The following is a 57,122-nucleotide window of genomic DNA, read 5'->3' on the forward strand; positions in this document are numbered from 1 at the left end:
CCGCCGCCGCCCGTCCCGCCCGGCTTTCACCGGTTCTCGCTGGTGCACGAGGATTTCACGGACGGCGGGTTCGCGGACGAGCGGTACGCCGCGCTGCGGGCGCGTCCGCCCGCCGGCTGCCGGCCGGTCGACTGGGGCTGCTTCGCCCTGGAGTGCGAACGCCCGGGAAGAACGCTGCTGGACGCGGTCACGGGGACGGTCGCGGAGATCCGCCGCGAGCACGGCCTGGTGATGAACGGCATGGGCATCGAGAAACCCGACGAGTGGCTCGGCGACGACAAGAACGGGCACGGAGCCGAGATCGTCGGACACCTGCTGCTGGCCGCCGTGCATCGCGCCACCGTGCTCGGTTACGGGCGCAGGGACCTCGTCCGCCTTCTCGACGCCACGGGCATGCAGTAGGCGAGGCATGGCGGAGTCCTGGCGAGGCGGACGCGGCGCCGCGCGTACCTGGCCCCCAGCCGACCTGCTCCCGCATCGGCACCAGGTTCCGCGACTCGCGCTCCACCTCCGCTTCACCGCTTCACCGGCGGCCGCTTCGATCGGGGTGACGCGGTTGGCGGGGCCGAAGGTGCGCAGCCGGGATCGGTACAGGGTCCGGGAGAGCACCGCCCACAAGGCGGGGCCGCAGGCGGCTGACGTCGGCCGAAGGGGGGAGAGAGGATGGGGGCGTTTCCAGCGGCGTGGTCGCGCAGCTCCGAGCTGTCGCCGTGTCGGCCACGGTCGCCTTTGCCGTTGTACGCACGTGCTCCCCGTGAGCGCAGCGTGTGGTGCGCCCGCGTACGCGCGTACGGCAAGAGGTCCGGGCCGCGCACGGCCCGGACCCCGCCGCCCGTCGTTCGGACCGTCAGCCCACCGGCTGCCGCTCCGAGACCGAAACCGGCACCGGCACCAGGTCCTGCAACTCCCGCTCCAGCGACGCCTCGTCGGTGGCCGCTCCGGTCGCCGTCCCGGCCGCCCGAGCCGTCCGCCACAGCCACAGTACGTCCCGTCCGAAGGACCACACCAGCAGGCCCAGGGCCAGCAGTACCACGCCCAGGTTCCCCACTCGCGGCAGCAGGTCCGCGCCTGCCAGCAGCAGGCAGACGCCCTGCAGCGCGGCGACCGTCTTGCGGGCGGTGCTCGGCGGCAGCGGGGCGTTCAGCCAGGGCCACACGCGGGCGGCGGCGACGAAGGCGTAGCGCATGGCGCCGATCAGCAGCACCCACGGGCCCAGGTCCATGGCGACGTACACGCTGAGCACCAGGATCAGGAACGCGTCGACCTCCATGTCGAAGCGGGCGCCGAGCGCGGTGGAGGTGCCGGTGCGGCGGGCGACCTTGCCGTCCACACCGTCCAGCAGCAGCGCCACGGCCGTCAGGCCGACGAGCAGCGTCACCGGCGGGGCGCTCTCGAAGGAGTCGGCGACCAGCGCGGTCACCCCGCCGACGAGGATGGCGCGACCGAGGGTGACGCGGTTGGCGGGGCCAAAGGTGCGCAGCCGGGATCGGTGCAGGGCCCGGGAGAGCACCGCCCACAGGGCGAACGCGAAGACCAGCCCCGTGAGCCAGCCCGCCGGCCCCATGCCGATCGCCGTGCCGAGCAAGGCCAGCAGCAGGAGCTGTATGCCCGCGCCCACCGCGGTCTCCTGCTGGACGGGCCTCGCACCGTACGTGTTGTTCAGGGCCACCGCACCCTCCGGCCATGTGACAAGTCGATCAACGCCGCGTACTGTGCGCGGCCTGTGCACACCTCGGTACGCACGCGAGTTGCCGATCGTTCAGGAGGGCGCCGATGAAGCACACCGCACGTGCGTTCTGGCTCAGTGAGCCCGGTCGCGGGGAGATCAGGAAGACGGAGGTGCCGGACCCCGGCGAGGACGAGGTGCTGGTGCGCACGCTGTACTCCGGTGTCAGCCGCGGCACCGAGACCCTCGTCTTCCGCGGCGGGGTGCCCGAGAGCCAGCACGCGGCGATGCGGGCGCCGTTCCAGGAGGGCGACTTCCCGGGGCCGGTGAAGTACGGCTACCTCAACGTGGGCGTGGTGGAGCGGGGACCGGACCGGCTCGTGGGCCGCACCGTCTTCTGCCTCTACCCGCACCAGACCCGCTACGTCGTTCCCGCGGACGCCGTGACCTTGGTGCCGGACGCCGTGCCGGCCGGGCGGGCGGTGCTCGCCGGGACCGTGGAGACCGCCGTCAACGCCCTGTGGGACGCGCGGCCCCTGATCGGCGACCGGATCGCGGTGGTCGGCGGCGGCATGGTGGGCTGCTCGGTGGCCGCGCTGCTGGCCCGCTTCCCCGGCGTCCGCGTCCAGCTCGTCGACGCCGACCCGGCGCGGGCGCACATCGCCGAGGCGCTCGGGGTCGGCTTCGCGCTGCCCGAGGAGGCGCGCGGCGACTGCGACCTGGTCGTGCACGCCAGCGCCACCGAGCGGGGACTGGCCCGCTGCCTGGAACTGCTCACCGCCGAGGGCACGGTGCTGGAGCTGAGCTGGTACGGCGACCGGCGTGTCGCGCTCCCGCTCGGCGAGGCCTTCCACTCGCGGCGGCTGGTCATCCGCTCCAGCCAGGTCGGCACCGTCTCCCCGGCCCGCGCCGCCACCCGCGGCTACGCCGACCGCATGGCCCTCGCCCTGGAGCTGCTCGCCGACCCGGCGCTGGACGCCCTGATCACCGGCGAGTCGGCCTTCGAGGAGCTGCCGGAGCTGCTGCCGCGGCTCGCCTCCGGGCAGCTCCCGGCGCTGTGCCACCGCGTGCGGTACGGCGACGGGGCCTGAGCGGCGGAGCCTGAGCGGTGGTGTCCGGGTGGCGATGTCCGGGGGTGGCGCCCAGCGGCTGTACCCGGGTGGCGGTGTCCGGGCGGCAGCAGCCGAGCAGGCAGTGGCCGAAAGGCGACGCCCGGACGGCGCCCGAGCGCCCGTACCCGAACGCGCCCGAGCACACGCGCCCGAACGCGCCCGAGCGAACGCACCCGGGCACCGGCACCGGGACGGCGTCCGGGCACGGCACCCGGCAAGAGCGCCTGACCTGAGAAAAGAGTGAGAGACGGCTGAACGCGGGGAAGCGGTCAGCCGTACTACACGGCATCCCCCGGCAGGGAATCGCGGGGGGCCAGACGCGCCGCACCTGGAGGGTCGTCCGTTGTTCAGTGTCACCGTCCGCGATCACATCATGATCGCCCACAGCTTCCGCGGCGAGGTCTTCGGACCCGCGCAGCGGCTGCACGGAGCCACGTTCCTCGTGGACGCCACGTTCCGGCGCGAGCAGCTGGACGAGGACAACATCGTCGTCGACATCGGCCTGGCCACCCGGGAGCTCGGTGCCGTCGTCGGAGAGCTGAACTACCGCAACCTCGACAACGAACCCGAGTTCGCCGGAGTCAACACCTCCACCGAGTTCCTGGCCAAGTGGATCGCCGACCGGCTCGCCGAGCGCGTCCACAAGGGCGCCCTCGGCGAGGGCGCCAAGGGCCTGGCGGGCATCACCGTCACCCTGCACGAGTCCCATGTCGCCTGGGCCAGCTACGAGCGTGGCCTGTGACCGACATGGCCCTCGACCACACCCCGCTGCGGTACGTGCCCGCCCAGGCCGCCGCCCCGCACCACCCCGAGATCATCCCCATGTCCCTGCGCACGCTGCACTTCGTCATGCCGGGCGGCGTCGACGACCCGTCCGCGCCCAGCGGCGGCAACGCCTACGACCGGCGTGTCAGCCTCGACCTGCCCGGCTTCGGCTGGCAGGTCGCCCAGCACGCCGTGCCGGGGAGCTGGCCCCGGCCGCGGGACGCCGACCGCGCCGAACTCGCCCGGGTGCTGCGGGACCTGCCCGACGGCACGCCCGTCCTGCTCGACGGGCTCGTCGCCTGCGGCGTCCCCGAGGTCGTCGTCCCGGAGGCCGGCCGGCTCGGCCTGGCCGTCCTCGTCCACCTCCCGCTCGGCGACGAGACCGGCCTCGACCCCGCCGTCGCCGCCGACCTCGACGCCCGCGAGCGGGCCGTGCTGCGGGCGGTGCCGGCGGTGATCGCCACCAGCGACTGGGCCGTACGGCGCCTCGTCGCCCACCACGGCCTGGCCCCCGGCAAGGTGCACGTCGCCGCCCCCGGCGCCGACATCGCCCCGCTCGCGCCCGGCACCGACGGCGTCTCCCGGCTGCTGTGCGTCGCCGCCGTCACCCCCCGCAAGGGCCAGCACCGGCTGGTGGAGGCCCTCGCCCAGGTCACCGAACTGCCCTGGAGCTGCTCGCTCGTCGGCAGCCTCACCCAGGACCCCGGGTACGTGGCCGACCTGCGGGCCCTGATCCGCCGGCACGGGCTCGAGGACCGCGTGGAGCTGACCGGCCCGCGCAGCGGCGCCGACCTCGACGCCAGCTACGCCGCCGCCGACCTGATGGTGCTCGCCTCGTACGCGGAGACGTACGGCATGGCGGTGACGGAGGCGCTCGCCCGCGGCATCCCGGTGCTCGCCACCGACGTCGGCGGCCTGCCGGAGGCGGTCGGCCGCGCCCCCGACGGCGGCGTGCCCGGCATCCTCGTCCCGCCGGAGGACCCGGCCGCCCTCGCCGCGGAACTGCGCGGCTGGTTCGGCGAACCCGACGTACGGCGCCGCCTGAAGGCCGCCGCGCGGGCCCGGCGCGCCGCACTCGGCGGGTGGGCGGCCACGGCCCGCAGCCTCGCCGGCGTCCTCGACCGGCTCCCGACCGACCCCCGGAGGGTGGCATGAACGAGACGACCACACCGGCGCAGACCGCGCTGATCCCGGCCCCGGACGGGACGCAGGACACGGCGCCCGTCGCCGGCGCGGGTCCCGCGCCCCGCCCCGGTGAGCGGCCCACCCTCCGGCTGCGCGAGGGCGCACCCGAGGAACCGCCCCGGTACGCGCCGGAGTGGCTGCGGCTGCGGGAGCCCGCGGACGCCGCGGCACGGGCGGTGGAACTGCTGGACCCGCTGCGCGTCCGGCTGGCCAACCTGCCCGGGCGGAGCGGCGGCCACGTCGTCCACGACATCGGCTGCGGCACCGGCTCCATGGGCCGCTGGCTCGCGCCCCTGCTGGACGGCGCCCAGCACTGGGTGCTGCACGACCGCGACCCCTACCTGCTGCACTTCGCCGCCGTGGGCGCCCCGCGCGCCGCCGCCGACGGCAGCCGCGTCACGGTGGAGACCCGGCGCGGCGACGTGGCCCGGCTCACCCCGGACGCCTTCGCGGGCGCCTCCCTGGTGACGGCCTCCGCGCTGCTGGACGTCCTCACCCGCGAGGAGGTCGCCACCCTCGCCGCCGCCTGCACCGGCGCCGGCTGCCCGGCGCTGCTCACCCTGTCGGTGGCCGGCCGGGTCGACCTCACCCCCGCCGACCCGCTGGACGCCGAGCTCACCGACGCGTTCAACGCCCACCAGCGCCGCGCCGACCTGCTCGGACCGGACGCGGTGACCGTCGCCGCCGAGGCCTTCGCCGACGGGGGCGCCACGGTCAAGGTCCATCCCAGCCCCTGGCGGCTCGGACCCGACGAGGCCGCCCTCACCGCCGAGTGGCTGCGCGGCTGGGTCGCCGCCGCCGTCGAACAGCGCCCCGAGCTGAAACCGCGCGCCGACCGCTATCTGACGGAACGTCTGGAAGCGTGCCGAGCGGGGGAGTTGCGGGTGACCGTGCACCACAGCGACCTGCTGGCGCTGACCCGGCCGACGGGGGGCGGTGCGGCATGAGCGTGGAGACGGTGCAGCCGGCGGAGACGGCGGGGACGGCAGGGACGGCGGAGGCCGACGCGGGGCGGGAGACGCACCCGGACGCGCACCCGGACGCGCACCCGGACGCCACGGGGCCCGAGACGGACGCGGAAGCCGCACGACCCGGGGCGGACGCGGCGGCCGTACGGCCCGTGGAGCAGGAACAGGAAGCCGTACGGTCCGACGTGCCCCCGGCGGTCGTACGGTCCGGCGCGGACCCGGTGGCCGTACGGTCCGGCGCGCGCCCGCGTCCGGGAGCGGCCGGGCGTCTCGCCGCCGTCCTGGCCGCCGTGCGCCCGCACCTCGGCAGCCTCGCCGGTGCCGCCATCCTGGGCGTGCTGCTGTGGCGGCTGGGCACCGGCGTGTTCCTGGACGGGCTGCGGCGCATCGACGCGCCGGGCGTGGCGGCGGCACTCGGCGTCGGCGCGGTCACCACCGTCTGCAGCGCGTGGCGGTGGCAGCTGGTGGCCCGGGGACTCGGCATCCGGCTGCCGCTCGGCCCGGCCGTCGCCGACTACTACCGGGCCCTGTTCCTCAACGCGGCCCTGCCCGGCGGGGTCCTCGGCGACGTGCACCGGGCCGTGCGGCACGGGCGCAGCGCCGGCGACCTGCGGCGCGGGGTCAAGGCGGTGGTCTTGGAGCGGGTCGCGGGCCAACTGGCCCTCGCCGCGGTCGGCGTGACGATTCTGCTGACGCTGCCCTCCCCGGTGCGCACGCAGGTGCGGCACCTGGCCCCGCTCGTCGGCCTCGCCGCGGTGGGCGCCCTCGCCGTCCTGCTCGCGCTGCGCATGAACCGGGCGCCCGCGCGCCGCGGCCGGGCGGTGCACCGCTTCCTCGGCGAGGCCCGGGAGGGCCTGTTCTCCCGCCGCAACGGTCCGGGCGTCGCCCTGTCGTCCGCCGTCGTCCTCGCCGGCCACCTGGCGGTGTTCGTCCTCGCCGCCCGGATCGCCGGCTGCGCCGCCCCCGTCACCGTCCTGCTGCCGCTCGCGGTGCTGGCCCTGGCCGCCATGGGGCTGCCGCTCAACATCGGCGGCTTCGGCCCCCGCGAGGGCGTCACCGCCTGGGCGTTCGCCGCGTCGGGCCTGGGCGCCGGCACGGGGCTGTCGACGGCCGTGGTCTACGGCGTGCTGAGCTTCGTGGCCAGTGTGCCGGGGGCGGTGGTGCTGGTGGCGCGGTGGTACGCGGGGCTGCGCGGCGGCGCGGCGGACGCGGAGCCGGAACCGGCCATGGATTCCGAACCGGCCACGGAATCCGAACCGGCCCTGCAGCCCGAGCCGGCCACGGAGTCCGAACCGGCCGTGGAGTCCGAACCGGTCATGGCGTCCGAGTCTGCCCCGGAGTCCGAACCGGCCGCGGCGGCCAGGGTGGTTGAGGCGGCCAGGGCGGCCGGGGCGGAACGCCGCACCCGGCGGCGCGGGGGAGACCACCCCGCCCGGCGGCGCGGAGAGGACCGCCCGGTCCGCCGGCGCGGGGGAGACCGGCCCGCCTACCGCTCCTCGTCCGACGTCAGCAGCGACCAGCACGCCCCGAAGGAGTCCGCGAGGCTCGCCAGCAGTTTCCTGCCCTTCTCCGGAGTGCCGAGGGAAGGGCGGCCGATGACTCCGGAGTCGGTGTAGGCGGACATCCCCAGGGAGAGCAGATGGCGCCGGTCGTCCGCGGTGAAGTCGGCGGACTCGTAACCAGGCCGCACCACTTCGGGATGGGCGTGCAGAAGAATGGAGGTCTCGATTTCCCCCGCGTGCATGTCGGTGAGCAGCGAGGATTCCACCCCCGCCCGCTCCAGGGCGGTCTCCCAGTCCTCCACGGCCGGGAACAGCGCCATGCGCTCGCCCCGCGCGGAGGCCTCCTGCACGACGTTGCCCAGCACGTAGTTGCCGCCGTGGCCGTTGACCACCACCAGGGCGTCGACGCCGGAGCGGCGCAGCGAGTCCGCGATGTCCCGTACCACCGCGTGAAGGGTCACGGAGGAGATGCTGACGGTTCCCGGCCAGGCCGCGTGCTCGTGCGAGCAGGAGATCGTCACCGGCGGCAGCAGGTGCACCGGGTACGCCGCGGCGATCTCCCGGGCGACGGCGCACGCCACGAGGGTGTCGGTGGCCAGCGGCAGGTACGGGCCGTGCTGCTCGAAACTGCCCACCGGCAGGACGGCGACCTGCCGTGACACGCCTGCTCCCCGCTCCCGTACCTCCTGCGTGGTGTCCGCGGGCACCAGCACCGGGGCCGCGTCCGCCGCCGGCCGCGCCTTCGCACCACTCATCGTCTTCCGGCCTTTCGTCACTGCTTAGGAATGTTCAGGAATCAGATCATGACAGAGAACATCGGCGTCCTCGGCAAGAAGTCCCCGCAGCGCACCGGCGTGGAGCGGGTCGTGAACGCGCCCCTGCCCACCGTGTACGGGAAGTTCCAGGCGGTCGGCTACCTCGACCACGACCGCGGCGACGAGCAGGTGGCGCTGGTCCACGGCGACCTCGACGCGAACGGCGGCGAGAACGTCCTGGTGCGACTGCACTCGGAGTGCCTGACCGGCGACGCCTTCGGCTCCCAGCACTGCGAGTGCGGCGACCAGTTGGACGCGGCGCTGCGCGCGGTCGTCGCCGAGGGCAGCGGCGTCGTCGTCTACCTCAGAGGGCACGAGGGCCGCGGCATCGGCCTGCTCGCCAAGCTGCGGGCGATGGCCCTGCAGGCGGAGGGCCTGGACACCGTCGAGGCCAACCTCGCCCTCGGCCTGCCCGTCGACGCCCGCGACTACGGTGCCGCCGCCGGCATCCTGCGCGACCTCGGGGTGCGCTCGGTGCGCCTGATGTCCAACAACCCGCGCAAGCGGGAGGCGCTCGTCCAGCACGGCATCGAGGTCAACGAGCAGGTGCCGCTGCTGATCCCGCCGTGCGAGAGCAACATCACCTACCTGCGCACCAAGCGGGAGCGGCTCGACCACCACCTGCCCCACCTGGACGCGGTCGCGCACCTGTCCTGAGCCTCGGCGGGCATCGGACGGGAGGCGGGGCAGGGAGCGTGTCCGGCGCCGCCCCCTTCCCGCGTCTCCCGTCCGCCGCTGAAGCCCGTCGGCCGCTGAAGCCCGTCGGGTCGCTGTTCCGTCCGCCGTTGTTCCGTCCGTCCCTGCGCCCCGTCCGCCCCTGAGCCCCGCCGGCCCGGGGCCCCATCGGCCCTGAGCCCCATCGGCCCCGAGTCCCGCCGCCCCCTCCGGGCGCGCCGCCGCCCCCGGGTTAGGCTGCGGCGTATGAGCTCCAACCTGCACCTGTGGCTGCGCCACGAGGCCCGCCCCACCGAGCGGCGGACGCCGATCGTGCCCGCGGACGCCCGCCGGCTCGTCGAACACGGCGTGACCCTGACCGTCGAGGAGTCCCCGCAGCGGATCTTCCCGATCGAGGAGTACGAGGCCGCCGGGTGCCGCACCGCGCCCGCGGGCTCCTGGACCTCCGCGCCGCGGGACGCCGTCGTCGTGGGCCTGAAGGAGCTGCCCGACGAGCCCGCCGCGCTGGAGCACCGGCACGTCTTCTTCGGCCACGCCTACAAGGGCCAGCCCGGCGCCGGGGCGCTGCTGCGCCGGTTCGCCGCCGGGGGCGGGACGCTGCTGGACCTGGAGTACCTGACCGACGAGCAGGGGCGGCGGCTGGCCGCGTTCGGCTTCTGGGCCGGCTACCTGGGCGCCGCCCTGGCCGTCCTGCAGCACCGCGGCCGGCTCACCGCGCCCCTGACGCCCACCACCCGCGAGGAGCTGGACGCGCGGCTGCGCCCGGCGGACGGGGAGGAGGAGGTCACCGCGCTGGTGATCGGCGCCCTGGGCCGCAGCGGCCGGGGCGCCCGCGCCGCGTTCGCCGCCGCCGGGATCGAGCCGACCTGCTGGGACCTGGCCGAGACCCGCGACCTGGACCGCCCGGCACTGCTCGCGCACCAGGTGATGGTCAACGCGGTCCTGGCCACCACCCCCGTCCCGCCGTTCCTGCGCGAGGAGGATCTCGACGACCCGGCGCGCCGGCTGCGCACCCTGTGCGACGTCACCTGCGACGTCGGCTCCCCGCTCAACGTGCTGCCGGTGTACGACCGTACGACCGACTGGGACGAGCCGGTGCGGCCGCTGCGCAAGGAACCGCCGCTGGACCTCATCGCCATCGACAACCTGCCCTCGCTGCTGCCCCGCGAGTCCAGCACCGACTTCTCCGCGGCGCTGCTGCCGCACCTGCTCACCCTCGACGCGGGCGACGGCGGCCCGTGGGACCGCTGCCTGGACCGGTTCCGCCGGGCCTGCCGCGAACTGGGCGTCGGGCGGGGCGCGCCGGGCGCCGCGGAAGCCGAAGAAGAAGGGACGTCGGTCGAGGAAGGAACGTCGCATGGCTGACCGGATTCCCGCGAGCGGCACCGTGCACTGGGTCGGTGCCGGCCTGTCCACCGGCAGCGGCTTGGCCGCCGTGTGCGATGCGGCCGAGCGGGTACGGCTGTGGCACCGCACCGAGCAGCGCGCAGCCGAGGCCCTGGACCGCCTGGGGCTGACCGGGCGGGCCGAGCCGCGCGCCCTCGCCCCGGACGCGCTCGCCGCCGACCTGGCGCCGGGGGACGTGGTGGTGTCGATGCTGCCCGCCGCCGAGCACGCCGGGCTGCTCGCCGCCTGCGTGCGCGCCCACGCCCACTTCGCCTGCTCCAGCTACGTGTCGGACGCGGTGCGCGACCAGGTGCCCGCGGCGCGCGCGGCCGGCCTGGTCGTGCTGACGGAGGCCGGTCTCGACCCGGGCGTCGACCACCTCTTCGCGCACGACCTCATCGCCCGCGCCGCGCGGGCGATCGGGGAGCGGGAACCGGCGACGTACCGCCTCACCTCGTACTGCGGCGGCATCCCCGCCGAGCCCACCCCGTTCCGCTACCGCTTCAGCTGGGCACCGTTCGGCGTCCTCAACGCCCTGCGCTCGCCCGCCCGTTACCTTCAGGACGGCCGGGAGACAGTGGCCGAGCGGCCGTGGGAGGCGACCCGGCCGCACGTCGTCGGCGGCGAGACCTTCGAGGTGTACCCCAACCGCGACAGCGTGCCCTTCGTCGAGCAGTACGCCCTGCCCGCCGCCTGGAGCCCGGACACCTTCGTGCGCGGCACCCTCCGCCCGGACGGCTGGCTGCGGGCCTGGCAGCCGGTCTTCGAGGAGCTGCGGCGCGGCGACGACGAGCGGATCGCCGCGCTCGCCCGGGAGCTGGCCGCCGCCCACCCGACCACGCCGGACGACCGGGACCGCGTGGTCCTCGTCGTCACCCTGGAGGTGCGGGCCGCCTCGGGCCGCACCTGGTCCGGCCGCTACTGCCTGGACCTGGTCGGCGACGCCGGCGAGAGCGCCATGGCCCGCTGCGTCTCCCGCCCGCTCGCCCTCGGCGTCCGCCACGTCCTCGACGGCTCCCTGCCGGCGGGGCTGAACCGGGCGGCCGAGACGGCTCAGCGGTCCGCGCAGTGGCTGGCCGAACTGGCCGACGAAGGGCTGCCGTTCACGCTGCGGGAGGAGAACTGACCCGGCGGCGGTGACGGCCTCAGTCCGTCACCGCCGCGTACACCAGCCGCTTGAGGTCCTGGAAGACCGTGTGCCGGCTCCTCGGGCGCACCTGGGTCATGAACTGCACCGTCATGTCCCGCACCGGGTCCACCCAGAACGTCGTGGTCGCCGCCCCGCTCCAGCCGTACGTGCCCGGGCCCGACGGGAACCGGGTGCGGGCGGGGTCGATCACGACGGAGACGTTGAAGCCGAAGCCGACGCCGTCGTTGTCGGGGGTGTCGTGGACCGGGCGGCTGCCGAAGGACCGCAGGTCGGCATCGCCCGGCAGGTGGTTGCGGGTCATCAGGGCGACCGACTCGGGGGCCAGCAGACGCACGCCGTCGAGTTCGCCGCGGCGGCGCAGCAGCTCCATGAAGCGGTGCCAGTCGTGGGCGCTCGCCACCATGCCGCCGCTGCCCGACAGGAAACGGGGCCGGCCGTGCAGCGGCAGCCCGGGGACCGGCTCGATGCCGCCGTCCTCGCGCTCGCCGTACAGCTCCGCCAGCCGCCCGGCCTGCTCCCCGGTGACGTGGAACCCGGCGTCGGCCATGCCCAGCGGGCGGAAGATCCGCTCGGCGAGGAACACGTCGAGCGGCTGCCCGGACACCACCTCGATCACCCGGCCCAGGACGTTGCTGGCGACCGAGTAGTTCCACTGCGTGCCCGGGTCGAACTGCAGCGGCAGGCTCGCGTACACCTCGACGGTCTCGGCCAGGTCGGAGCCCGGCACCACCGAGGACTCCAGGCCGGCGGCCCGGTAGAGGGCGTCGACCGGGTGGGTGTGGTAGAAGCCGAACGTCAGCCCCGCGGTGTGGGTCAGCAGGTGCCGGATCAGTATGGGGCCGGCGGCCGGGCGGGTGCGTACGTCGTCGCCGGTGCCGTCCACGTACACCCGCGGGTCGGCGAAGGCGGGCAGGTGCCGCTCCAGCGGGTCGTCCGGCGACAGCCGGCCCTCCTCCACCAGCAGCAGCGCCGCCACCGCGGTGACCGGCTTGGTCATGGAGTAGATCCGCCACAGCGTGCCGGGCTCGACGGGCAGGCCGGCCGCGACGTCGCGCCGGCCGTGGGTGGTGAGGTGGGCGACCCGGCCGCCGCGGGCGACGGCCACGAGGAAACCCGGCAGCCGCCCCTCGTCGACGTGGCGGGCGAGGTGCTGATCGAGGCGGTCCAGCGCCTTCCCGTCCAGCCCGGCCTCTCCCGGGTCCACCTCTTGCCGCAGCTCCTGTCGCACCTGTGCCATCGCTGTCCTCCCGTTGCGTACCGCGCGCGGCCCACTCCCGGCCTACCCCGTCCGGATGGTCTCAGTCGTCGCCCCCACCCGTGGCCGCGGCGGGCGCGGGCCCGGCCCGCCCGGCGTGCGCGCGGGAATGCGCCCCGCCCGGGACCGGTTGAGTCCCGTATGACCCAGGACACACTCCGACCCGGCGACGACGCCCTGCTCCGGCTGCTCTCCGAGGAGAACGGCGGCGTCCTCGTCACGCTCCGGCGGGACGGCCGCCCGCAGCTGTCGAACGTGGCCCACGCCTACCACCCCGACGAGCGGATCATCCGGATCTCGGTCACCGACGACCGCGCCAAGACCCGCAACCTGCGCCGCGATCCGCGCGCCTCCTACCACGTCACCACCGCCGACCGCTGGGCCTACACGGTCGCCGAGGGCACCGCCGAACTCACGCCGGTCGCGCGGGACCCGCACGACGAGACCGTCGAGGAACTGGTCCGGCTCTACCGCGAAGTCCAGGGGGAGCACCCCGACTGGGACGACTACCGCGCCGCCATGGTCCGCGACCGGCGCCTGGTGCTGCGGCTGAAGGTGGAACGGGTCTACGGCATCCCGCGCCGGCGGTGAGGCACCGGACCGGTGGTGAGGGACCGGACCGGTGGTGAGGGACCGGACCGGTGGTGAGAGAGCGGACCGGCGGCGAGAACGGCGGCCGCCGGTCCTAGGACCCGGGGCCGGGAGACCGGGGTCCCGGGGCGCAGGACCCGCGGCCGATGTGCCGGCACCCGGCCGCCGCCTAGGCTGCCGGACGGCCGCCGGACGCCCCGGCGGCCACCCCTCGGGGGTCCACAGCTACGAGGAGAGTCCCGCATGCCCGTCGACGGCCGCAGCCACATCCGTATCGCCCGCCCCTCCCGCGACCTGTCCGCGGCCGAGCGCTTCTGGGTCGGCGGCCTGGGGCTGGACGTGGTGTGGCGCACGGAGGGCGGGACCGGGCCCGGGGAGCACCACCTCCTCATGGTCGGCTGGCCGGACGCCGACTGGCACCTGGAGCTCGTCCACGAGCCCGGCCGGCCGGTCCGGCCCCGGCCCACCGAGGAGGACCTGCTGGTGATCTACGCCGACGGGCCGGTGCCGGAGGGCCTGGTGGCCCGGCTGGAGGAGCACGGCGGCAGGCGGGTGCCGTCGCCCAACCCGTACTGGAACGAGTGGGGCGTGACGATCGAGGACCCGGACGGCTACCGGCTGGTGCTGTGCCGGCGGGCCTGGTCGAACTCCTGAGGAACGGGCGGGAGGCGAGGACGGGGACGGGGACGGCGGCTCCCCGGGGACGGGACAGGGCGGCCCGAACGAGCCGGTGCACCCACCGGAAGGTCCGTGGGGGAGGGGCGGGACGGCGCGCCGTCGCCCCGGTGGGGTCAGGAGGGCGCGCGGTCCGCCGTGAGGTAGGCGATCACCATGTCGCCGAGCATTCTGCGGTAGTGCTCCCGCCGGTCCGCCGCCAGCAGGTCGCGGCCTGACAGGGCGCCGAAGGTGTGCCGGTTGGCGACCCGGAAGAAGCAGAAGGCGCTGATCATCGCGTGCAGGTCGACGGCGTCGGCGTCCGCCCTGAACCGGCCCGACTCCTTGCCGGCGGCCAGGATGCGGCGGAGCGCGTCCAGGGCCGGGGAGCCGATCGAGGCGAGCCTGGCGGAGGCCGCGACGTGCTGGGCGCCGTGGATGTTCTCGATGGCGACCAGGCGGACGAAGTCCGGGTGCCGCTCGTGGTGGTCGAAGACCAGCTCCGCCAGCCGCCGCATGGCCGCGACCGGGTCCGGGTGCTCGGCGTCGAGCTGCCGCTCGGCGTCCCGGAGCGTCTCGTACGCCTGCTCCAGGACGGCCGTGAACAACTGCTCCTTGCTGCCGAAGTAGTAGTAGATCATCCGCTTGGTGGTGCGGGTGCGGGCGGCGATCTCGTCGACGCGGGCCCCGTCGTAGCCGGCCCGCGCGAACTCCTGGGTGGCCACGTCGAGGATCTCGGCCTTGGTGCGGGCCGCGTCACGGATGCGTCCGCCCTGCCGGGCCGGTTCGTCGACGCTGGTCATCGGGTTCCTTCGGGCTCGATGGGCCGGTGGCGCCGATTGTAGGAGCAGGGCCGGTGCGGTCCGGGCCGCCGGCCCGTCGGCCCGCGTCGCCCCGGTGCGGCCGGCGGCGCAGCGCGCGGCGGCCGGTCGGCCGAAGGGTGCCGGGCCGGCCGACTGGCCGAGGGGCGCCGGACCGGTCGGCCGCCGCGCGGACGGGCCCGGCGGGCGTCAGGCCGGCTGCGGGCGGAGGTTCCACTCGGCGATCACGTGGTTGCCGTGCTCCGTGGACAGGCGGCCGAGCGTGCCCGTGGCCAGCTGGAACAGGCGCCCGTCCTGCGGCGGCAGCCCGAGGCGGCGGGCCGTCAGGACGCGCAGGAAGTGGCCGTGGGCGATCAGCAGCGCGTCGCCGCCGCCCTGGGTGAGGGCGGAGTCCACCCGGGACAGCACCCGGTCGGCGCGCTCGCCGACCTCCTCCGGGGACTCGCCGGGCTGCCCGTCCGGCCCGGGCGGCGTCCCGTCCCGCCACAGCTGCCAGTCGGGCCGCGCGCGGCGGATCTGCCGGGTCGTGATCCCCTCGTAGGCGCCGTAGTTCCACTCGTGCAGGTCGGGCTCAATCTCCGCCTCCTCCAGGCCCGCTAGCCGCGCGGTGTGCGCCGCGCGGCGCAGCGGGCTGGTCAGCACCAGGCAGAACCGCCGGCCCGACAGGAGCGGGGCGAGCGCCTTGGCCTGCTGCTCGCCCAGCGGGGTGAGCGGCAGGTCGGTGAAGCTGGTGTGCCGCCCCGACCGGCTCCACTCCGTCTCACCGTGCCGGACCAGCAGCAGGTCACCCACCGCGGGTCACTTCTCCTTCGCCGACTCGACGGTGTGGCCGCCGAACTGCTTGCGCAGCGCCGCGACCATCTTCATCTGAGGGGAGTCCTCCTGGCGGGAGGAGAAACGCGCGAAGAGGGAGGCGGTGATCGCCGGCAGCGGCACCGCGTGGTCGAGGGCCGCCTCCACCGTCCAGCGGCCCTCGCCGGAGTCCTCCGCGTAGCCGCGCAGCCGCTCCAGGTGCTCGTCCTCGTCGAGGGCGTCGACGGCCAGGTCCAGCAGCCAGGAGCGGATGACGGTGCCCTGCTGCCAGGAGCGGAACACCTCGCGGACGTTGTCCACCGACTCCACGTTCTCCAGCAGCTCCCAGCCCTCGGCGTAGGCCTGCATCATCGCGTACTCGATGCCGTTGTGGACCATCTTCGCGAAGTGGCCCGCGCCGACCCGGCCGGCGTGCACGAAGCCGTACGGGCCCTCCGGCTTGAGCGCCTCGAAGATCGGCCTGAGCCGGTCGACGTGCTCCGGGTCGCCGCCGACCATGAGGGCGTAGCCGTTCTGCAGGCCCCACACGCCGCCGGAGACGCCGGCGTCGACGAAACCGATGCCGCGCGCGGCCAGCTCCCTGGCGTGCCGTTCGTCGTCCGTCCAGCGGGAGTTGCCGCCGTCGACGACGATGTCGTCGTGCCGGAGCAGGCTGGCGAGCTGGTCGATGACGGTGTGGGTGGCGGGGCCGGCCGGGACCATCACCCACACGTGCCGCGGAGCCTCGAGCTTGTCGACCAGGTCGACCAGGCTGCCCACGTCGGAGAGTTCGGGGTTGCGGTCGTAACCGACGACGGTGTGGCCGGCGCGGCGGAGCCGTTCGCGCATGTTGCCACCCATCTTGCCCAGGCCAACGATTCCGATCTGCATGTCAGTTCACTTCCTGAGATCGCGGTAGGCGGCCACCAGCGCGGCCGTGGACGGGTCGAGACCGGGCACCTCGGCGCCCTCGGTCAGCGCGGGTTCCACACGCTGGGCGAGCACCTTCCCCAGCTCCACGCCCCACTGGTCGAAGGAGTCGATGTTCCAGATCGCGCCCTGCACGAACACCTTGTGCTCGTACAGCGCGACGAGCTGGCCCAGCACCGACGGGGTCAGCTCGGTCGCCAGGATCGTCGTGGTGGGGTGGTTGCCGCGGAAGGTGCGGTGCGGCACCTGCTCTTCCGGGACGCCCTCGGCGCGTACCTCCTCGGCGGTCTTGCCGAAGGCGAGCGCCTGGCCCTGGGCGAACAGGTTCGCCATCAGCAGGTCGTGCTGCGCCTTGAGCTCGTCGTCCAGTTCGCCGACCGGGTTGACGAACCCGATCAGATCGGCCGGGATCAGCTTGGTGCCCTGGTGGATCAACTGGTAGTACGCGTGCTGCCCGTTGGTGCCCGGCGTGCCCCACACCACCGGCCCGGTCTGCCACTGCACCGGCTCCCCGTCGCGCTGCACCGACTTGCCGTTGGACTCCATGTCCAACTGCTGCAGGTACGCGGTGAACTTCGACAGGTAGTGCGAGTACGGCAGCACCGCGTGCGTCTGGGCCCCGAGGAAGTTGCCGTACCAGATCCCCAACAGGCCGAGGATCAGCGGGGCGTTGGCCTCCGACGCCGCATTGCGGAAGTGCTCGTCGACGATGCGGAAGCCGTCCAGCATCTCCCGGAACCGGTCCGGGCCGATGGCGATCATCAGCGACAGGCCGATCGCGGAGTCGTAGGAGTAGCGGCCGCCGACCCAGTCCCAGAACTCGAACATGTGGGCCGGGTCGATGCCGAACCCGGCGACCTTCTCGGCGTTGGTCGACAGGGCGACGAAGTGCCGCGCCACCGCCTCCTGCCCGGCCCCCAGCCCGGACAGCAGCCAGTTCCTGGCCGACGTGGCGTTGGTGACCGTCTCGATGGTGGTGAACGTCTTGGAGGCGACGATGAACAGCGTCTCCGCCGGGTCCAGGTCGCGCACCGCCTCGTGCAGGTCGGAGCCGTCCACGTTGGAGACGAACCGCACCGTCAGCGACCGGTCGGTGAACGGCCGCAGCGCCTCGTAGGCCATCGCCGGGCCGAGATCGGAGCCGCCGATGCCGATGTTGACGACGTTGCGGATGCGGCGGCCGGTGTGGCCGGTCCACGCACCGGAGCGGACCCGTTCGGCGAAGTCGCTCATCCGGTCCAGCACGGCGTGCACCTTGGGCACCACGTTCTCGCCGTCGACCTCGATCACCGCGTCCCGCGCGGCGCGCAGCGCCACGTGCAGCACCGCCCGGTTCTCGGTGACGTTGATCTTCTCGCCGCGGAACATGGCGTCCCGCAGGCCGAACACGTCGGTGGCGGCGGCCAGGTCGCGCAGCAGCCGCAGCGTCTCGTCGGTGACGAGGTGCTTGGAGTAGTCGACGTACAGGTCGCCGACCTGGAGCGTGTACCCGGTGCCGCGTCCGGGGTCGGCGGCGAACAGCTCGCGCAGCCGCACCTCGCCGAGCTCCTCGCGGTGCTTGGCCAGGGCGGTCCACTCGGGCATCTGGTTGAGCCTGGCACGGCCCTCAGCGTTCATCTCGGACTCCAGCCTTCTTCCTTGCCTCAGTACACCGGATTCTGCGTTGCCTGTGTGCGCCGGTCCCAACCTAATTGATCAGTCGGCGGCGGGAGCCGCCACCGTGGCGGCGTCCGGTCCGACCACAGGTACGTCCAGGCGGCGCCCGGGTATCAGCGCGGCGACGGACAGCACGAAGAACGCGGCGGTGAGCAGGGCGGGACCGCCCGGCCCCCAGGCGGTGGCGGCGGCCCCGCCGAGCAGCGCGCCGAGGGGAGCCCCGGCGACGGCGAGGGTGCGGTAGGCCGAACTGACACGGCCGAGCAGGCCGGCGGGGCTGCGCTGCTGGATCAGCGTGGTGGTGCTGACGTTCCACACCATGCCCATCAGGCCGAACACGGCCAGTGCCGCCGTCAGCGCGGTCAGGCTGCGCACGGTGCCCATGACGACGAGCGCGGCGATCTGCACCGTCCCGGCGAGCAGCACCGCCCGCATCCGGCCCAGGCGGCCGGCGATCCACCCGGCCGACGGGCCGCCGGCCAGGCTGCCCAGCGTGTAGGCGACGGTGGCGGCCGCGTACCCGGTGCTGCCCGCGTGCAGCCCGTCGGTGACGAGGACGACGAGGGTGGCGACGAGGGCACCCATGCCGACGTTGCACAGCGCGGTGGCGGTGCACAGGGCGCGCAGGAGGCGGTCACGGCCGAGGGTGCGCAGCCCGTCGGCGATCTCCCGGCGCAGGGTGCTGCCCGCGGGCCTGGGCGCGCGCTCGGGCTGCCGGAGCCGCAGGGAGGCCACCAGCGCGGCGGCACCGAGGAAGGTGGCCGCGTCGGCGGCGAAGGGCGCGGCGGCGCCCGCGGTGAGCAGCAGCGGCAGGACCGGGCCGCCGAGCAGCCCGGAGGCGAGACGCTGACCGGTCAGGAGACGGGCGTTGGCGGCGCCGAGGGCCCCGGGGCCGACGAGCGCGGGCAGCAGGGCCGTCGCGGCGTTGTCGAAGAGGGTCTGCAGCATGGTGAGCGTGAAGGCCAGCGCCAGCAGCAGGCCGATCGAGGCGTGCCCGAAGGCGACCGCCACGGCGAAGCAGGCGAGCAGGGCCCCGCGCACCGCGTCCACGGCCCACAGGGCACGCCGCTGGTCCACGCGGTCGGCCAGCGCCCCGCCGAGCAGCCCGAACAGGATCCAGGGCAGGTAGCCGCAGGCGGTGACGGAGGCGATGAGGAAGGGCCGGTCGGTGAGCGAGGCGGCCAGCAGGGGCAGCGCGGAGGTGCGCAGGCCGTCCCCGAAGGCGGAGAGCACGGCGGCGCTCCACAGCCGCCCGAAACCTCCGCACCACCCGGGCCCACGCCCGTCCCCCGTCTCCCCCGTCACCACGACTCCCCCTCACGGTCGGCTCATGCACACAACCGTAGAGGGCACCACTGACAATCGGTCCGCACACGGGACCGCGGGGGTGGGAGGCGCCGCGCGGGCGGAGGGGGTGCCGCCGTGCACGGCGGCGGGGACGCGGCCCTGTACAGGCGGGGACGCGGCCCTGTACAGCAGAAGGTCCGGCGGGACACGATGCCCGCCGGACCTCGACTCCTAGATCTCGCCCCGGAGTTTGGCCAGCGCCTCGGCGAGGATCGCCTCGCCGTCCGCGTCGCTGCGCCGCTCCCGCACGTACGCCAGGTGCGTCTTGTAGGGCTCGGTGCGCGGCGGGGCCGGCGGGTTGTCACGGTCCCGTCCGGCCGGGAAGCCGCAGCGCGGGCAGTCCCAGGTGTCGGGCACCTGCGCGTCGCTGGCGAAGCTCGGCTGCGTCTCATGCCCGTTGGCGCACCAGAAGGAGACGCGCAGCCGCGGCGCGGACTCGCCGCGCTCGGCCTCGCCCATCGGCCCCGCCCCGACCCGGCTGCCCCGGATCGCGTTGCCACTTGCCACGGTCGTAACTCCCTGCGTGATGGTGCCGCGAAGCGAGTCGGCGTTCCGCTTCGCCGCGAGCGCCTCAGTCTACGTAAGGCCCAACGCGCGTCCAGTGGTGGGAGTTACAAGCCCCCGCACCCAGACGCAAGCCCCATGATAGGCCGCGCACAGGGGCGCGTACCGGCACATGGGGCCTTGGGTGCGGAATGCGCGGTACCCGTACCGCGTCAGCTGTTCACCTTCGTCAGGATGCCGAGCACCACAATGCAGGCGAACCACAGCAGACCGACCACCACGGTGATCCGGTCGAGGTTGCGCTCGGCGACCGAGGAGCCGCCGACGGACGACTGCACACCGCCACCGAACATGTCGGAGAGGCCGCCGCCCTTTCCCTTGTGCATCAGCACCAGCAGCATCAGCAGCAGGCTGAAGACGATCAGGGCGATGGAGAACCCCAGAACCACGGCTGGACCAACTTCCTCGGATGCGGACGGACGACGGGGGCACGGTGGAATGCCACCATGCCCCCGCAAGCGTACGACGGATCGCCGCTACGGCCTACTCGGCTCCCGTCGATTCGCCTTCGGCGCGCCCACCGCTCACTGCTCGCGGTAGCGCACGATCCTGACGAACTCGTCGGCGTCCAGGGAGGCGCCGCCGACCAGGGCGCCGTCGATGTCGGCCTGCGCCATGATCTCGGCGACGTTGCCGGACTTGACGGAGCCGCCGTACTGGACGCGGACCTTGTCGGCCACCTCCTGGGAGTACAGCTCGGCGACCTTGCCGCGGATGGCGGCGCAGACCTCCTGGGCGTCCCCGGCGCCGCAGACCTTGCCGGTGCCGATGGCCCACACGGGCTCGTAGGCGATCACGATCGTCGCGGCCTGCTCGGCCGGCACGTCCTTCAGAGCGCCCTCGACCTGGGCGAGGGTGTGCGGGACGGCGTTGCCCGCCTCGCGGACCTCCAGTTCCTCGCCGACGCACAGGATCGGGGTCAGGCCGTGCTTGAAGGCGGCCTTGACCTTGGCGTTGACCAGTTCGTCGGTCTCGCCGTGGTACTGGCGCCGCTCGGAGTGGCCGACGACCACGTAGGTGCACTTGAGCTTGGCCAGCATCGAACCGGAGACCTCGCCGGTGTAGGCGCCGGAGTCGTGCGCCGAGATGTCCTGGGCGCCGTACACGATCCTGAGCTTGTCGCCCTCGACCAGGTTCTGCACCGAGCGCAGGTCGGTGAAGGGCGGCAGGACGGCGACCTCGACGGCCTCGTAGTCCTTGTCGGCGAGGGCGAAGGCGAGCTTCTGGACGTGGGCGATGGCCTCGAGGTGGTTGAGGTTCATCTTCCAGTTACCCGCCATCAGCGGCTTGCGCGTGCTCATGCTGGGTCAGTCCTCCAGTGCGGCGAGGCCGGGGAGCGTCTTGCCCTCGAGGTATTCGAGGGAGGCGCCGCCGCCGGTCGAGATGTGGCCGAATGCGTTCTCGTCGAAGCCGAGCGTGCGCACGGCTGCCGCCGAGTCACCGCCGCCGACGACGGTGAAGGCGTTGCTGTCGATGAGCGCCTGGGCGACGGCCCGGGTGCCCTCGGCGTAGTCGGGGTGCTCGAAGACGCCCATGGGGCCGTTCCAGAACACCGTCTCGGCGTCGGCGATCTTCGACGCGTACAGCTCGCGCGTCTTCGGACCGATGTCGAGGCCCTCCTGGTCGGCGGGGATGGCGTCGGCGTCGACGACCGTCGGGTGGGTCGGCGCCTTCGCCTTCAGGTCCGGGAACTTTGGCGAGACCACCGCGTCGACGGGCAGGACCAGCTCGACGCCCTGCTTCTCGGCGCGCTCCAGGTACTCGGTGACGGCCGGGATCTGGTCCTCCTGCAGCAGGGACCTGCCGACCTCGTAGCCCTTGGCCTTGAGGAAGGTGTACGCCATGCCGCCGCCGATGAGGAGCCGGTCGGCCTTGCCGAGCAACTGGTCGATGACGGCGAGCTTGTCGGAGACCTTGGCGCCGCCGAGAACGACCACGTACGGCCGCTTGACGTCCTCGGTGAGCTTCTTCAGGACGCCGACCTCGGTGGCGATGAGGTATCCGGCGTAGTGCGGCAGGCGGGCCGGGAGGTCGTGGACGGAGGCGTGCTTGCGGTGCACGGCGCCGAAGCCGTCCGAGACGTAGACGTCGGCGAGGGCGGCGAGCCGGTCGGCGAAGGCGCCGCGCTCGGCGTCGTCCTTGGCGGTCTCGCCGGCGTTGAAGCGCAGGTTCTCGATGACGGCGACCTGTCCGTCGGCCAGCCCGTCCACCGTGGACCTGGCGGAATCGCCGACGGTGTCGGTGGCGAAGGCGACCTCGGTGCCCAGGAGCTCGCCGAGGCGCACGGCGGCGGGCTTCAGGGAGAACGCCGGGTCCGGGGCGCCCTTGGGGCGGCCCAGGTGGGAGGCGACGACGACCCTGGCGCCGGCGTCGGCGAGGGCCTTGACGGTGGGCAGGACGGCGCGGATGCGGCCGTCGTCGGTGATGGTGGTGCCGTCCAGCGGCACGTTGAGGTCGGCGCGTACAAAGACGCGCTTGCCGGTCACGCCGGCGGAGAGGAGTTCGTCGATCGTCTTCATGAGGGGACTCCTGAGAGGGCTCGTGATCGCTTCAGGGGCGGCCCCCGGGGGCCGGTCGATCTGTACGTGAGTCAGGGCTCGGGCAGTGCGCGTCCGCGCGCCGCCCGAGCCCTGCTGTTCACCTCTGGGTTCCTGATCCGCCGATCAGAGCTGGTTGCCGACGAAGACCGTCAGGTCGACGAGGCGGTTGGAGTAGCCCCACTCGTTGTCGTACCAGCCGATGACCTTCACGTTCTTGCCCTCCTGGACCATGGTCAGGGAGGAGTCGAAGGTGCAGGAGGCCGGGGCGTTGACGATGTCGGAGGAGACGATCGGGTCCTCGGTGTACTCGAGGATGCCCTTCAGCTCGCCCTCGGCGGCCTTCTGGAAGGCCGCGTTGACCTCTTCCTTGGTGACCTCGCGGGAGAGCTCGACGACGAGGTCGGTGACCGAGCCGGTCGGGACCGGAACACGCATCGCCATGCCGTCCAGCTTGCCCTTGAGGTGCGGCAGGACCAGCGCGGTGGCCTTGGCGGCACCCGTGGTGGTCGGGATGATGTTCTCGGCGGCGGCACGGGCGCGGCGCAGGTCCTTGTGCGGGAAGTCCAGGATGCGCTGGTCGTTGGTGTACGCGTGCACCGTCGTCATCAGGCCCTTGACGATGCCGAAGTTCTCGTCGAGGACCTTCGCCATCGGCGCCACGCAGTTGGTGGTGCAGGAGGCGTTGGAGATGACGTGGTGGTTCGCCGGGTCGTACTTGTCCTGGTTGACGCCCATGACGATGGTGACGTCCTCGTTCTTCGCCGGCGCGGAGATGATCACCTTCTTGGCGCCGCCGGCGATGTGCTTCTCGGCGTCTTCCTTCTTGGTGAAGATGCCGGTCGACTCGATGACGATGTCGACACCCAGCTCGCCCCAGGGGATGTCGGCGGGGTTGCGCTCGGAGAGGACCTTGATCGTCTTGCCGCCGACGGTGATGGTGTCCTCGGTGTGCGAGACCTCCTGGCGGAGCCGGCCGAGGATGGTGTCGTACTTCAGCAGGTGGGCGGTGGTCGCGGTGTCACCCAGGTCGTTGACAGCCACGATCTCGATGTCTGCACCCTGCTCCAGCAGCGCGCGGAAGTAGTTACGACCGATGCGGCCAAAGCCGTTGATGCCTACGCGGATCGTCACGAACCGATCTCCTCGTTGGTACGCCGGCTCTCGTCGCCGGCGAGCTGTATGGGATGTCCCCGACCGCCTACGACCCTACCTCTCCGAGGCTGCCGGAGTGACATCGAGTCGCCCCATACACGGCAGGCCGGTCCGTACCCGCCAGTAGAGGTACGGACCGCCCTGGCCGTGGCCTTTCGATCACTCGATCCCGCTACGGCACGTCAACGCTCCGTAATTGTTTTCACCCCCGGCGTTTCTCCCCTTTCCCCCTGCCGCGGGCTTGCCGAGGGCGGTGGGCCTCATCCGCCGAGGGCGGTGGGCCTCATCCGTCGAGGACGATGGGTCTCATCCGTCGAGGACGATGGGTCTCATCCGCCGAGGGCGGTGAGCGCCTTGCGCACCAGCGCCGTGCGGTCGGCCGCCGCCGGCACCTGTTCCAGGCCGAAACCGAGCAGCACGGTGCGGTCGGTGGTGACGGCTCCGTAGGTCTGGAAGAGCGCCCCGGTGCGCGTCCAGTCCTTGCGCACGGCCGGACTTCCCGCGGGCGGTCCGGGCACCGTCCAGGGGCCGAGGGACGTCTCGAAGCCCTCGGTCTCCCGCGCGGTGCCGCCCACCACGAGCGAGGCGTCGTCGGCCAGGACCCCGTGCCCGCCGGTGCCGGGATCGGTGACGTAGCTCAGGGACACCTCGACCCGCTGGCCGGCGTACGCGCTCAGGTCGAAGGAGACCTGCCGCCAGCCGCCGGAGGACCCGGTGAGGCTGTTCCAGGTGCCGCTGCTGCCCCGGGCGGCGCAGCCGTCGGATCCCGGGGTGAGGTAGTGCCTGAGCCACGGGTGCTCGTTGACGAGGAACCCGGCGCCGCACTCCGCCGGCACGGCCGTACCGGTGGCGCCGGCCGCCTCGGGCAGCGTCGTCCAGTCGTCGGCGCCGACGGTGTGCGCCTCGACGATCGCGTGGTCGTAGCCGGGCTCGGTGTCCCACAGCAGCCGGGTGCGCAGCGCGGGCCGCTCGGCGGCGCTCACACCGGTGAGGTCGACGGTGCGGGTGAGGCGCTTGTAGGCGTCGTCGGTGTGCACCGCGGCGGCCATGTACGACCCCGAGTACGGCCCGTACGGGCTCGCGGCCCCGGCGTAGCGGCCCGCGCCGGCACTGGCGAACCAGGGGTGGGTGGCGGCCGGCAGCTCGTCCGACGTCACGCCGTACGCCCCGGCCCCGTCCAGCGGGTTGCCGGGGGCGTCGCCCAGCGCGCCGGAGAACCCGGCGAGGGCGCCGGTGCCGGTGAGGCCGGTGGGTTCGGCGACGGACGCCCGGGAGTAGGCGCCCAGGTAGTACTGGCTGAAGTCGTCGGAGAGGTTGCCGCCGCCGAGGTCGACGCTGCCGCCGGCCAGTTCCCCGGCCTCGATCAGCCTGCCGCCCTCGTTGAGGTAGGCGCGCAGCTGCAGTTGGGTGGCGTTGCCCGGGCCGGACGCGCCGGAGTAGTGCACGACGGTCCGGAAGTGCTTCAGCACGCCCAGCGCGTCCGGAACCCCCTGCGTGGCGACGTCCCACACGACCGCCGCGCGCCCGCTCGCCCGGAGCGCGTCGAGGTACGTCCGCGCCTGCGTGGCCTTGGCGCCCTCCTCGGCGACGACGAGGGTGTCGGCCCCGGGCCGCTCGGCCACGGCGTAGGTGAAGTGCGCGCTGGAGACGCGCCCGCCGCCGCGTGCCCGGCCGGTGAACCACACCTCGACCCGGTCCCCCGGCTTACCGCCCCTCACCTCGGCCCGGTACTCGTCGAAGTAGAGGTTGTCGTCGCCGCCGTAGGTGTCGCCGCCCTTCCAGGGCCGGAGCGCGGCGGAGTGCGTCCGCCCGCCGTTGAGGCGGTACCTGAGCTCCTTGTCCCGCACGGACCTGCGTACGACGACGGAGACCTCCTGGCCGGCGCCGCGCGCGTAGGAGGTGGTGAACGGCGCCGGAGTGAAGTCGGCGGCGGTCAGGCCCACCGACGACGAGGGCCGGTCGGGGTGGGCGGCGGTCTCGGCGACGGAGAGCGCGAACGGGACGTTCTTGGCGAACTCCCGCTGGATCAGCTTCTCGTCGTCGGGGAAGTTGAACACCGACTGGCAGTCGGACGCGTTCCAGGCGTCGTCGGGGTCGAGGTTCGAGGCGGTCTGGCAGGTCGACATCTCCGGGGTGAACATCGCCATGCCGTTGACGTTGGCGGCGTGGCCGTCCGCCTCGCCGTTGGTGGTGTACAGCTCGGAGGAGACCTGCGGGCGATAACCGGGGATCGCGGAGCGGTCCGGGGTGCCGGCCAGCGCCCGGTAGAGCACGTCGTCCGGGGTGGGGGTGGCGACCTGCCAGCCCACGCCGTAGAGGAGGAGTTCGGCGGCGGAGTGGTAGTTGATGCCGTACGTGAAGCCGATGCGCTTCTCGAAGGCGTCCAGCGCCTTCGTCTCGGGCTCGGAGCCGGGGGCGGGGCCGCGGTAGGTCTGGGCGGCCGGGTCGGGGGACGAACCCTCGTCGTCGTAGCCCCACTTGTAGGGGAAGTTGCGGTTGAGGTCGACGCCGTCGCCGGTGGTGATGGTGCCGTCCCCGTTGACGTCCCGCAGGTTCTTGCGCCACAGGCGGGTGCCGGGGCCCTGGAACGTGTAGTCGTAGCCGTCGGGGTTGGCCGACAGCACGAACCACAGCTCGGTGGAGTCGACGATCCTCCTGATCCGCTTGTTCCCGGCGTAGTGGTCCAGGTAGTAGTGCATCAGCCGGCGGGTCGTCTCCGGCGTGATCCACTCGCGGGCGTGCTGGTTGGACAGGTACAACACGGACGGTCTGGAGCCGTCCCGGGTCTTCCGCGCGTTCCTGGTGAGTTTCAGGGCGAGGATGTCCTGGCCCCTGACGGTCCTTCCGATGGAAACGACCTTGGTGAGGCCGGGGTGGGCCCGCGCGGTGGCGAGGATCTCCTCCTTGAGTCCGCCTTTTCCGCTGTAGGGCCGGAACACGCCCTGCGCGGCCCGCGCCACGCGCGCCTCGGCGTTCGCCGACAGGGTGTGCTCGGTGAGGTGCACGCCCCGTCGGCGCAGGCTCTCGGCCTGCCGACCGGTGAGGTAGACCTCGACGGCGGTCCTGCCGCTTCGAGGGACCTGCTCGCCGAGTTCGTGCCCGTCCTGACCGGCCTTCAGCAGGAGGGGCACCTGCTTCCGCGTCACCTCGGCGCGGTAGACCCCGACTTCCTCCGCTGTGTCCTGCGTGTCCCGCGTGTTCTGCGTGTTCTGCGTGTCGGATCCGGCCGGGGTGGCGGACGGGGACGGGCGGGTGGTCTGCGCGGCCTGGGCCTGGGCGATGGGTGTCATGCCCGCCCCGCCGAGCAGGAGTGCGCCGGCAGCGAGGATCGATCTCGCTCTGTGTCTCATGAGAACCCCCTAGCGGTGGTTCGCCACGGCGACGAACTTCGCCAGGCTCATGTCACTTCAGGATCGAGTCAAGGGCGCCTCGAAGACACATCAACACGTCAACACGCCTGGCTTGTCACCCGTTCGGGGAGGGACGAAGGAGTGAGCGCGGAAACGGAGGAGCGGGTGCGGAGGGGCCGGAGCACGGGCGGGGCGGAGGGCAGCGCGAGGGAGCGGGCGCGACGAGGGTGGAGGGGGCGGATGTGGAGGGGATGGTGGGGAGGGGCACGGAGGGAGTGGCGGTGAGGGCGCGGAGGGGAGGGCGGGACGAGCGCGGAGGGGGCGAGGGCATGGTGCGTCGCCGTCGTGCGCCGTTCCCCCTCCTCGGGCCGGCCGGCCCCGCGTGCCGGGCCGGCTCAGCCCGCCACGTTCTCCACCATCTCCTCCGTGAGGCCCGCCTCCGTGCCGGGGATGCCGAGGTCGGCGGCGCGCTTGTCGGCCATGGCGAGCAGACGGCGGATACGGCCGGCGACGGCGTCCTTGGTCAGCGGCGGGTCGGCGAGCGCGCCCAGTTCCTCCAGCGAGGCCTGCTTGTGCTCCATGCGCAGGCGCCCGGCGGCGGCGAGGTGCTCGGGGACGTCGTCGCCGAGGATCTCCAGGGCGCGCGCCACACGGGCACCGGCGGCGACGGCGGCGCGCGCGGAGCGGCGCAGGTTGGCGTCGTCGAAGTTGGCCAGGCGGTTGGCGGTGGCGCGCACCTCGCGCCGCATCCGCCGCTCCTCCCAGGCCAGCACGGACTCGTGCGCGCCGAGGCGGGTCAGCAGCGCCCCGATGGCGTCACCGTCCCGGACGACGACGCGGTCGACACCCCGCACCTCGCGGGCCTTCGCGGCGATCTGCAGCCGGCGCGCCGCGCCGACCAGGGCGAGGGCGGCTTCGGGGCCGGGGCAGGTCACCTCCAGGGAGGAGGACCGGCCGGGCTCGGTGAGGGAGCCGTGGGCGAGGAAGGCACCGCGCCAGGCGGCCTCGGCGTCGCAGGTGGCCCCCGAGACCACCTGCGGGGGCAGGCCGCGGATCGGGCGGCCCCGGCCGTCGACGAGGCCGGTCTGGCGGGCCAGCTGGTCACCGCCGGCGACGACGCGCACGACGTAGCGCGAGCCGCGGCGCAGCCCGCCCGGCGCCATCACGATCAGCTCGGAGGTGTGGCCGAAGATCTCCAGGATGTCCCGCTTGAGGCGGCGCGCCGCCATCGCGGTGTCCAGTTCGGCCTCGATCACGATGCGTCCGCTGACCAGGTGCAGGCCGCCGGCGAACCGCAGGACGGCCGAGACCTCCGCCTTCCTGCAGCAGGTCCGGGTGACGGGAAGCCGGGAGATCTCGTCCTTCACCGCTGCCGTCATCGCCATGGGCCGATCCTTCCATGCATCCGAAAAATACGGTCGTACGCGGCGGCCAACAGCTCGGGGTCGTGCCGCGGAGTTCCGTCCCTCCGGGCCACCGGCGCCAGCTCGACCGCGGCACCGAACCGCTTGGCGGCCTCGGTGAGCACCTCGCGGTCGGGCACGGCGGCCTCGTCGGCCAGCACCACGTCCAGGGCGAGTTTAGGGGCGTGTCGTGCCAAAACCTCCAAATGACGCTGCGGGGAGAAGCCCTCGGTTTCTCCGGGCTGCGGGGCGAGGTTCAGCGACAGCACCCGGCGCGCCTTGGTCTTCACCAGGGCGTCCAGCAGCTCGGGCACGAGCAGGTGCGGGATGACGGACGAGAACCAGGAGCCGGGCCCGAGCACCACCCAGTCCGCGTCCAGGACCGCCGCCAGCGCCTCCGGCACGGCGGGCGGGTCGGGCGGTACCAGGTGCACCGACTGCACCTCGCCGGGGGTGAGGGCGACGGTCGCCTGGCCGCGCACCACGTCCACGTCCTCGGGCCGGTCCGGATCGTGCCCCTTGACCAGGGCCTGCAGCTCCAGCGGCACGGCGGACATGGGCAGCACCCGGCCGTGGGCGCCCAGCAGCTTGCCCACCAGGTCCAGGGCCTGCACATGGTCGCCGAGCTGCTCCCACAGGGCGACGATGAGCAGGTTGCCGACCGCGTGGTCGTGCAGCTGCCCCTTGGACTGGAAGCGGTGCTGGATGACCCGGGCCCAGGTCTGGCCCCACTCGTCGTCGCCGCACAGCGCGGCCAGCGCCTTGCGCAGGTCGCCGGGCGGCAGCACGCCCAGCTCGTCGCGCAGGCGCCCGCTGGAGCCGCCGTCGTCGGCGACGGTGACGACGGCGGTGAGGTCGCCGGTGATCCGGCGCAGTGCGGCGAGCGAGGCGGACAGGCCCATGCCGCCGCCGAGGGCGACCACCTTGGGCTGGGCGCCCCGGCGGCGCGGGCGGGCCCCGCGGACCTCCACGGACCGTCCCACCCGCCCCTCGGGGACCCTCCGGCCCAGCCTGCCCAACCTGCTCAGCCGCGGAGTACGTCCTGTCATTCGCGTCCCATGTCCCGGTGGACGACCACCGTCTCCACGCCCTCGGCGGCCAGCCGCGCGGCGAGTTTCTCCGACATCGCGACCGAGCGGTGCTTGCCGCCGGTGCAGCCGATCGCGATGGTCACGTAGCGCTTGCCCTCCCGGCGGTACCCGGCCGCGACCAGCCGCAGCAGCTCCGCGTACCGGTCGAGGAACTCCTTGGCGCCGGGCTGGTTGAAGACGTACGCGGCGACCTCCTCGTTGAGGCCCGTGTACGGGCGCAGCTCCGGCACCCAGTGCGGGTTGGGCAGGAAGCGCATGTCCGCGACCAGGTCGGCGTCGACCGGGAGGCCGTACTTGAAGCCGAAGGACATCACCGTGGCACGCAGCTCGGGCTCCTCCTCCCCGGCGAACTGCGCGTCCATCTTGGCGCGCAGCTCGTGCACGTTGAGGCTGGAGGTGTCGATCACCAGGTCGGCGTCGCCGCGCAGCTCGCGCAGCAGCTCCCGCTCGGCGACGATGCCGTCGACGATGCGCCCGTCGCCCTGCAGGGGGTGGGGGCGGCGCACGGACTCGAAGCGGCGCACCAGGGCCTCGTCGGAGGACTCCAGGAAGACGATCCGCCGGGTGACGCCGCGCGTGTCGAGGTCGGCGAGGGACTCGCGCAGGTTGTCGAAGAAGCGCCGGCCGCGCACGTCGACGACGACCGCGATCCGGGCCACGTTGCCCTGCGAGCGGGCGCCGAGCTCGACCATGGTGGGGATGAGGGCCGGCGGGAGGTTGTCGACGACGAACCAGCCGAGGTCCTCCAGGCACTTCGCGGCCGTGGACCGGCCGGCCCCGGACATCCCGGAGATGATCACCAGCTCGGGGATGGCCGCGTCGGCCGGCCCCGCTGCCGTGGCGTCCGTGCTCACCTGTGCTCCGTTTTTCTGGGCCGCTCGTTCCTGGGCCGCCGGCTCGTGAGCGGCTCGCTCGTGGGCCGCCGGCTCGCGGGGCACCCGCTCAGGGTCCTGCGGGCCCTGTGCCGGATTCTCCCGGCCCGTCGGCCGCAGCGCCCCGTCCTCGCCCGCGGTGCTGTGCGCCGCCTGGCTGTGCGCTGAGCGTTCTTCGTCGCGTTGCTCGTGCTCGGTCATCTCTCCTGCCCCCGTCTCTCGTCCGGGGCGCCCGCGGACACGGGCTCCCCCGCGGAACCCGCCGTCGTACCGGGTTCCTCATCTTCCATGATCTCTCCCGTCGCCGTGTTGACGGCGGGTGCGGCCGGGGCCGCCTGGGCGAGGGCCGCCGCGACGGCCTCGGCCGTCTTGCGGCCTATGCCGGGAACCTCGCAGATCTGGTCGACTGTCGCGGACCGCAGCTTCTTCACCGAACCGAAATGCTTGATCAGCGCCTGTTTGCGGGTCTCGCCCAGGCCCGGCACCGCGTCCAGGGGGCTGGAGCGCACGCGCTTGGACCGCTTGCTGCGCTGGTAAGTGATCGCGAAGCGGTGCGCCTCGTCGCGGACACGCTGCAGCAGGTACAGGCCCTCGCTGGTGCGCGGCAGGACGACCGGGTCGTCCTCCCCGGGCAGCCAGACCTCCTCCAGGCGCTTGGCGAGACCGCACACGGCGACGTCGTCGATGCCCAGCTCGTCCAGGGCCCTCTTGGCGGAGGCGACCTGGGGCGCGCCGCCGTCGACGACGACGAGCTGCGGCGGGTAGGCGAACCTGCGGGGGCGCCCCTCGTCGTCCTTCAGGCCGTCCCCGGGCCGATCGGCCCCGCCGATCCCGCCGATCCCGTCGGTTCCGTCAGGCCGGTCTTCCTCCCACTCCCCCGTCCGCTCCTTCTCGGCGAGGTAGCGCCTGAAGCGGCGGGTGAGCACCTCGTGCAGGGAGCGGACGTCGTCCTGGCCCTCGAAGCCCTTGATCTGGAAGCGGCGGTACTCGCTCTTGCGCGCGAGGCCGTCCTCGAAGACGACCATGGAGGCCACCACGTCGTCGCCCTGGAAGTGCGAGACGTCGTAGCACTCGATCCTGAGCGGTGCGCTGTCCAGGCCGAGAGCCTCGGCGATCTCCTCCAGGGCGCGCGAGCGGGTGGTGAGGTCGGAGGCGCGCTTGGTCTTGTGCAGGGCGAGCGCCTGCTGCGCGTTGCGCTGCACGGTCCCCATGAGGGCCTTCTTGTCGCCGCGCTGCGGCACCCTGAGGGACACCTGGGAGCCGCGCCGCCCGGTCAGCCACTCCTGGACCGGCTCGACGGGCTCCGGCAGCGCGGGGACGAGGACCTCCCTGGGGACGGCGTCGCCGGTCTCCTCGCCGTACAGCTGCTGCAGGGCGTGCTCGACGAGGGCGCCGGTGGTGACCTCCTCGACCTTGTCGGTGACCCAGCCGCGCTGGCCGCGCACGCGTCCGCCGCGCACGTGGAAGATCTGCACGGCCGCCTCCAACTCGTCCTCGGCGACGGCGACGAGGTCGGCGTCGGTGGCGTCGGCGAGCACCACCGCGTTCTTCTCCATGGCCTTCTTCAGGGCCTCGATGTCGTCGCGCAGGCGGGCGGCCCGTTCGTACTCCAGCTCCTCCGCCGCCTGCATCATCTGCTTCTCCAGGCGCCGGATGTGGGTGCCTGTGCGGCCGGCCATGAAGTCGCAGAACTCCTCGGCCAGCTCCCGGTGCTCCTCGGCGGAGACGCGGCCGACGCAGGGCGCGGAGCACTTGCCGATGTAGCCGAGCAGGCAGGGGCGGCCGGTGCGGCCGGCGTTCTTGAAGACCCCGGCCGAGCAGGTGCGCACCGGGAAGACGCGCAGCAGCAGGTCGACGGTGTCGCGGATCGCCCACGCGTGCGCGTACGGCCCGAAGTAGCGCACGCCCTTCTTCTTGTGGCCGCGCATCACCTGCACGCGCGGGAACTCCTCGTTCATCGTCACCGCGAGGTAGGGGTAGCTCTTGTCGTCGCGGTACTTGACGTTGAACCGGGGCTCGTACTCCTTGATCCAGGAGTACTCCAGCTGGAGCGCCTCGACCTCCGTGGACACCACCGTCCACTCCACGGACGCGGCCGTGGTGACCATGGTGCGGGTGCGCGGGTGGAGGTTCGCCAGGTCCTGGAAGTAGTTCGCCAGGCGCTGGCGCAGGCTCTTGGCCTTTCCGACGTAGATCACCCGGCGGTGCTCGTCACGGAACCGGTAGACCCCGGGGGAGTCCGGGATCTGTCCCGGCTTGGGGCGGTAGCTGGAGGGGTCGGCCATGTGTCACACCCTACTGGCGGGGAGTGACAGCGCGGCGGGCCTGTGGACAGCCGTGTCCCGTTGTCCACAGGCGGCCCCGGCGCGCCGGGAAGGCGGTGCGGGGACGGTGCGGAGTCGGCCGGGTAGGAGCGCGGAGTCGGCCGGAAAAGACGGTGCGGTGGGGCTCCGGGTGTTGTCGGGGCTTGGTCAACACGCTTCAATGCGGGGGAACTCGGGGCCTGAACGGCGGCGTACGGATGTGAAGACACCGCCGGCGTCACACGGGGGTGGCCCCGGCGAGCCGCGCGCGGCCCGACCAGCCGACGCGCCACCTCACAGAAAGGCCCCTGCATGCCGCATGCCCCTGAGCGGGTCGAGACCGCCGCCGATCTGGACACGGTGCTGCGGGGCGGCCCCTTCCACGTCGCGCTGCGGGCCGCCATCGCCGCCCGCGGACTGCCGCTGCAGCGGGTGCAGCACCACCTGTCGCGCCACGGAGTCCGGGTCGGCGTCACGAGCCTGAGCTACTGGCAGCAAGGCGCCCGGCGCCCGCAGCGCCCGGAGTCGCTGCGGGCCGTCCGGGCGCTGGAGGAGATCCTGCAGTTGCCGGACGAGTCGCTGATCCGGCTGCTCGCCGAGAACGACGGGCACGCGACGGCGCACCGGGCGGCCACCCGTTCCTACCGCTCCCTCGCCGAGGCCTCGGACGTCCTGGACGGCCTGCTCGCCGAGCTGGAGACGGCGCCCGACTGCGGGCTGGACGTCCTGTGCCATCACGAGCGAGTGCGCATCGGGGACCGGCGTGAACTGGCCGAGCAGGAGTCGCACCTGATCGTGCGCGCGCACCGGGACGGCGTCGACCGGCACGTCGCCGTCCATCAGGGCGACCCGGGGTGCGCACCGGAGCACATGCGCGTCCACGCCCTGGAGAACTGCCGCACCGGACGCGTCCGGCGGCACGAGGACACCGGGCTGCTCGTGGCCGAGCTCCTCTTCGACACCCGGCTGCGGGCCGGGGACACCTTCCTCTTCCGCTACGGCGTCACGGACGGCACGGCCGGAACGTCCCGCGAGTACGCGCGCCGCTTCGGCACCGCGGGCGGCCAGTACGCCCTCCAGGTGCGCTTCGACACGGACGTCCTGCCGGTGCACTGCCACCGGTTCACCCAGCACTCCCCCGCCGCCCCGCGCAGCGCCCGCCGTGTGCTGCCGCTGAGCGCCCGGCACCGCTCGGTGCACCTGGTGGAGCCGCGGGTGCGGTCGGGGGTGGTGGGCATCGGCTGGGACTGGGAGTGAGCCGGCACACGCAGACATCCCGCTTTGTCGACATCACCCTCTCAGCCCGCCGGCCTGTCTGCCTGTCTGTCTGTCTGTCTACCTGTCGGCTTGCCCGCCCGTCGCCTCGTTGACGGAGCCCGCGTAAACGCTTGCGCAAGCGTTTACGCGGCCCGGGTCCATGGGTTACCGTCCCGCCCTGAGCCCACCCAGGCCCCGCAGGAGGTGACACCGTGCCGACCATGGCCGACGTGGCGCGGCACGCCGGCGTGTCCGTGGCGACCGTCTCGCACGTGCTCAACGGCACCCGCCCGGTGCTGCCGCACACCCGCCAGGCGGTGCTGGACGCCGTCGACGCCCTCGGCTACACGCCGAACACCCTGGCCCGCTCCCTGGTGACGTCCCGCACCCGGTCCATCGGGCTGGCGGTGTCGGCCGTCCGCAACCCGTACTTCACGGAGATCCTCCAGGGCGTCGAGGCGAGCGCGCTGGAACACGGTTACGGCCTGCTCATCGCCGATCCGCGCGACGACCCCGCGCACGAGCGGACCGTCGTGCAGCTCCTGCACGAGCGGCGGGTGGACGGCGTGATCGTCGCCCCGTCCGCCGACCCCCGGGAGCTGGTCGCCTACCTGACCCGGCACTCCGTACCGGCCGTGTTCCTCGACCGGCTGGTGGACGCGGACCCGGACGGCGCCGCCCGCTTCGACCAGGTGGGCGCGGAGAACGCCGAGCCGACGGCCCGGCTCGTCACGCACCTCGCCGAGCTCGGACACCGCCGGATCGGGCTGGTCGCGGGCCTGCCGGGGTGGAGCACCACCGCCGAGCGGATCGCCGGCTACCGGCACGGGCTGGCGGCCGCGGGCCTGCCCCACGACGAGCGGCTGGTCGTGCACGGCGACTCCGACGCGGCCGGCGCCGAGCGCGCGACCGCGGCCCTGCTGTCCCTCGCCGCGCCGCCCACGGCCCTGGTCACCGCCAACAACGCCATGACCATCGGTGCCCTGCGGGCTCTGCGCGACCGCGGCCTGTCCGTGCCCGGCGACATCGCGCTGTGCTGCTTCGACGACTTTCCCTGGGCGGACCTGTTCGCGCCCCGGCTCACCGCCGTCGCCCAGCCCAGCAGGGACATCGGCGCCCGGGCGGTACGGCTGCTGCTGGACCGGCTCGACGCGCCGCAGCACCCCGCCCGGACCGTGCGCCTGCCCTGCGCCTTCGTCCACCGCACCTCGTGCGGCTGCCCGGAGCCGTCCCGCCCGCACCCGCGGGCCGAGCGGCCCGGGCAGCCGGACCAGCCCACGAAAGGACCCGACTCGTGATCGTCGTCGCCGGCGAGGCCCTCATCGACCTGGTACCGCAGGGCCCGGGTGCCCTCGCGAGCCTCACCCCGGCACGCGGGGGCGGCCCGTACAACACCGCGATCGCCCTCGGCCGCCTCGGCTCGCCCACCGCGTTCTGCTCCCGCGTCTCCCTGGACGCCTTCGGCGAGGCCCTGCTCGACGGGCTGCGGCAGGCGGGCGTGGACGTCTCCGGGGTCCAGCGCGGACCGGAGCCGACCACTCTCGCGGTCGCCACGATCGGCGGCGACGGCTCCGCGGCGTACACCTTCCACGTCGAGGGCACCGCCGACCGGCTGTTCACCGCCCCCGAGGCGCTGCCTCCCGGCACGCGCGCGCTCTCCTTCGGCACCTGCTCGCTGGTGCTCGAACCGGGCGCGAGCGCCTACGAGAAGCTGATGCACACCGCGGCCGCGCAGGGCGTGTTCACCGCCCTCGACCCCAACATCCGCACGGGGCTGATCCCCGACGCGGACGCCTACCGGGCGCGGTTCAAGAGCTGGCTGCCGTCGGTGGACCTGCTGAAGCTCTCCGAAGAGGACGCGCGCTGGCTGGGCGGCAGCCCCCGCGAGTGGCTGGCCGCCGGCCCCTCGGCCGTCGTGATCACCCGGGGCGGCGACGGGCTCACCGTCCACACCCGGAACGGCGCGGAGCACTCCGTGCCCGCCGAGCGGGTCGACGTGGTCGACACGATCGGCGCGGGCGACACCGTCAACGCCGCCCTGTTGCACGGCCTGTCCGTGCACGGCGCCCTGTCCGGGCGGGCGCTGGCGGAACTGGACGGCTCCGCCTGGACGCGGCTGCTGCGTTTCGCAGCCCGCGCCGCGGCGGTCACCTGCTCCCGCGCCGACGCCGAACCGCCGTACGCCTCCGAGGTGGGCGAGCCGTAGACCGCCCATGAGCCGCCTGCGGCACGGGGAGGGGCGCGCCGTCGGCCGCCGCACCGACGAACGGTGCCCCGCGGGGAGTCCACGCGGGGCACCGTGACCTCTGGGCGGACGGAGTCGTTGACCGAAAGCGGGTGGGCCGGTGCTTCCCCGCCACCGCGGGGGTGGTCCGTTCCTTCGCGACATCTTCCGGGCCGACAGCATGCGGTCCCCGCCCACGCGGGGGTGTCCACCCGGCCGCCTGCTCTACTCCCTCCCCTTGGCCGACGCGTTCCTGCGCGTCCTGCTCTTCGGGGTACGAGCAGCATCGCTGATCTTTTCCGCGGAGAGGATCTCCCGCAGGAACTTGCCCGTGTGGCTGGCCGGTACGCCCGCGACCTGCTCGGGCGTGCCCTCGGCCACGACGAGACCGCCGCCGGCGCCGCCCTCGGGACCCATGTCGATGATCCAGTCGGCGGTCTTGATGACATCGAGGTTGTGCTCGATGACGATGACCGTGTTGCCCTTGTCGACCAGGCCGTTGAGCACCTTCAGCAGCTTGCTGATGTCCTCGAAGTGCAGACCGGTGGTCGGCTCGTCCAGGACGTAGACCGTGCGCCCGGTGGAGCGCTTCTGCAGCTCGCTGGCGAGCTTGACGCGCTGCGCCTCACCGCCGGACAGGGTGGTCGCGGACTGGCCGAGCCGGACGTAGCCGAGGCCGACGTCGTTGAGCGTCTTCAGGTGGCGGGAGATCGCCGGTACGGCCTCGAAGAAGTGCATCGCCTCCTCGATCGGCATGTTCAGCACGTCGGCGATGGACTTCCCCTTATAGTGGACCTCCAGGGTCTCCCGGTTGTAGCGGGCGCCGTGGCAGACCTCGCACGGGACGTACACGTCCGGGAGGAAGTTCATCTCGATCTTGATGGTGCCGTCGCCGGCGCAGTTCTCGCAGCGGCCGCCCTTGACGTTGAAGGAGAAGCGGCCCGGCTGGTAGCCGCGCACCTTCGCCTCGGTGGTCTCCGCGAACAGCTTGCGGATGTGGTCGAAGACGCCGGTGTACGTCGCCGGGTTGGACCGGGGAGTACGGCCGATGGGCGACTGGTCGACGTGCACCACCTTGTCGACGAGGTCGTCGCCCTCCACGCGCGTGTGCCGCCCCGGCACGGTGCGGGCGCCGTTCAGCTCGCGCGCCAGGTGGGTGTAGAGGATGTCGTTGACCAGGGTCGACTTGCCGGAGCCGGAGACGCCCGTGACGGCGGTGAACAGGCCGAGCGGGAAGGAGACGTCGATGTCCCTGAGGTTGTTCTCGCGGGCGCCGTGCACCGTGAGCTGCCGGGCGGGGTCGCGGGGGCGGCGCATCTCGGGCACCGGGATGGACTTCCGGCCGGAGAGGTACTGGCCGGTCTGGGACTCCTCGTTGGCGAGCAGTTCCTCCAGGGAGCCGCTGTGCACGACCCTGCCGCCGTGCTCACCGGCGCCGGGGCCGATGTCGACGATCCAGTCGGCGGTCTTGATGGTGTCCTCGTCGTGCTCGACGACGATGAGCGTGTTGCCCATGTCGCGCAGCCGGACCAGGGTCTCGATCAACCGGTGGTTGTCGCGCTGGTGCAGGCCGATGGACGGCTCGTCCAGGACGTACAGGACGCCGACGAGGCCGGAGCCGATCTGGGTGGCCAGACGGATGCGCTGGGCCTCGCCGCCGGAGAGCGTGCCGGCCGCGCGGTTGAGCGACAGGTAGTCGAGGCCCACGTCGACCAGGAACCTGAGCCGCTCGTTGACCTCCTTCAGCACCCGCTCGGCGATCTTCTTGTCGCGGGCGGTGAGCTTGAGCCGGCCCAGGAAGTCCGCGCAGTCGCTGATCGACATGGCGGAGACCTCGGCGATCGACTTGCCCATGATCGTCACCGCGAGGACGACGGGCTTCAGGCGCGTGCCCTCGCAGGCGGGGCAGGGCACTTCGCGCATGTAGCCCTCGAAGCGCTCGCGGCTGGCGTCGCTCTCGGCCTCGCTGTGCCGGCGCTTGACGAACGGCACGGCGCCCTCGAAGGGCGTCGTGTACACGCGCTCGCGGCCGTACCGGTTGCGGTAGCGCACCTCGATCTGCGTCTTGTGCCCGTACAGCAGGGCCTTCTTGGCGCGCTGCGGCAGTCCGCCGAAGGGGATGTCGGTGCGGAAGCCGAGGGCGTCGGCGAGGGCGCCGATCAGGCGGCCGAAGTAGTCCTTGGTGTGCCCGTGCGACCAGGGGTGGATGGCGCCCTCGTCGAGGGTCTTGTCCGGGTCCGGGACGATCAGTTCGGGGTCGACCTCCATGCGCGTGCCGATACCGGTGCACTCGGGGCAGGCGCCGAAGGGCGAGTTGAAGGAGAAGGAGCGCGGCTCCAGCTCCTCGAAGGAGAGGTCGTCGTACGGGCAGTACAGGTGCTCGGAGTACATGCGCTCGCGCTCGGGGTCGTCCTCGGGGAGATCGACGAAGTCGAGCACGACCATGCCGCCGGACAGGCCGAGCGCGGTCTCCACGGAGTCGGTCAGGCGCCGCTTGGCGGACTCCTTCACCGTGAGGCGGTCGACGACCACCTCGATGGTGTGCTTCTCCTGCTTCTTCAGCGTCGGCGGATGGGAGAGCTGGATCGTCTGTCCGTCCACCCGCGCGCGGGAGTAGCCCTTGGCCTGGAGGTCGGCGAAGAGGTCGACGAACTCGCCCTTGCGCTCGCGCACCAGCGGCGACAGCACCTGGAAGCGGCTCCCCTCCGGCAGCTCCAGGACCTTGTCGACGATCGCCTGCGGCGACTGGCGCGAGATGGGCCGGCCGCACTCGGGGCAGTGCGGCTTGCCGATGCGGGCGAAGAGCAGGCGCAGGTAGTCGTAGACCTCGGTGATGGTGCCGACCGTCGAGCGCGGGTTGCGCGAGGTCGACTTCTGGTCGATGGAGACCGCCGGGGACAGACCCTCGATGAAGTCGACGTCCGGCTTGTCCATCTGGCCCAGGAACTGCCGGGCGTACGAGGAGAGCGACTCCACGTAGCGTCGCTGGCCCTCGGCGAAGATCGTGTCGAAGGCCAGGGAGGACTTGCCCGATCCGGACAGGCCCGTGAAGACGATGAGGGCGTCTCTGGGCAGGTCGAGCGAGACGTTCTTCAGGTTGTGTTCGCGCGCGCCACGGACGATGAGACGGTCGGCCACGCCGGTCCGCACCTTTCTTGAGAGAAGTGACAGGGGCGGGGCCCCCGTGTTTTCTCAGACTAGGGGGAGCCACTGACAACGCCGGTCGGATTCCCGGTTCCGCACACAGTCCCGGACCATCCAGCATGCCCGACGCCGCACACGACCCTATAGCACGTACATTCGATTAACGGGGCTGGTCCGCCTTCTTCACCCGAAGGTGTGGCGCGGCTAGGGTCGGCCCCATGATGGATCACGCGCGCGACCTGGCGTCTGTACGCGACGCGACGGAACGGCTGCTCACCGCAGCGGCCAAGCTGGACAACGCGGCTGTGACACAACCGTCACGGCTGCCCGGCTGGACCCGCGGCCATGTGCTCGCCCACCTCGCCCGCAACGCGGACGCCCTCGTGAACGTCCTCCAGGGGCGCCCCATGTACGCCTCCGCGCAGGCCCGGGACGCCGACATCGAGCGGGACGCCCCGCGCCCCCTGGACGCCCAGCTCGCCGATGTGCGCGACAGCGCAGCCCGCTTCCAGGAGGCGGCGGCCGCGCCCGCGGACTGGTCACGCACCGTGGAACTGCGCAACGGGGTCACCGACTCCGCATCCCGGGTGCCCTTCCGGCGGTGGATCGAGGTCGAGTTGCACCACGTCGACCTCGGGATCGGCTACGAACTGGAGGACCTGCCGGCCGAGTTCACCGAGCGCGAGATCGAGTTCCTCGTCGAGCGCTTCTCCGGCCACCCGGACGTGCCGCCGGTCCACCTCACCGACGGCCGGCGCGGCTGGCGCACCGGCCGGGAGGCCGAAGGGCTCGGGGTCACCGTCCGGGGCACGCGCGCCGACCTCCTCGGCTGGCTCGCGGGGCGGCGCGACGGGGCCGCGCTCAGTGTCCAGGGCGGTCCGCTGCCGACGCTGCCGCCGCTGTGACCGCCGCCGTGCCCCCGCTGCCGCCACTGTCGCTGCGCCCCGCCGCTGCGGGCCCCGAGCTCCGCGGCTGCGGGCGCGGCGTCCCGGGCGGCGGAGCCGGGCACGGACGGGCGGAGGCGGCTGTCACGCCCCTGGCGGTTGTGCGTCTCGCTGCACGGGGGCGGCCGCTCATCGCCGCTATAGGCTGCCGTCATGACGTACAGCGGAGCGGTGAAGGTCGGCGGCCCCGCCGACGTGCACGAGCTGCAGGACCTGATCATCACCAAGATCGCGGTCGGGCCGATGGAGAACAACTCCTACCTGCTGCGCTGCCGGGCCACCGACGAACAGCTGCTGATCGACGCGGCCGACGAGGCCCGGACGCTGCTCGGCATGATCGGTGACGACGGCCTCGCCTCGGTCGTGACCACCCACCGGCACCCCGACCACTGGCAGGCGCTCGCCGAGGTGGTGGCGGCCACCGGGGCCCGCACGTACGCGGGCCGGTACGACGCCGAGGGCATCCCGGTGCCGACCGACGTCCTCGTCGACGACGGCGACGTGCTGCGGGTCGGACGGGTGGAGCTCACCGCGCGCCACCTCGTCGGGCACACGCCGGGCTCGATCGCGCTGGTCTACGACGACCCGCACGGGCATCCGCACGTATTCACCGGCGACTGCCTCTTCCCGGGCGGGGTGGGCAACACACACCGGGACCCCAAGGCGTTCGCCAGCCTGATCCACGACGTGGAGACCAAGCTCTTCGACGTGCTCCCGGACGAGACCTGGATCTACCCGGGCCACGGCAACGACACCACGCTCGGCGCGGAGCGGCCCCACCTGCCGGAGTGGCACGCACGCGGCTGGTGACCGCGGCGTCGGGGTGAGCCCGGGACGGGCGCGCGCTCCGGGCGCCGCGCCCGTCCCGGGCACCCCGCCAGCAGGCCCGGCCGACACGTCCGGCCGACACGTCCGGCCGACGCACGCGCCGGCACGCGGGTCACCGTGTCCGATCAACACGCCCGGCCGGGAAAGCCGTTCGTTCGCCTGCGCCGCGCCTCGGCGTGCACCGGCGCATAGAAGCGCGCGCCGGGCGCGCCCCGTGTGAATCGTCCACACGCATTGGTGCCCCGCGCACGCTCCCCCGGCCGCTTCTCGCGCAGTCAACTGGGGGCAACCCCCCGCAGGATGACGGCTCCTGCCGGGTGTGGGCCGCCGGTCCCCATCCCCGCCCTCGGCCGGCGGCCCCCGCCCGTCCCTCGGCCCCACGCCGGGCCGGCATCCGCGGTCGGCGGCCCGACGGTTCGAGGTCCACGCCTCAGGTCTCGGTCTGCCCGGCACCCACCAGTGCCGCGATCCGCTCCACGCCGAACACGTACCCCTGCACCCCGCATCCCGCGATCACGCCGTCGGCCCGCAGCGACACGTAGGAATGGTGCCGGAAGGACTCCCTCTTGTGGATGTTGGAGATGTGCACCTCCACCACCGGCATGCCGTCGCAGGCGTTGAGGGCGTCCAGGATCGCCACGGAGGTGTGCGAGTAGGCGCCGGGGTTGATGACGATGCCGCAGTGGTGCAGCCGTGCCTCGTGAATCCAGTCGACCAGCTCGCCCTCGTGGTTGGACTGGCGGAAGTCCACCCTGCCGCCGTGCGCGGCGGCCGCCTTGGCACACAGGGCCTCGACGTCGGCGAGTGTGTCGGAGCCGTAGATCTCGGGCTGGCGCTGTCCGAGCAGATTCAGGTTGGGGCCGTTGAGAATCATGATCGGGGCGCTGGCCAGGGTGCGGGGCACTGTTCCTCCGGTCCGTCGACGGGGCGGTCCGCTCACGACCGCTGCTGGGACCCGGTCTATCACGGTGCGCCGGGGCGGTCGGCGGGGTGTCCGGAGACCTGCCGCTCCCGGCGCCGGTCCGGCGCGGCCCGCCTGCCGGCTCCGGGGCGGAAGGCCCGCGGTGCTCCTTCCCCGGTCGCCGTCAGGCGTCGGCGTTGTGCTTCGCGAGGCTGCCGCCGCGCTCTTGCTCCCGCTCCTGTTCCTGCTCCTGTTCCTGCGTTTCCTCTGCCGCCGTCTGCCTGCTGGACGCCAGGAGGCTGGTGACCGTGGTGACGGTGAGGACCGCGCAGATCACGCCGAGGGAGACCGGGATGCTGATCTCCGGGACGTGGACGCCGGACTCGTGCAGCGCGTGCAGCACCAGCTTCACGCCGATGAAGCCCAGGATGACCGACAGGCCGTAGGACAGGTGGACCAGCTTCTTCAGCAGGCCGCCGATGAGGAAGTACAGCTGCCGCAGGCCCATCAGCGCGAAAGCGTTGGCGGTGAAGACGATGTACGGGTCCTGCGTCAGGCCGAAGATCGCCGGAATCGAGTCGAGTGCGAAGAGCACGTCGGTGGTGCCGATCGCCAGCATCACGACGAGCATCGGCGTCATGACGCGCTTGCCGTTCTGCCGTATCCACAGCTTGGTGCCGTGGTAGCGGTCGGCCACGCCGAAGCGGCGCTCGGCCCACTTCAGGGCCTTGTTCTCCTTGTACTCCTCCTCCTTCTCGTCCGTACGGGCCTCGACGATCAGCTTCCAGGCGGTCCAGATCAGGAAGGCGCCGAAGAGGTAGAACACCCAGGAGAAGCCGGCGATGATCGCGGCGCCCGCGGCGATGAAGAGGGCTCGCATGACCAGGGCTATGAGCACGCCCACGAGGAGCACCCGCTGCTGGTACTGCGACGGCACCGCGAACTTCGCCATGATCAGGACGAAGACGAAGAGGTTGTCGACGCTGAGGGACTTCTCGGTGATGAAGCCCGCGAAGAACTCGCCGGCGGGCGGGCCGCCGCCGAAGACCAGCAGGCCGAGCCCGAAGAGGCCGGCCAGCGCGATCCACACGGCCGTCCAGATCCCGGCTTCCTTGAGGGATACGTCGTGGGGTTTGCGGCCGATGAAGAAATCGACCGCGATCAGGGCACTCAGGCCCGCGATGGTCAGGACCCACAGGGTCATCGACACGTCCACTGCGCCTCCGGCAGTCGTCACGGCAAGGGTTCGTCGTCACTACCGGAGGTCTCTTCCACCCGCCGCGGCCGGTCGCGTGCACGGGACGCGTCCGGAAGCCACGGGTCGGCGCCCCGGGATCCGGCCGGATCCGTACTGACGGGAACGCCGCAGCAGTCAGGGAGTACTCCCCTCCGTACGGACGACAGTACCCCAATGACCAAGGATTGGTAAAGACCCAGGCAAAGAAAACCCAAATCGCCAGCTCAGAGGCCCTTTACCAGGCTTGACCGCGGCCTTGTGGCGTCAGGGCACCCAAGGGCGCCGTGCCGCCGCGACCCGGCCGAGCACCTGCCGGAGGACCTGGCTGCCCGGCGGGACGCGGCAGGGCTCATAGGTCCAGGCGTGACCGACCCAGGGATCGGCCAGGTGGTCGTCGGGGACGGGCGTCAGACGCAGCAGCGAGCGCCACAGCGGGTCGAGCAGCGGGCCGTAGGCGGCGGCGTCCTCGCGGTCGGCGACCATGAGCAGATGGACGCCGACGCCCGGGCCCTCGTCCGCGAGGTAGCGCAGCCGGGTCACGGCGCGGTCGTCGAATCCGTACGGGAAGTCGTTGACGATCAGCAGCTGCCGGGAGGTGTCCAGGCCGGGCGGCAGCGCGTCGGCGGCTCCGCCGCGCACGGCCATCTGCACCAGGTCGACGCGCTCGGTCAGGCGGGCGAGGACGTCGGTCACGCCTGCGGCGCCCCGGGCGGGCGGGACGGCCAGCACGCCGCTGTCCACGAGCGGTGCCAGCGCCCGGGCGCCGGAGGCGGCCGGGTCGATGACCTGGACGCCGCACTCGCCCGGCGGGTGCGCGGCCAGCAGCCGGGCCGCGAGCCCCACCGCCGTCTCCAGCGCCGCCTGCCGCCGCTCGCCGGCGTCGCCGGCCGGCCCCGCGGAGGAGCCGGTGCGGCCGCTGTCGATCCACAGGCCGCGCTCCAGCGGCAGCCGCATGAGGAACGGGATGCGCAGCGTGCCGCTCTCGGGCAGGTGGAGGTCCCCCAGCCGGATGGCCTGCGGACTCTCCTGCGGTACGCGGTAGCCGTGCCACACCGGGCTGTCCCAGCGGGCGTAGGCCGGGGGCAGCGCGGGTTCGACGACGTCCGACTCGGCGGTCAGCTGGGCGAGGTCGCGGTCCAGTACGGCCCTGGCCCGGTCGACGAGCTCGCCGTGCCGGGCGCGGGCCGCCTCCCGGGCGGCGTCTCCCTGTCCGCCGATCCTGCTGCGCGGGTCGGACAGGATCTGGTCGAGTTCCTTCTCCAGGCGTGTGTCGGCGAACTGTACGGCGCTGCGGTAGGCGGCGGTGGTGCGGGCCAGGTCCTCGAACATGCCCCAGACCTGGTTGTAGAGGCGTTCCTCCATGCTCCAGCCGGGCGCGTCGCCCGCGACGGGCGGCGCGGGCCGGCCGGGCGGGGGTTCGGGCGCGGGGGGCGGGGAGGAGGGCGGTGCGGCCGGGCGCCGCCGGGGGTGCTGGTAGTCGACCGGGCCGCCCGCTGGGGGCACCGGCCGGGAGGCGGACGTCCCGGCCGATGGCATGCCCGGCCGGGGCGCCCGGCCGCCGGGCGCGGGGGCCGGTTCGTGGGCGGTGTACGGCGGTGCCGCGTCGTGCGTGGCGGCCGGGGTGCCGGTCGGTCCCTCGGGCAGCGCGGCCGGCGTGCCGGCACCACCGCCGTGCGCCGCCGCACCAGCCGGTGTGCCGGCCTGCCCGGAGCGGTCGTGGTGCGCCGGGCGCGGCGGCGGTGCCGGTACCGAGAGGGCGAGCCCGCGGGCCACGGCCTCGTGGATGGCGGCCGCGAGCCGGTGCGCCTCGGTGAGGCCCTGGTCGGCGAGGAGGTCGGCGAGTCCGCCGGTGTATCCCTGGCCGACGGCGCGGACCTTCCAGGTGCCCTGGCGACGGTAGAACTCCAGGGCGATCAGGGCGGACTCGGTGTCCAGACCGGTGACGGTGTAGTCGGCGACCGGCGTGCCGTCAGGGGCGGTGACCGCGGCGAACGGAGCGGCGGCGGCGCCGAACCGGGCCGGGCCGCCGGTGCCGACCGGCAGCGCGAGCACGACGTGGAGGCGGTGCGCGGCGTCCGGGAGGGCGTCCAGGTCGAGAGCGAGACGGTGCCGGGCGGCCGCCTGCCGAGAGACCTCCACACCGGGCAGGACGGGTGCGCCGGGGTGGGCCACCCACTCGGCGCCGCGCACCCTGTCCCGGTCGTCGCTCAGTGTGGCCGCGGCGACGATCGGCGTGCCGGCCGAGACGCGGACCTCCAGACGGGTCTGGGTGAGCGGGTGGTTCTGCCCCCGCACCAGCTCGGCCGTCATCGCCTTCTGCCCCCTGTGTCGCCCCTGTGTCGTTGTCTGCCGTCGTGCCGCCGGGCCCCGCTACAGGTAGGGCATGATCGTCGGCATCAGGTCCTGGAAGGTGCGGCCATTGGCCGGGGCGCCGATGGCGGTCATCGTCCAGCCCGTGCCCGAACGGTGGACCTTGGCCATGATCTGGGCGGTGTAGGCGCCGCCGCCCGCCAGGGTGTAGCGGGCGAGTTCCTGGCCGTTGGTCTCGTCGACCAGGCGGCAGAAGGCGTTCTGCACCTCCTGGAAGGTCTGGCCCGTGAAGGAGTTCACGGTGAAGACGATCTGGTCGATGTGGACCGGGACCCGCTGCAGGTCGACGAGGATCGCCTCGTCGTCGCCGCCCTGCCCGGCACCGCCGACGAGGTTGTCACCGGTGTGCCGCACGGACCCGTCGTCGCTGACCAGGTGGCGGAAGAACACGACGTCGACGGGCTGCTTGTCGGCGAAGAGCACGGCGGAGGCGTCGAGGTCGATCTCCCGCGTACGGGAGCCGAACAGGCCACGGCGCGGCGCCGCCTGCCAGCCGAGACCCATACGGACCGCGGTCAGGCTGCCCCCGTCGTTCTTCTGCAGACTGATGGCCTGACCCTTGGTCAAGTTGACGGTCACGGCTGCTTCCCCTCTCGGACTACTCCCCTGTTGCCGCGACGTGCGCGGTTGAGCAAAACCCTACGCAGGAGCACCGGCAGCGCCGAACCCGGAACCGCACTTTGTGTCGGTCCTGCAACACACCGCGTACCGGGTACGGCTCAGGCGGGTACGGCTCAGGCCAGGCCCGCCTCCTTCATCTGGCGCAGCTCCTTCTTCATCTCGGCGATCTCGTCGCGCAGCCGGGCCGCGATCTCGAACTGCAGGTCCGCGGCGGCCGCGCGCATGCGCTCGGTCAGCTCCTCGATCTGCTCGGCGAGCTCGGCCGCCGGGCGGTCGGTGGGCACCGTCTCCCGGACCTTGCCCTTGGCGGACTTGGCGGTCTTCGTGGTCTTGGTGGTCTGGGCGGCCGCCCTGCCGCCGAGCGACGGCACCGGGGCCTTGGCGCCCCCGCCGTCCTTCCTCGCCCGGCGGTAGCCGCTGCCCAGCAGCTGCTCGGTGTCGACCTCCTCGCGGGCGATCTGGGCGACGATGTCGTTGATCTTCTTGCGGAGCGGCTGCGGGTCGATGCCGTGCGCCTTGTTGTAGGCGATCTGCTTCTCGCGGCGGCGGTTGGTCTCCTCGATCGCCCGCTGCATCGCCGGCGTGATCTTGTCGGCGTACATGTGGACCTGGCCCGAGACGTTGCGCGCCGCGCGGCCGATGGTCTGGATCAGCGAGGTGCCCGAGCGCAGGAAGCCCTCCTTGTCCGCGTCGAGGATGGCCACCAGGGACACCTCGGGCAGGTCGAGGCCCTCCCGCAGGAGGTTGATGCCGACCAGCACGTCGAACTCGCCGCTGCGCAGCTCGCGCAGCAGCTCCACGCGGCGCAGCGTGTCGACGTCGCTGTGCAGGTAGCGCACCTGGATGCCGAGTTCCAGGAAGTAGTCCGTGAGGTCCTCGGCCATCTTCTTGGTGAGCGTGGTGACCAGGACCCGCTCGTCCTTCTCGACCCGCTTGCGGATCTCGTGCACCAGGTCGTCGATTTGCCCCTCGGTGGACTTGACGACGACTTCCGGGTCGACGAGACCGGTGGGGCGGATGATCTGCTCGACGACGCCGTCGGCCCGCGACAGCTCGTACGGGCCCGGGGTCGCCGACAGGTAGACCGTCTGCCCGATGCGCTCCTGGAACTCCTCCCACTTCAGCGGCCGGTTGTCCAGCGCGGAGGGCAGCCGGAAGCCGTGCTCGACGAGGGTGCGCTTGCGGGAGGCGTCGCCCTCGTACATGGCGCCGATCTGCGGGACGGTGACGTGCGACTCGTCGATGACGAGGAGGAAGTCCTCCGGGAAGTAGTCCAGGAGGGTGTTGGGCGGGGACCCGGGCTCGCGGCCGTCGAAGTGCAGTGAGTAGTTCTCCACGCCGGAGCAGGTGCCGATCTGGCGGAGCATCTCGATGTCGTACGTGGTGCGCATCCGCAGGCGCTGGGCCTCCAGGAGCTTGCCCTGCTTCTCCAGTTCGGCCAGCCGCTCCTCCAGCTCCTGCTCGATGCCCTTGACGGCGCGCTCCATGCGCTCCGGGCCGGCGATGTAGTGGGAGGCCGGGAAGACGTACAGCTGCTGGTCGTCGCTGAGGATCTCGCCGGTGACCGGGTGGAGCGTGGAGAGCGCCTCGATCTCGTCGCCGAACATTTCGATGCGGACGGCGAGCTCCTCGTAGACGGGGAAGATCTCGATGGTGTCGCCGCGGACGCGGAAGGTGCCGCGGGTGAACGCCACGTCGTTGCGCGTGTACTGGATGTCCACGAAGCGGCGCAGCAGCTCGTCCCGGTCGATCTCGTCGCCGACGCGCAGGGTGACCATGCGGTCGACGTACTCCTGCGGCGTGCCCAGGCCGTAGATGCAGGAGACCGAGGCGACCACGACGACGTCCCGCCGGGTGAGCAGCGAGTTGGTCGCGGAGTGGCGCAGCCGCTCGACCTCCTCGTTGATCGAGGAGTCCTTCTCGATGTAGGTGTCCGACTGCGGTACGTAGGCCTCGGGCTGGTAGTAGTCGTAGTACGAGACGAAGTACTCGACCGCGTTGTTCGGCAGCAGCTCGCGGAACTCGTTGGCCAGCTGGGCGGCCAGCGTCTTGTTGGGTGCCAGCACGAGCGTGGGGCGCTGCAGCTTCTCGATCATCCACGCGGTGGTGGCGGACTTGCCGGTGCCGGTCGCGCCGAGCAGGACGACGTCCTTCTCGCCCGCCTGGATGCGCCGGGCGAGCTCTTCGATGGCCTGCGGCTGGTCGCCGCTGGGCCGGTAGGGGCTGACGACCTTGAAGGGCGCCACCGTGCGTTCGATCTGGGAAACGGGCCGCATGAAGTCAACCGTACGACCCCGCACTGACAACGGAACTGACAACGGGGCCCGGTCAGCGGTTCCGCGAGGCGCGGGTGACGCGCCGCCCCGGCTGGTGGCGGGGGTACGGGGCGGGGCGCCGGGCGGAGTGGGCCACGAGTTCGCGGGCCGGCACGCCGGGCTTGTGCTCGGCGGGGACAAGGTTCGGCTTCCCCACGACCATCAGCGGATCGAACATGACCACGACACCGGCGAGGAGGAGGAAGGCGAGCGGGCCGATCAGCATCGGCGCGAGCAGGGCGGCGGGCGCCTCGCCGGCGGACGCGCCGGCCGTGCCGTGCAGGTGGACGGTGACGGCGGCCATGCCGGTGTAGTGCATGCCGCTCACGGCCAGCCCCATCACCAGGCTCGCGCCCACACTCCACAGGAAGCCCCGCACCTGCCCGGCGGCCCACAGCGCGGCGATCGCGGCGACGACGGCTATGACGACGGAGGCGGCGACGGTGAGCGTGTTGTACTCGAGCGTGCCGTCCAGGCGCATGCCGGCCATGCCGAGGTAGTGCATCGAGGCGATGCCCAGGCCGGTGACCGTGCCGCCGGTGAAGAGCGCGGCGCCCCTGGCGCCTCTGTAGCCGACGATGAAGATGCCGGCGCCCACCATGACGATGGCGAGGACCAGGCTCGCGTACGTGGTCGGTACGTCGTAGTGGATCGGGGTCTCCTTGACCGCGAACCCCATCATGGCGACGAAGTGCATGGTCCAGATGCCCGAGCCGATCGCCGCCGAGCCCAGGGCCAGCCAGGCGGGCCGCCAGGAGCCGCCGATCAGCAGGGAGCGGGTGGTGCAGCGCAGACCGAGCGCGGCGCCGAGGCAGGCCAGGAGGTAGGCCACAACCGGCGTGACGAGTCCGTAGCTGAATCCGTCGACCGTGCCCTGCATGCGCGGCTGCCCTTCCGCCTCTCGCGTCCCGGAAATCACGTGCTTCTCCCCGCCCCGGAACCGCCGGGCCGGTCAGGGTGACGCAGAGAGTATGACCCGCACGGGAGAAGGCGAACGACTCTCCGGTAAAGAAACACGGCCTCGCCCCAGTTGTGCGCCACCGGTGTGCGGATCGGCGGCCCCGTCTTCACCTGCCGGCGCCGCACCCTGTCCCGTCTGTCGTTTCATCTGCCGATTCATTTGTCATTCCGCCTGTCGTTTTATTCGCCGGTCCCGTCTGTCCGGTCCGCCTGCGGGTCCACCTGTTGGTACGCCTGTCCGATCCACCTGTTGGCCCGTACGCCCGGCGCCGATGACGCCGAGCTGTCACCCTGGAGCTGTCCGTGACCGCCCGGCACGAGGAGTGCCCATGTACGCGCGCGTTGTCGCCACCGCCGTCGCGTTCCTCGGCGTTGCCGCCCTCCTGCTCCCCGCCTCCCATGTCCGGGCGGTCGGCAGCGCGGAGCACCCGGTGGTGATCGCCCACCGGGGCGCGTCCGCCTACGCCCCCGAGAACACGCTGGCCGCCGTCGACAAGGCGGCCTCGCTGGGCATCGGCTGGGTGGAGAACGACGTCCAGCGCACCAACGACGGCGAGCTCGTCGTCGTCCACGACGACAGCCTGGCCCGCACCACCGACGTCGAGCAGGTCTTTCCCGACCGCGCGCCCTGGAAGGTGAAGGACTTCACCGCCGCGGAGATCGCGCGGCTGGACGCGGGCAGCTGGTTCGGGTCCGGGTACGCGGGCACGCGCGTACCGACGCTGGAGCAGTACCTGCGCCGCGTGGAGGCGCACCACCAGAAACTGCTGCTGGAGATCAAGAACCCGGAGCTGTATCCGGGCATCGAACGGCAGATCCTCAAGGTCCTCGCCAACGAGGGCTGGCTGGACCGGGCGCACGTCGGCGGGCGACTGGTCGTGCAGAGCTTCAACGCGGACAGCCTGCGGACCGTGCACGAGCTGAAACCCGGGATCAGGACCGGCTTCCTCGGCCGGCCGGCCGTGGCGGACCTGCCCGCGTACGCCCGCTTCACCGACCTGGTCAACCCTTCCGCCACGTCGCTGTCCCTCGGGTACGTGGCGGCCGTCCACGCCGTCACCGGGCCGCACGGCAGGCCGCTCGGGGTCTTCACCTGGACCGTCGACGACGCGGCCGGGGCCCGGCGCGTCGCCGGCTACGGCGTGAACGGGGTGATCACGAACAAGCCGGACGTGGTGCGCGACGCACTGAAGGGCCGGTGACGTCCGCGCCCGAGCCGCGCCGGGCGGATGTGGTCCGCGTGGGGCGTGAGCGGCGGCCAGGTGTCCGGATACGGGCCGGCTCCGGCCGGGGCCGGTCACCCGGTCCGGAGGGCGTTGAACCCGAGTATCGGCATCGATGTCAGTGGCGGGTCGTACGGTGGTCGCATGGACAGCCACGGGGAGGACCGGCAGCAGGTGGTGTGGGCCGTCGTCGGCACCGGCATCGGCCCACTGCTGCTGGCCGCGACGCACGACGGCCTGGTCAACGTCGTGTTCCACGCCACGGACGCGGTGCGGGACAGGGCGCTCGCCCGGCTCGCGTCACGGCTGGGCGCCGAACTGGTCGAGGCGCCCGGCTCGCCGCTGCTGACGGAGGCGATACGCCAGGTCACGGCGTACTTCGCGGGCGAGCGGCGCGTCTTCGAGCTGCCGCTGGACTGGTCGCTGGTCTCCGGCTTCAACCGGCAGGTGCTGCGCGAACTGGCCTCCGGGGTGCCCTACGGCACGGTCGTCGGCTACGGGGAGCTGGCCGGCCGGGTGGGCCAGCCGGGGGCGGCGCAGGCGGTGGGCATGGCGATGGGCGCCAATCCGCTGCCGGTCGTCGTGCCCTGTCACCGGGTCGTCGAGAGCGGCGGTGGCATAGGCGGCTTCGGGGGCGGTCTGGAGACCAAGCGGAAGCTGCTCGCCCTGGAGGGGGTGCTGCCCGAGCCGCTGTTCTGACGGTCCGGGCCGTTTCGGACGCCTCACGCGTCGGTCGTATGACGGCGGTCGGTCGCGGCGCTCTCGGTCAGTCGCGGCGCCCTCGGTCAGTCGTGGTGGCCACGGTCGGTCGTGGTGGCTGCGATCAGGCGCGGCGGTCTCGGTCAGTCGTAGTGGCGGGCCTCGAAGACGTTGCCGTCCGGGTCGCGGAAGTAGAAGCTGCGCTTGGCCTTCCCCCGCGCACCGAGGGAGTCGTGGGAGAGGTCCGAGACGGGCACCCCCTGCTCCTCCAGGCGGGAGCGCAGGGCGTCGAAGCCGTCGCGGGGCAGGGACAGGCAGACGTGGTGGACGGGGTGGCCGGCGCTCGCGGCGGCACCGGGGACCACCTCCATCCGCTCGGCCAGCGGCAGCGGGGCGAGGTCGAGGATCGTCTCCTCGTTGATGCGCACGGAGCAGAAAGGCGCCTTTCCCTCGGCGTACTCGGCGACGCGCCAAGGTCGCAGGCCGACGGCCTTCTCGAAGAAGGAGGCCGAGGCGACGGGGTCCCGGACCCACAGGACGACATGGTCGAGTCGTGGCGTGCTGTCCGTCATATGTCCAGGCATACGTCCAGGCTGGTGCCCGCCGCAGCGGGCCGCAAGGGTTTGGCCGGGCACGATGCCCGCCAGAGATGCCAGAGACGGGAGAAGACCGACAGACGGGAGGCAGGCGCGTGCTGGTGGTGTCCGAAGAGGTCCGGGAGGCGCTCGCCGCGCGCCGCCCGGTGGTGGCGCTGGAGTCCACGATCATCGCCCACGGGCTGCCGCGCCCGCGCAACCTGCAGGTGGCGCTGGAGCTGGAGGAGGCGGTACGGCAGGAGGGGGCCGTACCGGCGACGATCGCCGTGCTGGACGGGCGGCCACTGGTCGGCCTGGACAAGGAGGGCCTGGAGCGGATCGCCAACGAGGACGGTGTGCGCAAGCTCGGCCACCGGGACCTGCCGCTCGCCGTCGCGGCCGGCGCGAGCGGGGCGACCACGGTGTCGGCGACGGCGCTGCTGGCGGCCCGGGCGGGTGTCCGGGTGTTCGCGACCGGCGGGCTGGGGGGTGTGCACCGGGAGTGGACGGTGACACAGGACGAGTCGGCCGACCTGGGGCTGCTGGCCCGTACCAGGATCACGGTGGTGTGCGCGGGCGTGAAGTCGATCCTCGACGTGCCCGCCACGCTGCAGCGGCTGGAGACCCTGGGGGTGGCGGTCGCCGGGTACGGCACGGACCGCTTCCCCGGTTTCTACCTGTCCGACTCCGGCCACCCCGTGGACTGGCGGCTCGACAGCCCGGAGCAGGTCGCGGACGTGATGCGGGCTCAGGACGCGCTCGCCGCACCGGAGTCGGCCCTCGTCGTGGCCAACCCGGTCCCCGAGGACGAACAACTGGATCCCGACCTGCACGCGCGTGTACTCGCCGACGCGCTGCGCGCCTGCGGAGAGCAGGGGGTCACCGGCCAGGCGGTGACGCCGTTCCTCCTGGACTACCTGGTGCGGCACACCGACGGTGCCTCGCTGCGCGCCAACCTGGCGGCGGTGCGCGGCAACGTACGGCTGGCGGGCCGGATCGCGGCGGCGTGGGCCGAAGGGTGACGGCGGGCGGCACGGGGATGCCGCGAGAGCGGGGCTCTTCATCCGGGCGCGGTGCGGGGCCCGCGCGGGACGCGGCGGTGGAGCGGGACGGGGCGCCCCGGCGGGAGGGGGTGTCCGAGCGAGAGGAGATGTCCGAGCGGGGCGGGGCGCTCCTGGTCGTCGGGGACGTGGTGACGGACGTCGTGGCCCGGCACCGGGGGCCGCTCGCGCCGGGCACCGACACGGCCGCGGTGATCCGGACGCTGCCGGGCGGCGCGGGCGCCAACGTGGCGTGCTGGGCGGCGTACTGGGGTTGCCCGGACGTGCGGATGCTGGGCCGGGTCGGCGAGGACGCGGCGGTGTGGCACGAACGGGCGCTGGCCACCGCGGGCGTCCGGCCGTGTCTCGTCGTGGACTCGCGGGCGCCGACCGGGACGGTGATCTGCATCGTGGACACGGACGCGGCGGCCGAGCGCACGTTCCTCACCGACAGCGGGGCCTGCCTGCGGCTCGCGCCCGGTGACTGGTCGGACGCGCTGCTGGACGGGGTGGCCCGGCTGCACCTGTCGGGCTACCTGCTGTTCTCCGCGCCGAGCCGGGCCCTGCTGCGGGTGGCCGTGGCCGCGGCACGCGCGCGGGGCGTTCCGGTGAGTCTCGATCCGGCGTCGGCGGGCTTCCTCGGGGAGCTGGGGGTGGACCGGTTCGTGAAACTGACGGAAGGGGTGGACGTCCTGCTGCCCAGCCGTGACGAGGCGCGGCTGCTGACGGGGCTGGACGATCCGGTGGACGCGGCCGCCGAACTGAGCCGGCGCGTTCCGCTCGTGGTCGCCAAGCAGGGGGCCGACGGAGCCCTGGTGGCTCGTTCCGGTGCTGTTCACGCCCGGCTTCCCGCCCGGTCGGCGCGTCCGCGGGACACGACCGGGGCCGGCGACGCGTTCACGGGAGCGTTCCTCGCGGCCCTGCTGGCCGGGGCCGGGCCCGAGGACGCGGCGGTGGAGGGGTGCCGGGCGGGGGCGTGCGCGGTGGAGCGGGTGGGCGGAAGGCCGCCCGTGCGGGAGGAGAGCCGTGGCTAGCCGCTCTGTCCGGGGAGGTTCCGGCGACGGGCCACGGCTGGTCCTCGGCCGGCCCCCGGCTGGTCCGCGGCCGGTTCATGGCCGGTTCACGGCCGTGGATCTCCGTGAGCGCCCGAGGAACCGTCAGTCGCTGCCGGGGTGCTCCGCCTTCCGTCCCCGGGCCGAGATCAACGGAGCCGTGGTCAGGTCGAGACGGCCGGCGGCGATGTTGGCGAGGTGGCGGTCGACGTCCTCGTCGGTGGCGAGGCCCGCGGTGACGAGCCGGCCGCGGATCTGGCGGATCGTGGCCGCCTCCAGGGCCGCGCCGGCGGACGAGGCGAGCGGGAACCAGGCGTCGGCGGCGACCTCGCACAGGCCGGCTTCGCGCAGCAGGCGCGGGAGTTTGCGGCCGTAGGCCAGGTCGGCACCGTGGTCGGCGAGCAGGCTGCGGAAGGCGTGCCGCAGCCGGTTGGCCAGCCGCTGTTCGGGACCGTGCTCGTCGGGGCAGGCCAGGGGTTGCAGGGCCGGGTCGGCGTCCTCGACGAGGAGGTACCCGCCGGGGCGCAGGGCCGCGACCATCGACCGCAGTGCCCGTGCGCGGTCCGGCACGTGGACCAGGACGAGGCGGGCGTGCACCAGGTCGAAACCCTCGTCGGGCGGCTCCTCGGCGCCGACGTCGTGGACGCGTACCTCGACCGGTGGGCGGGCGGCCGGGGCGACGCGGGAGACGTCGATGTCGGTGGCGAGGACCCGCCCGGCCGGACCGACCCGCTCCGCCAGCCAGGACACCACGGAGGTTCCACCCGCGCCGACCTCCCAGCACCGCCAGCCGGGTCCGATGCCCAGTGCCTCGAGATGCCGGAACGTTACGGGGTCGAAGAGGGCGGTGAAGGCGTCGAAGCGCTCCGCCGCCTCGGCCTGCCGGTTGCGGAGGAGATATCGGTCGGACGGTGTCATGCCCCGATCCTCCCAGTCACCGTTCCCGCCCGGGTTCCAGCCCGGTCGCCGTTCCCGCCCGGGTTCCCGCCCAGTCATCGTTCCCACCGGGTTCCCGCCCGGGCGGGAACGGCATCCCGCCGCCCCGGGCGCTTCTCGCCGCCACACGGCCGTCCACAGGCGGGAACAAAGCGGAACTGCCTGTTCCCACAGGCCCGTACGCCGTTGACGCAATCCTGGCAGACTGGCCGGCCAGGGCGCGGAAACGCGGTGCGGGGAGATCCACCCAGGGAGATCCAGATGTCCATGGCAGGGAATCTGCGGAAGGTCACGAGCCTCGGCGGGGTCGGCGGTCTGCGCAAGGTGGCACGGCTCGCCCGGCGCCGTGACCGGGTGGATCTGAGCCACCCTGCCCGGTCGCCCCTGGGCTCCTCGGTGGTGAACTGCGTGACGTATCAGGACGGCGTCCGCACGTCGGGGACGGAAGACGTGGCGGAGGCCCTGCGGCGGGTACGCAAGGTTGGTGACGGTTTCGTCTGGCTGGGTCTGCATGAGCCGACGGAGCAGGAGTTCGCCGGTGTGGCCGAGCTCTTCGAGCTGCACCCGCTGGCCGTCGAGGACGCGGTGGAGGCCCACCAGCGGCCCAAGCTGGAGCGGTACGGGGAGAGGCTGTTCGCCGTGTTCAAGACGGTCTGCTACGTCGAGCACGAGGAACTGACCGCGACCAGCGAGGTGGTGGACACCGGGGAGATCATGGTGTTCGTCGGCCGGGACTTCGTGATCACCGTGCGGCACGGGCGGCACGGCTCGCTGGGTCCGCTGCGTGAGGAGCTCGAGTCGGATCCGCAGCAGCTCGCCAAGGGGCCGGCGGCGGTGCTGCACGCGATCGCGGACCATGTGGTCGACGACTACCTGACCGTCGCCGAGGCCGTTCAGGAGGACATCGACCAGGTCGAGACGGACGTGTTCGCGCAGAACGGCGCACGGGCCGATCCCGGCCGCATCTACCAGTTGAAGCGGGAGCTGCTGGAGCTGAAACGGGCGGTGGTGCCGCTCGGCCGCCCGCTCGAGGAACTCGCCACCCGGCCGATCCGCGTGGTGGACCCGGAGATACAGGCCTACTTCCGCGACGTCTCCGACCATCTGCTGCGGGTCGCCGAGCAGATCGCGTCCTTCGACGAACTGCTCAACTCGATCCTGCAGGCGCACCTGGCGCAGGTGACGGTCGCGCAGAACGAGGACATGCGGAAAATCACCGCGTGGGCGGCGGTGATCGCCGTGCCGACGATGGTGTGCGGCGTGTACGGCATGAACTTCGACCACATGCCGGAGCTGCACTGGAGGTTCGGTTATCCCCTGGTGATCGGCCTGATATTCGCCGCCTGCGGGATCCTCTACCGGGGCTTCCGCCGCAACGGCTGGCTCTGACCGACCCGGCCGGTCATGGTCCGCACGGCCGACCCCGATCCACCGGCCGGCTTCGCCCCTCCGCCGACCCGGATTCACGGCCGACGGGGGGCCGGACCCCGGTGGGTGGTCGGCCGGGGCGCAGGGGCTGGTCGGGGCGCAGGGGCTGGTCGGGGCGAACGTCGAGAGGACGAAGCGGAGATCGCGGCGGAGGTTGCGCACCCCGGACGTCAGCCGCTCCATGCCGGGTGGCGCGGATCGTCGGCGCGTACCAGGACGTCCGCCGTGCCGGCCGGGTCGGCCTCCGCTTCGTAGCGCTCGTAGGCGGGCAGCGTCCAGTGCTCGGCCTCGGGGGTGCGGCGGCGCAGGGCGGCCGGGGAGAGGAGGACGTGGACGGTCAGGTCGAAGGGGAACCAGTGCCGCAGCAGGAGGGGGCCGTGCAGCAACAGGAGACCGCCGGGCGGGAGTTGGACGTAGGGGCTGCGGGTGGCGCGGTCGGTGACCGGGTCCCACAGGTCGGGCAGGACACGGCCGGTCCCGCCCGCTTCCAGGGGACCGAAGACCTCCCGCCACAGGGCGCCGGTGTCGAACCAGCCGTCGTAGTAGGAGTCGACGTCCTGGCGGCCGTGCTCCAGGCGCAGCGAGGCGGGGCGCATGAAGCCGTCGGTGCCCACGACCAGGGAGGGGCGGCCGCGCACCCGCAGTGCCTCCGAGACGCGTTCGGCCAGGTCACCCGGGCGGGCGGCCGGGGCGCCGTCGAAGGCGACGCGCGGCCACGGACTGCCGTCGCCCGGACTCAGGTCGAGCAGACGATCGGCGAGCCGCTCGCCGAGCCGGTCCCAGGTGATCGCTTCCAGTCGCACACGGCCATGATGCGGCAGCC

Annotated in this window: 48 protein-coding genes and 2 pseudogenes (1 of these 50 cut by a window edge); 21 read left to right on the forward strand and 29 right to left on the reverse strand. The window is 73.1% G+C overall.

Features of this window, described 5'->3' with window-relative positions:
• Positions 1-402: the 3' portion of a hypothetical protein gene (locus IE225_RS00925; protein WP_190055311.1), read on the forward strand. The gene continues 138 nt to the left of window position 1, outside the view; 402 of the gene's 540 nt are visible here — the last part of the coding sequence; the start codon falls outside the window, past its left edge; its stop codon occupies positions 400-402.
• A gap of 144 nt (positions 403-546) precedes the next feature.
• Here IE225_RS00925 and IE225_RS32795 read toward each other — a convergent pair.
• Together IE225_RS32795 and IE225_RS00930 are read right to left on the reverse strand one after the other, a co-directional pair.
• Positions 547-624: pseudogene (locus tag IE225_RS32795) on the reverse strand (CDP-alcohol phosphatidyltransferase family protein); the annotation flags it as partial.
• 223 nt (positions 625-847) lie between these two features.
• On the reverse strand, positions 848-1,669 hold the full coding sequence (locus IE225_RS00930) for a CDP-alcohol phosphatidyltransferase family protein (RefSeq protein ID WP_190055312.1): 822 nt from the start codon (positions 1,667-1,669) through the stop codon (positions 848-850).
• A gap of 104 nt (positions 1,670-1,773) precedes the next feature.
• On the opposite strand from IE225_RS00930, the gene IE225_RS00935 reads away from it, so the two are divergent.
• The 5 genes and pseudogenes from IE225_RS00935 to IE225_RS33940 form a co-directional block, all read left to right on the forward strand.
• Positions 1,774-2,757, forward strand: a complete 984-nt coding sequence (locus IE225_RS00935) for a zinc-dependent alcohol dehydrogenase (protein ID WP_190055313.1) — start codon at positions 1,774-1,776, stop codon at positions 2,755-2,757.
• A 364-nt stretch (positions 2,758-3,121) separates the two neighbouring features.
• On the forward strand, positions 3,122-3,520 hold the full coding sequence (locus IE225_RS00940; protein WP_190055314.1) for a 6-pyruvoyl trahydropterin synthase family protein: 399 nt from the start codon (positions 3,122-3,124) through the stop codon (positions 3,518-3,520).
• 5 nt (positions 3,521-3,525) lie between these two features.
• Entirely contained in the window at positions 3,526-4,698 is a 1,173-nt protein-coding gene (locus tag IE225_RS00945) for a glycosyltransferase family 4 protein (protein ID WP_190055672.1), read from the forward strand.
• The gene (locus IE225_RS00950) at positions 4,695-5,675 is read left to right on the forward strand and encodes an SAM-dependent methyltransferase (protein ID WP_190055315.1); all 981 of its coding nucleotides are present in this window, start codon (positions 4,695-4,697) and stop codon (positions 5,673-5,675) included. The genes IE225_RS00945 and IE225_RS00950 overlap by 4 nt, the downstream gene beginning before the upstream one ends.
• Positions 5,672-6,784: pseudogene (locus IE225_RS33940) on the forward strand (lysylphosphatidylglycerol synthase transmembrane domain-containing protein); the annotation flags it as partial. The gene IE225_RS00950 and the pseudogene IE225_RS33940, both read left to right, overlap by 4 nt.
• Before the next feature lie 398 nt (positions 6,785-7,182).
• Here IE225_RS33940 and IE225_RS00960 read toward each other — a convergent pair.
• A complete protein-coding gene (locus IE225_RS00960) occupies positions 7,183-7,953 on the reverse strand; it encodes a creatininase family protein (RefSeq protein ID WP_373303120.1) in 771 nt (256 codons plus the stop codon).
• A gap of 48 nt (positions 7,954-8,001) precedes the next feature.
• Between IE225_RS00960 and ribA the strand changes: the two genes are divergently transcribed.
• From ribA to IE225_RS00975, 3 genes are all read left to right on the forward strand, one after another.
• The gene (gene ribA, locus IE225_RS00965; RefSeq protein ID WP_190055316.1) at positions 8,002-8,670 is read left to right on the forward strand and encodes a GTP cyclohydrolase II; all 669 of its coding nucleotides are present in this window, start codon (positions 8,002-8,004) and stop codon (positions 8,668-8,670) included.
• Between the two features lie 264 nt (positions 8,671-8,934).
• Positions 8,935-10,053, forward strand: a complete 1,119-nt coding sequence (locus IE225_RS00970) for a saccharopine dehydrogenase (RefSeq protein WP_190055317.1) — start codon at positions 8,935-8,937, stop codon at positions 10,051-10,053.
• Entirely contained in the window at positions 10,046-11,200 is a 1,155-nt protein-coding gene (locus IE225_RS00975; protein ID WP_190055318.1) for a saccharopine dehydrogenase C-terminal domain-containing protein, read from the forward strand. Before IE225_RS00970 ends, IE225_RS00975 begins: the two co-directional genes overlap by 8 nt.
• 19 nt (positions 11,201-11,219) lie before the next feature.
• Here IE225_RS00975 and IE225_RS00980 read toward each other — a convergent pair whose 3' ends face one another.
• Positions 11,220-12,461, reverse strand: a complete 1,242-nt coding sequence (locus tag IE225_RS00980; protein ID WP_190055319.1) for a serine hydrolase domain-containing protein — start codon at positions 12,459-12,461, stop codon at positions 11,220-11,222.
• A gap of 159 nt (positions 12,462-12,620) precedes the next feature.
• Here IE225_RS00980 and IE225_RS00985 point away from each other — a divergent pair, with 159 nt between their 5' ends.
• Both IE225_RS00985 and IE225_RS00990 read left to right on the forward strand, forming a co-directional pair.
• Complete coding sequence (locus IE225_RS00985) at positions 12,621-13,070, forward strand: PPOX class F420-dependent oxidoreductase (protein ID WP_190055320.1); 450 nt, start codon at positions 12,621-12,623, stop codon at positions 13,068-13,070.
• A 243-nt stretch (positions 13,071-13,313) separates the two neighbouring features.
• Positions 13,314-13,724, forward strand: a complete 411-nt coding sequence (locus IE225_RS00990) for a VOC family protein (RefSeq protein WP_190055321.1) — start codon at positions 13,314-13,316, stop codon at positions 13,722-13,724.
• Positions 13,725-13,861: 137 nt separating this feature from the next.
• On the opposite strand, the gene IE225_RS00995 is transcribed toward IE225_RS00990, so the two are convergent.
• The 15 genes from IE225_RS00995 to uvrC form a co-directional block, all read right to left on the reverse strand.
• The gene (locus IE225_RS00995) at positions 13,862-14,527 is read right to left on the reverse strand and encodes a TetR/AcrR family transcriptional regulator (protein WP_190055322.1); all 666 of its coding nucleotides are present in this window, start codon (positions 14,525-14,527) and stop codon (positions 13,862-13,864) included.
• A 207-nt stretch (positions 14,528-14,734) separates the two neighbouring features.
• Positions 14,735-15,337 (reverse strand): histidine phosphatase family protein, encoded by a 603-nt coding sequence (locus tag IE225_RS01000; protein ID WP_190055323.1) that lies wholly within the window; start codon positions 15,335-15,337, stop codon positions 14,735-14,737.
• Positions 15,338-15,343: 6 nt separating this feature from the next.
• The gene (gene gnd, locus IE225_RS01005; RefSeq protein ID WP_190055324.1) at positions 15,344-16,228 is read right to left on the reverse strand and encodes a phosphogluconate dehydrogenase (NAD(+)-dependent, decarboxylating); all 885 of its coding nucleotides are present in this window, start codon (positions 16,226-16,228) and stop codon (positions 15,344-15,346) included.
• A gap of 6 nt (positions 16,229-16,234) precedes the next feature.
• Positions 16,235-17,884 carry a glucose-6-phosphate isomerase gene (gene pgi / locus IE225_RS01010; RefSeq protein WP_190055325.1) on the reverse strand — a complete coding sequence of 550 codons (1,650 nt, stop codon included), beginning with the start codon at positions 17,882-17,884 and terminating at the stop codon, positions 16,235-16,237.
• Between the two features lie 78 nt (positions 17,885-17,962).
• Positions 17,963-19,231, reverse strand: coding sequence for an MFS transporter (locus IE225_RS01015; protein WP_190055326.1), 1,269 nt, complete (start codon positions 19,229-19,231; stop codon positions 17,963-17,965).
• Between the two features lie 210 nt (positions 19,232-19,441).
• The gene (locus IE225_RS01020; RefSeq protein WP_190055327.1) at positions 19,442-19,777 is read right to left on the reverse strand and encodes an RNA polymerase-binding protein RbpA; all 336 of its coding nucleotides are present in this window, start codon (positions 19,775-19,777) and stop codon (positions 19,442-19,444) included.
• A gap of 209 nt (positions 19,778-19,986) precedes the next feature.
• On the reverse strand, positions 19,987-20,223 hold the full coding sequence (gene secG / locus IE225_RS01025) for a preprotein translocase subunit SecG (protein ID WP_190055328.1): 237 nt from the start codon (positions 20,221-20,223) through the stop codon (positions 19,987-19,989).
• 135 nt (positions 20,224-20,358) lie between these two features.
• The gene (gene tpiA / locus IE225_RS01030; protein ID WP_190055329.1) at positions 20,359-21,135 is read right to left on the reverse strand and encodes a triose-phosphate isomerase; all 777 of its coding nucleotides are present in this window, start codon (positions 21,133-21,135) and stop codon (positions 20,359-20,361) included.
• Between the two features lie 6 nt (positions 21,136-21,141).
• The gene (locus IE225_RS01035) at positions 21,142-22,353 is read right to left on the reverse strand and encodes a phosphoglycerate kinase (protein ID WP_190055330.1); all 1,212 of its coding nucleotides are present in this window, start codon (positions 22,351-22,353) and stop codon (positions 21,142-21,144) included.
• 144 nt (positions 22,354-22,497) lie between these two features.
• On the reverse strand, positions 22,498-23,505 hold the full coding sequence (gene gap, locus IE225_RS01040) for a type I glyceraldehyde-3-phosphate dehydrogenase (RefSeq protein ID WP_190055331.1): 1,008 nt from the start codon (positions 23,503-23,505) through the stop codon (positions 22,498-22,500).
• A 350-nt stretch (positions 23,506-23,855) separates the two neighbouring features.
• Positions 23,856-26,876 (reverse strand): M14 family metallopeptidase, encoded by a 3,021-nt coding sequence (locus tag IE225_RS01045; RefSeq protein ID WP_190055332.1) that lies wholly within the window; start codon positions 26,874-26,876, stop codon positions 23,856-23,858.
• Between the two features lie 395 nt (positions 26,877-27,271).
• Positions 27,272-28,261, reverse strand: coding sequence for a DNA-binding protein WhiA (whiA, locus tag IE225_RS01050; protein WP_190055333.1), 990 nt, complete (start codon positions 28,259-28,261; stop codon positions 27,272-27,274).
• Entirely contained in the window at positions 28,252-29,328 is a 1,077-nt protein-coding gene (locus IE225_RS01055) for a gluconeogenesis factor YvcK family protein (protein WP_190055334.1), read from the reverse strand. Before IE225_RS01055 ends, whiA begins: the two co-directional genes overlap by 10 nt.
• Positions 29,325-30,443: an RNase adapter RapZ gene (gene rapZ / locus IE225_RS01060; protein ID WP_190055335.1), complete on the reverse strand. Its 1,119-nt coding sequence runs from the start codon at positions 30,441-30,443 to the stop codon at positions 29,325-29,327. The genes IE225_RS01055 and rapZ overlap by 4 nt, the downstream gene beginning before the upstream one ends.
• A complete protein-coding gene (uvrC, locus tag IE225_RS01065) occupies positions 30,440-32,527 on the reverse strand; it encodes an excinuclease ABC subunit UvrC (RefSeq protein ID WP_190055336.1) in 2,088 nt (695 codons plus the stop codon). The genes rapZ and uvrC overlap by 4 nt, the downstream gene beginning before the upstream one ends.
• A gap of 330 nt (positions 32,528-32,857) precedes the next feature.
• Between uvrC and IE225_RS01070 the strand changes: the two genes are divergently transcribed.
• From IE225_RS01070 to IE225_RS01080, 3 genes are all read left to right on the forward strand, one after another.
• Entirely contained in the window at positions 32,858-33,802 is a 945-nt protein-coding gene (locus IE225_RS01070) for a hypothetical protein (RefSeq protein ID WP_190055337.1), read from the forward strand.
• A 212-nt stretch (positions 33,803-34,014) separates the two neighbouring features.
• Positions 34,015-35,100 carry a LacI family DNA-binding transcriptional regulator gene (locus tag IE225_RS01075; protein WP_190055338.1) on the forward strand — a complete coding sequence of 362 codons (1,086 nt, stop codon included), beginning with the start codon at positions 34,015-34,017 and terminating at the stop codon, positions 35,098-35,100.
• A complete protein-coding gene (locus IE225_RS01080) occupies positions 35,097-36,008 on the forward strand; it encodes a carbohydrate kinase family protein (RefSeq protein ID WP_190055339.1) in 912 nt (303 codons plus the stop codon). The genes IE225_RS01075 and IE225_RS01080 overlap by 4 nt, the downstream gene beginning before the upstream one ends.
• 243 nt (positions 36,009-36,251) lie before the next feature.
• On the opposite strand, the gene uvrA is transcribed toward IE225_RS01080, so the two are convergent.
• Complete coding sequence (gene uvrA / locus IE225_RS01085) at positions 36,252-39,164, reverse strand: excinuclease ABC subunit UvrA (RefSeq protein WP_229879121.1); 2,913 nt, start codon at positions 39,162-39,164, stop codon at positions 36,252-36,254.
• Between the two features lie 224 nt (positions 39,165-39,388).
• On the opposite strand from uvrA, the gene IE225_RS01090 reads away from it, so the two are divergent.
• Both IE225_RS01090 and IE225_RS01095 read left to right on the forward strand, forming a co-directional pair.
• Positions 39,389-40,075 (forward strand): maleylpyruvate isomerase family mycothiol-dependent enzyme, encoded by a 687-nt coding sequence (locus tag IE225_RS01090; protein WP_190055340.1) that lies wholly within the window; start codon positions 39,389-39,391, stop codon positions 40,073-40,075.
• Positions 40,076-40,267: 192 nt separating this feature from the next.
• Positions 40,268-40,924, forward strand: coding sequence for an MBL fold metallo-hydrolase (locus IE225_RS01095; RefSeq protein ID WP_190055341.1), 657 nt, complete (start codon positions 40,268-40,270; stop codon positions 40,922-40,924).
• Positions 40,925-41,372: 448 nt separating this feature from the next.
• On the opposite strand, the gene aroQ is transcribed toward IE225_RS01095, so the two are convergent.
• The 6 genes from aroQ to IE225_RS01125 all read right to left on the reverse strand — a co-directional run bounded on the left by aroQ (position 41,373) and on the right by IE225_RS01125 (position 49,266).
• Positions 41,373-41,846, reverse strand: coding sequence for a type II 3-dehydroquinate dehydratase (gene aroQ / locus IE225_RS01100; protein ID WP_190055342.1), 474 nt, complete (start codon positions 41,844-41,846; stop codon positions 41,373-41,375).
• A 181-nt stretch (positions 41,847-42,027) separates the two neighbouring features.
• Positions 42,028-43,059, reverse strand: a complete 1,032-nt coding sequence (locus IE225_RS01105; RefSeq protein ID WP_190055674.1) for a TerC/Alx family metal homeostasis membrane protein — start codon at positions 43,057-43,059, stop codon at positions 42,028-42,030.
• A 285-nt stretch (positions 43,060-43,344) separates the two neighbouring features.
• The gene (locus IE225_RS01110; RefSeq protein WP_190055343.1) at positions 43,345-45,390 is read right to left on the reverse strand and encodes a TerD family protein; all 2,046 of its coding nucleotides are present in this window, start codon (positions 45,388-45,390) and stop codon (positions 43,345-43,347) included.
• Positions 45,391-45,450: 60 nt separating this feature from the next.
• Positions 45,451-46,029, reverse strand: coding sequence for a TerD family protein (locus IE225_RS01115; protein WP_190055344.1), 579 nt, complete (start codon positions 46,027-46,029; stop codon positions 45,451-45,453).
• A 155-nt stretch (positions 46,030-46,184) separates the two neighbouring features.
• Positions 46,185-48,347: an excinuclease ABC subunit UvrB gene (gene uvrB / locus IE225_RS01120; RefSeq protein WP_190055345.1), complete on the reverse strand. Its 2,163-nt coding sequence runs from the start codon at positions 48,345-48,347 to the stop codon at positions 46,185-46,187.
• Between the two features lie 52 nt (positions 48,348-48,399).
• Positions 48,400-49,266, reverse strand: coding sequence for an MHYT domain-containing protein (locus IE225_RS01125; RefSeq protein WP_190055346.1), 867 nt, complete (start codon positions 49,264-49,266; stop codon positions 48,400-48,402).
• 409 nt (positions 49,267-49,675) lie between these two features.
• Here IE225_RS01125 and IE225_RS01130 point away from each other — a divergent pair, with 409 nt between their 5' ends.
• Both IE225_RS01130 and IE225_RS01135 read left to right on the forward strand, forming a co-directional pair.
• Positions 49,676-50,548, forward strand: a complete 873-nt coding sequence (locus IE225_RS01130) for a glycerophosphodiester phosphodiesterase (protein WP_190055347.1) — start codon at positions 49,676-49,678, stop codon at positions 50,546-50,548.
• A gap of 165 nt (positions 50,549-50,713) precedes the next feature.
• On the forward strand, positions 50,714-51,268 hold the full coding sequence (locus tag IE225_RS01135; protein ID WP_190055348.1) for a methylated-DNA--[protein]-cysteine S-methyltransferase: 555 nt from the start codon (positions 50,714-50,716) through the stop codon (positions 51,266-51,268).
• 143 nt (positions 51,269-51,411) lie between these two features.
• Here the strand turns inward: IE225_RS01135 and IE225_RS01140 are convergent, their stop codons facing one another.
• On the reverse strand, positions 51,412-51,840 hold the full coding sequence (locus IE225_RS01140; protein WP_190055349.1) for a VOC family protein: 429 nt from the start codon (positions 51,838-51,840) through the stop codon (positions 51,412-51,414).
• Positions 51,841-51,917: 77 nt separating this feature from the next.
• Here IE225_RS01140 and IE225_RS01145 point away from each other — a divergent pair, with 77 nt between their 5' ends.
• A complete protein-coding gene (locus IE225_RS01145) occupies positions 51,918-52,865 on the forward strand; it encodes a pseudouridine-5'-phosphate glycosidase (protein ID WP_190055350.1) in 948 nt (315 codons plus the stop codon).
• Between the two features lie 128 nt (positions 52,866-52,993).
• Positions 52,994-53,917 carry a carbohydrate kinase family protein gene (locus tag IE225_RS01150; RefSeq protein ID WP_190055675.1) on the forward strand — a complete coding sequence of 308 codons (924 nt, stop codon included), beginning with the start codon at positions 52,994-52,996 and terminating at the stop codon, positions 53,915-53,917.
• Between the two features lie 123 nt (positions 53,918-54,040).
• Here IE225_RS01150 and IE225_RS01155 read toward each other — a convergent pair whose 3' ends face one another.
• Positions 54,041-54,853: a methyltransferase domain-containing protein gene (locus tag IE225_RS01155; RefSeq protein ID WP_190055351.1), complete on the reverse strand. Its 813-nt coding sequence runs from the start codon at positions 54,851-54,853 to the stop codon at positions 54,041-54,043.
• A gap of 279 nt (positions 54,854-55,132) precedes the next feature.
• On the opposite strand from IE225_RS01155, the gene IE225_RS01160 reads away from it, so the two are divergent.
• Positions 55,133-56,260 carry a magnesium and cobalt transport protein CorA gene (locus IE225_RS01160; RefSeq protein ID WP_190055352.1) on the forward strand — a complete coding sequence of 376 codons (1,128 nt, stop codon included), beginning with the start codon at positions 55,133-55,135 and terminating at the stop codon, positions 56,258-56,260.
• A gap of 209 nt (positions 56,261-56,469) precedes the next feature.
• Here the strand turns inward: IE225_RS01160 and IE225_RS01165 are convergent, their stop codons facing one another.
• Positions 56,470-57,102, reverse strand: coding sequence for a nucleoside/nucleotide kinase family protein (locus IE225_RS01165; RefSeq protein WP_190055353.1), 633 nt, complete (start codon positions 57,100-57,102; stop codon positions 56,470-56,472).
• Positions 57,103-57,122: the final 20 nt, after the last annotated feature.

Origin of the sequence: Streptomyces echinoruber (assembly GCF_014651135.1) — a bacterium.
GTDB lineage: Bacteria > Actinomycetota > Actinomycetes > Streptomycetales > Streptomycetaceae > Streptomyces > Streptomyces echinoruber.

Coding starts and splice junctions, on each gene's coding strand:
- IE225_RS00935 (WP_190055313.1), top strand. CDS start 1,774: ATGAAGCACACCGCACGTGCGTTCTGGCTCAGTGAGCCCGGTCGCGGG.
- IE225_RS00945 (WP_190055672.1), top strand. CDS start 3,526: ATGGCCCTCGACCACACCCCGCTGCGGTACGTGCCCGCCCAGGCCGCC.
- IE225_RS00950 (WP_190055315.1), top strand. CDS start 4,695: ATGAACGAGACGACCACACCGGCGCAGACCGCGCTGATCCCGGCCCCG.
- IE225_RS00960 (WP_373303120.1), bottom strand. CDS start 7,953: ATGAGTGGTGCGAAGGCGCGGCCGGCGGCGGACGCGGCCCCGGTGCTG.
- ribA (WP_190055316.1), top strand. CDS start 8,002: ATGACAGAGAACATCGGCGTCCTCGGCAAGAAGTCCCCGCAGCGCACC.
- IE225_RS00970 (WP_190055317.1), top strand. CDS start 8,935: ATGAGCTCCAACCTGCACCTGTGGCTGCGCCACGAGGCCCGCCCCACC.
- IE225_RS00975 (WP_190055318.1), top strand. CDS start 10,046: ATGGCTGACCGGATTCCCGCGAGCGGCACCGTGCACTGGGTCGGTGCC.
- IE225_RS00980 (WP_190055319.1), bottom strand. CDS start 12,461: ATGGCACAGGTGCGACAGGAGCTGCGGCAAGAGGTGGACCCGGGAGAG.
- IE225_RS00985 (WP_190055320.1), top strand. CDS start 12,621: ATGACCCAGGACACACTCCGACCCGGCGACGACGCCCTGCTCCGGCTG.
- IE225_RS00990 (WP_190055321.1), top strand. CDS start 13,314: ATGCCCGTCGACGGCCGCAGCCACATCCGTATCGCCCGCCCCTCCCGC.
- IE225_RS00995 (WP_190055322.1), bottom strand. CDS start 14,527: ATGACCAGCGTCGACGAACCGGCCCGGCAGGGCGGACGCATCCGTGAC.
- gnd (WP_190055324.1), bottom strand. CDS start 16,228: ATGCAGATCGGAATCGTTGGCCTGGGCAAGATGGGTGGCAACATGCGC.
- pgi (WP_190055325.1), bottom strand. CDS start 17,884: ATGAACGCTGAGGGCCGTGCCAGGCTCAACCAGATGCCCGAGTGGACC.
- tpiA (WP_190055329.1), bottom strand. CDS start 21,135: ATGAGCACGCGCAAGCCGCTGATGGCGGGTAACTGGAAGATGAACCTC.
- IE225_RS01035 (WP_190055330.1), bottom strand. CDS start 22,353: ATGAAGACGATCGACGAACTCCTCTCCGCCGGCGTGACCGGCAAGCGC.
- IE225_RS01045 (WP_190055332.1), bottom strand. CDS start 26,876: ATGAGACACAGAGCGAGATCGATCCTCGCTGCCGGCGCACTCCTGCTC.
- whiA (WP_190055333.1), bottom strand. CDS start 28,261: ATGGCGATGACGGCAGCGGTGAAGGACGAGATCTCCCGGCTTCCCGTC.
- IE225_RS01055 (WP_190055334.1), bottom strand. CDS start 29,328: ATGACAGGACGTACTCCGCGGCTGAGCAGGTTGGGCAGGCTGGGCCGG.
- rapZ (WP_190055335.1), bottom strand. CDS start 30,443: ATGACCGAGCACGAGCAACGCGACGAAGAACGCTCAGCGCACAGCCAG.
- uvrC (WP_190055336.1), bottom strand. CDS start 32,527: ATGGCCGACCCCTCCAGCTACCGCCCCAAGCCGGGACAGATCCCGGAC.
- IE225_RS01070 (WP_190055337.1), top strand. CDS start 32,858: ATGCCGCATGCCCCTGAGCGGGTCGAGACCGCCGCCGATCTGGACACG.
- IE225_RS01090 (WP_190055340.1), top strand. CDS start 39,389: ATGATGGATCACGCGCGCGACCTGGCGTCTGTACGCGACGCGACGGAA.
- IE225_RS01095 (WP_190055341.1), top strand. CDS start 40,268: ATGACGTACAGCGGAGCGGTGAAGGTCGGCGGCCCCGCCGACGTGCAC.
- IE225_RS01110 (WP_190055343.1), bottom strand. CDS start 45,390: ATGACGGCCGAGCTGGTGCGGGGGCAGAACCACCCGCTCACCCAGACC.
- uvrB (WP_190055345.1), bottom strand. CDS start 48,347: ATGCGGCCCGTTTCCCAGATCGAACGCACGGTGGCGCCCTTCAAGGTC.
- IE225_RS01125 (WP_190055346.1), bottom strand. CDS start 49,266: ATGCAGGGCACGGTCGACGGATTCAGCTACGGACTCGTCACGCCGGTT.
- IE225_RS01130 (WP_190055347.1), top strand. CDS start 49,676: ATGTACGCGCGCGTTGTCGCCACCGCCGTCGCGTTCCTCGGCGTTGCC.
- IE225_RS01135 (WP_190055348.1), top strand. CDS start 50,714: ATGGACAGCCACGGGGAGGACCGGCAGCAGGTGGTGTGGGCCGTCGTC.
- IE225_RS01140 (WP_190055349.1), bottom strand. CDS start 51,840: ATGACGGACAGCACGCCACGACTCGACCATGTCGTCCTGTGGGTCCGG.
- IE225_RS01145 (WP_190055350.1), top strand. CDS start 51,918: ATGCCAGAGACGGGAGAAGACCGACAGACGGGAGGCAGGCGCGTGCTG.
- IE225_RS01150 (WP_190055675.1), top strand. CDS start 52,994: ATGTCCGAGCGGGGCGGGGCGCTCCTGGTCGTCGGGGACGTGGTGACG.
- IE225_RS01155 (WP_190055351.1), bottom strand. CDS start 54,853: ATGACACCGTCCGACCGATATCTCCTCCGCAACCGGCAGGCCGAGGCG.
- IE225_RS01160 (WP_190055352.1), top strand. CDS start 55,133: ATGTCCATGGCAGGGAATCTGCGGAAGGTCACGAGCCTCGGCGGGGTC.